Source organism: Auritidibacter sp. NML120636, from assembly GCF_003185945.1.
Taxonomy (GTDB): domain Bacteria; phylum Actinomycetota; class Actinomycetes; order Actinomycetales; family Micrococcaceae; genus Auritidibacter; species Auritidibacter ignavus.
This window is the reverse complement of the sequence record NZ_QHLO01000006.1, coordinates 57,672-115,342: the sequence shown is the minus strand read 5'-3', so window position 1 is coordinate 115,342 and position 57,671 is coordinate 57,672. Positions and strand designations below refer to the sequence as shown.

Here is a 57,671-nt window from a genome sequence, read left to right as displayed (position 1 = left end):
CCACGGGTTGCTCGGATGCCCCAGCGGGGCGGGACTGGTCTTGGCGCTCAGAACTCACCCCTCCATTCTGCCAGCAATGCGGACCGAGGGGTGGCTAGCTTACGACGCGGCGAGTGTGACCGACGGTGGCATCGAGGACGACGGACTACGATAGAAGAACATCTACACGAGCCATCATTCGGCTCACCGAACATGATCCACAGCTGGGAGCGCACTATGACGAGCGAAGACATTGGCACCACCGACCCGACACGCCCGGACCGAAACTTGGCAATGGAGCTGGTCCGGGTCACCGAGGCCGCCGCGATTGCTGCCAGTCATTGGGTGGGCTACGGAGATAAGAACCGTGCCGATGGCGCCGCGGTCGACGCGATGCGCGCCTTCATGGACACCGTGAACATGCGTGGCACCGTGGTGATCGGTGAAGGTGAGAAAGATGAAGCCCCGATGCTGTACAACGGCGAAGAGGTCGGCGACGGTTCTGGCGCTGAAGTTGACGTGGCGGTGGACCCCATCGACGGCACCCGGCTGACTGCGATGGGATACAACAACGCGTTGTCGGTGTTTGCCGTGGCAGAGCGGGGTACTATGTTTGACCCCTCGGCAGTGTTCTACATGGAAAAGATGATCGTCGGACCTGAGGCTGCTGAAATGGTGGACTTGCGTCTGCCGGTTAAACAGAACGTGCACCTGTTGTCCAAGGCCCTGGATAAGCCGGTCTCACAACTCAATATCTGCGTATTGGATCGTGGCCGTCACGAGGGTCTTGTGCGAGAAATTCGTGAAGCTGGTGCTCGCGTGAAGTTCATTATGGACGGCGACGTGGCCGGCGGTATCGCCGCGGCCCGGCATAACACCGACGTGGATATGATGCTCGGCATTGGTGGCACCCCGGAAGGCATCATCACTGCGTGCGCGGTGAAGGCCATTGGCGGAATGATTCAGGGCCGGCTAGCTCCCACCGATCAAGCCGAGCGCGAGAAAGCACGTGAATACGGCCATGACCTGGATCGGGTGCTGACCACCAATGATTTGGTGTCATCCGATAACTGCTATTTCGCGGCCACAGGCATCACCGATGGTGACCTGTTGCGTGGTGCTCGGTACTACCGGGACCGGGTTGAGACCCAGTCGATCATCATGCGCTCAACGTCCGGAACGGTGCGCATCGTTGAAGCAGAGCACCGGCTGGATAAGTGGAATAAGTGGGTGCCGGCGCCAGAGCGCTAAACGTGGGCGCTAACTCCGCGCGGTGGGCACGCCAGTGGCAAAGACCGTGGAGTTCACGGATTGGGCGACCATCGATACCGGGGCTCCGGCTGCGTGGGAAGCGCTGGCGTGCGGGAGCACGGCCGCCTGACCGGGGTTGAGCTCCAGCTGGCGGGTTCCACTGGAGAGCACCACTGACCCGGCGGTGCAGACCAGGATCACCGGCTGGGCGAGGTCCGGGACCGAGACAGTGGCCGGATCGAGAGTTAAACTGAGGTTCTCGGTCTCGAAATCAGCGCGAAGCACGCAGAATTCCTTGACCGGTGGGCACAGCGAGCTGAGCGTAATGCCTGTGGCGAGGTCGGTGTTGGCACGTTCATCACGGGGGTAGACCAGTGGTTCACCCACCGGCGCATAGTCGAGCATGGTATCGAGCTGGTCTCGGTCAATATGCTTGTTGGTCAGCCCACCACGCACGACGTTATTCGAGGCAGCCATGACTTCTAGCCCGAGTCCTTCCACATAGGCGTGGAGTTGCTGCGCGGCGAGGAAGATGGCCTGTCCCGGGGCCAGTTGTACTCGGTTCATCAGCAACGTGACCAACACGCCCGGGTCTCGGGGGAAGAAGTCCGCTACCAAGGCGGCGGTATCGAGGCTTTGGTCATCCCGACGAAGTTGTTCGGCGTGATGGATGACTTGGATCACTCGTTCGACCCACCCGGATTCGGGATCGACCCAGGGTCCGGAAGGGTCCAAGAGCAAGTGTAGGGCTTGCCGGATGTTGCCACCGCTAAGAAGCAAGGAAATCCGGGCCAGGGCTGCTGAGAGGTCGGTGGTGACCTGCTCGTGGTGTTCTGCTTCGGCCTCGGCCAGACGCTGGAAAGAATAGGAGGCCTGCACCGGATCCCGGAAACCACACAGGGCGACGAAATGTGTGAGTGCGATCAGCATTTCAGGTTTGTGCTGATCATCCTGGAAACACCGGCGCGGGTCGGATAGCGCGATACCGGCGGCGTTTTCTCGGGCGAAGCCCTCGCGAGCCTGCTGTTGGTTGGGGTGAGCCTGCAACGACAGGGGCTGGGCGGCTGCCAAGAGCTTTGTAAGAAAGCCAAGCTCTCCGATGATCTCGGTCAGCGGGACCGTGGGGTGTTCCTGACCTTGCGGGGCTGAGTCGAAAGGATTGAGATCGTGCTCGTCGATGTGCACAGCGGAGATCCCGGACGGGTGGGTGCCGAACCACATCTCAGCTTCGGGTCGCCCGGTGGGTTCGCGGGATTGCAGGTCCGCTAGCAAAGTGACTGAGCCCCAGTCGTAGTCTTTCAGAGTGCCCTGAAGCGCGAAGAACGCAGGGGCGGGCGAGGTCTGTGTGTGGGAAGTCATGAAATCACCGGTGTCCTAGTCCCCGGGGTGGCAGTACTGGTTGGTGGAGGAAGCTTCCTCCAGGATCGCGGTTTGTCCGGCATCATCGGCTTGCATCAGAAATTCTTCGGTGAGCGGTTCACCATTGGGTTGCTTGGGCGGTTCTGGCCAGTCCTCGGAGTCTTGCGAGGTGGCGCCACCACGTTCCCGCCCGGTGATCTCATCACCTTCAATATCGGTGGGAATGTGCACCGGGACAGGGGCCAGATGCGTTGCCAGGGGAGTGATATGGGTACCGGTCGCCGCGTTGAGCGGAGTGCCGTCCTCAGCCACAAGGGAACCTACCCGCTGATGAATCTGATCGAAATCAGGATAGGTGGAGAACTGGTTGCCTTGTTCGCCGAAGTCGGGCGCACCAATCGTGAGACGTTTCAAGGGTAGCTTCTGTGACTGGGCGCCGAGGTTCAAGAACGTACCCAGCTGTTGACCGGGCAGATCGGTTTCGACGATCTGTTCGCCGGCGCTCAGAATGTCTTGGAATTTCGTCAAGAGTGTTGGCAGATCAAATTGGGCGAGCATCGCCTGTTGGATACATTGCTGACGCCGGATTCGAGAATAGTCCGAAGAATATTTACGCGATCGTGTATAAGCCAGCGCGTCATCACCGGAGAACGTGTAGGTTCCCGGACCCCACCAGATATTGCCCCATTGTCCGGTATCCGGGCGGGTACCGCGGTGAATGACCCAGCCGCCGGAGGTCACCGTGACCCCGCCCATGGAATCAATGAGTTGGGCGAAACCGTCCATATCGAGCATGATGTAGCCCTGAACCTCCAGGTTGAGAATGCCGCTGGCCGCATCCTTCATCGCTTCAGCGCCTGGATCGTCAGCGTTGGGGTAGAGGTCGGCGTGATTGTTGGTCACATCGGTGTACAACGCGTTGATGATGCACTCATCGCCACAGTCGAATCCGTTGGGGTAGACGTCCCAGAGCGGAGAACCCTCCCGGAACTGCGCGTTCTGGAAGTTGCGCGGAATGGAGAACAAAATGATCTGACCGGTTTCGGCATTGATGGAGGCGACCGAAATGGAATCGGGCCGTAGACCGGCGCGCCCCTCACCGGCGTCTGCACCCATGACCAGAAAATTATAGCGCCCATCGACCGGGGCCAACGCCGGGCCGGAGGCGAAGATATTGCCGATGGTGGTTCGGGAAGAGTTCACGATCAACGCGGCAGCGAACATGGACCCTGAGGTCAGCAACATCGCCAGGGTGGTCACCACAGCCACGATGGGTTTCATTCCCGGCGCTAAGGCACGTAGGCCAATGATGGAAAAAGTTGAGATCCACAGCACGAGCCACACCAGACCTAAGAAGGTCAGCACGACCACCAAGAGCAGCTGAGCGGAGGGATAGCTGAGGATGTGAAGCAGGAAGCCTCGCGCAAACAGAGCTAAAAGCGCGGTGACCACAATTAACGCCCACACGGCAACAGTCACGCCCAATCCGAAGCGCCCCAATTTTCGACGCCCAGTAATCGACTGCGCGCCACCAGGGACAAAAATGGTCAGCGCGATCATGATGAAAGCGCGTTTGGTGCGTTGTTTCCAAGTTCCAGCAGAGACGTCAACGAGAGCATCGTCGCTGCGATAGCCCTCGAATTGGGCTTCGAAGCGCTCATAGCGTTCACGCCGGGCAGCAGCTGATTCCTTAGCAACTCCGCGTTGAGTAGCGGTAGGGCGGGGAGGGGGAGGCGTCATAGTACTACCGGAGTTTAGTCGTTGGTAACAGACCTACGGTGGTATGTGAGGTGGCGAGTTTAGGTCGTCGGGCGAGTTTAGGTCGTCGCTTGCCCAGCGTTACCAGGACGGTCAGCCAAAGTTGAGCGCAAACGCTGGCCTTTGGCATGAGCCGCATCGCGCAACTCGGCGGAGAAGGTGTGCAGCCGGTCACGCAGAGCTTGTGCTGTCTCGGCATCGTGGTGCGAAGCCCCCAGGATGCGGGCAGCCAGTAATCCGGCGTTGCGTGCTCCGTTGATCGAGACGGTGGCCACCGGAATCCCAGCGGGCATTTGCGCGATGGACAATAATGAGTCTAGCCCTTCTAGGGACTTGAGCTTCACCGGTACGCCAATAACGGGTAGCACCGTGGTCGAGGCCAACATTCCGGGCAGGTGCGCTGCTCCGCCGGCTCCGGCGATCAGCACTTCGAGCCCATTGGCTTCTGCCTGGGTGCCGTATGCGATCATTTCGTGTGGCATCCGGTGTGCGGAAACGACATCGGCCTGATAGCTGACCCCCAGTTCTTCGAGAACTTGGGCCGCCTCCTGCATGACCGGCCAATCTGAGTCCGAACCCATCACCAAGCCCACGCGAGGAGCCGTACCACCGTGTGGTTGCGGTGCTGTGGTTTGGGCGGTGCTGTGCTGTTCAGGATGGTCGGATGAAACCATGAGCCAGAATATCCTTATCTATCCGGAAGTTCGTCTGTTGCCGGCTCGGAGCCGTCGCGGATGATGGCCGCGGTGCGTTCGGCGATGCGACGGGCATCGTCTAAGGAACGCTGCGGGTTCGTCAGGACGTTGACATGGCCCACTTTACGCCCAGGACGTACCGATTTGCCGTAGGCATGGATCTTCGCCTGCGGATAGCGTGTCATCGCAGTATTGAAAGCACCGTAAAGGTCTTCGTTCGCCCCGCCTAGGTAGTTTTTCATCACCGTGAATTCAGCCACCGGCGTGGTTGACCCGAGAGGCAGATCCAGTATCGCGCGTAAGTGCTGTTCGAACTGGCTGGTTGTGGCTCCATCCATGGACCAGTGCCCGGAATTATGGGGCCGCATTGCCAACTCGTTAATCGAGAAACCCGACTCAGAATGGGGGTCCTCGAACATCTCCACAGCCAACATGCCGGTCACGCCCAGTTGCTCGGCAATAGTGACAGCCGCCTGCTGAGCTGCGCTAGCGATGGTCTGGTCAAGGTTCGGGGCCGGTGCGGTCACCAGATCACAGACCTCATTGGTCTGGATGGATTCCACCACCGGGTAGGGGGCGGTTTCTCCGCTGGGCCGACGCGCTACCTGAGCGGAGAGCTCCCGGGTAAATTCCACACAGTCTTCGACCAACAGTGCGTCGAAGGGCAGGTCAAACCAGTTAGCGCTTTCGTGAGCGTCCTCTGCACGGCGAATCAGACGCACACCTTTACCGTCGTAGCCACCGCGCGGGGTCTTTAATATCACCGGGTACCCAATGGACTGCGCTGCGGAAATCAGTTCCTCCACGTTGGATACGGCCCTGTATGCCGGTTGTGGCAGGCCTAAGGCCGTCATTTTCCGGCGCATAGCCAATTTGTCTTGGGCATAAAGCAATGCGTCAGGGCCGGGGTGAAGCGCGACACCCTCAGCCTGCAGGGTCCGGAGGTGCTCACTGGGGACATGCTCGTGGTCAAAGGTCAGCACATCCACAGATCCTGCGAAACGTCGCAACGTGTCCAGATCGTGATAATCACCCACGGTGGACCGACAAGCAGCTGTGGTGGCGCTGACGCCCTCAGCTTCAGCAAGAACGTGTAATTCGATTCCTAACTCAATGGCGGGTGGGGCCATCATACGGGCCAACTGTCCGCCGCCAACTACGCCAATCTTCGGAAAACTCACCCTCTTAGGGTACCCACTTCTGGTGCGGTAGCGTGAAATTCAGGAATTTGGCAGGTGAAGGTACTAGAGTATCGACGTTATTCAGCAGCCCACCTTGGCTTCACCTATCGACGCACTCAAACCAAGGAGAGACAAACACGATGTTGTCCAGCCTCTACCAGCGCATTCGAGGTCTGGTGGCCTTGCTGTGGCGCGAGGTTGCCAAATTCGGTGTGGTGGGTGGCATCGGATTCTTTATTGACACCGGTGTGTTTATCTGGCTGATATCAGGACCAATGGAGGGGTCCAACACCAAAGCCAAACTGGTGGCCACTGCGGTGGCCACCGTGTTCTCATGGGTTGCGAACCGCTACTGGACCTTCCGACACCGGCGACAGTCCAACGTGGCGCGTGAGCTGGTGCTCTTCCTGGTGATGAACGCTATCGGTGCGGGTATTCAAGGCGCGTGTGTGTTCATCGCCGACTACCTGTTGGGCGTCAACTCTGCCTTCGGGCTGGTCATCGCCGGTAACGTTATCGGGTTGTTCTTTGGCACCGTTTTCCGGTTCTTTGCCTACCGCTTCTGGGTGTTCAGCGAAACCGTCGAAGCCGACCCCGCCTTTTCCGATGACGAAGTCCTGATCGGCTCGCGCAGCGGAGACACCCCTGCAGACAACGCCAGCACCCCGCAGACGTCCTCGTCTGGTGGAGCCCGCGGGACTAACGGGACAAACGTTGCTCGGCCAGAATCTGATTAACGAGCCGCTGATCCTCAGGGGCTTGTAGCGAGCTGAGTCCGAGCAACACCACCACCCCGTGGTGACTCCATGCGTGCAGGATAGCTTCGACCAGCTGGCGTGAGCACCGTAGCCCGTCGGTGGCAATTAGCACCCCACCGGTGACTAACTCCACGCGGGAGCTCAAGCCGGCCTGGGACAACTCCCGCGAGAGAGCAACCGGATCCATGGGGGGTTGCCAGGCAGAAAGGATATTCTGGGGCGGATAAGTCGGCTGATCGGGCTGAGCGAGCACCTCTTGGTCAACCGAGATTAAGGACGGATCGTCGTCGGCGCTAGCACCTACCACAAAGATCTCAGCTGAGGTATCTAACCACCGCTGGGGGCGGTCTGTGATGACCAAATCTGGCTGGTCACCGGTCTCAGCAGACTCACCCAATACGCCATGGTCAATCGGAGCGGGATATGCCAATGTTACGTGGCGTTGATGGAACAGGGCCCCGAAGACTAAACACGTTGTGAGCCAATCAACCGGTAGGTCAATGACACACGTGTGATGCGGATCGTCGCATCCAGTAGCACTCAACAGGTTCGCGACTTTATGTACCCAGTTCATGGCCACCGTTCCTGAGAGTTCGGTGCGAACTGTCTTAGAATTAGCTGAGGAATCAGGGCCCGGATCAGGTGTCGCACTGGTCGCATAATCGACAATGACGGGGGTAGGTCTATGGGCCAATTCGGCGAAAAGATCGTCCTGGTCACCTAGCGGGTCTCCCGGTATAGAGCCGGACGAAAACAACGATGTTATCGATACCACGATCACTGCCCTTTCACGGCAAACACCTTGAGATTTGGTTTCTTCTCACGCCGGATCTGCAGTTAATTGTAACTTGACCTCAGGGAGTTACAACGGTGTAATTAGAGGAAATACGACGTAGAGAAAGTGGCCCTACCGGTCTGATCTACGGCTTGGCGCTTCCCGTGCTTCACATCGTTATGGTGGTCAGCTCTGCTGGACGAGCTGTGGTCCTGTTGTGGATAGGTTCCACCTTGCCAGAGCTGTCGGTGACCTCGGGTGAGCCACGCCGTGACCGACGGGTCGGTCATGATGAAAGGAACCTGAAGGTATGGACAACGCACAACGGCAGGAAGAATCCCGCCGCGGCGCACAGCATCGGGGGTCAGCCTCGCGTGCCGTGCCATCAGACTGGTTTCTCGACCCGGCCGATCCAGATGCGGCCGAAGCGATCGAGGCGAGCCTCGACGATCAGGCCACCGCTTTTTTGGCAGCCCACGAAGCTCTCGAGGATCTTGACGAGCAACAACAAGCCGACCTGGAGGCTGGCCAGTCTCATAATGTCACAGCTCTACACTCCGTTCCGACCGCCCCGCAGAAACAGGCGCCTTCCTCAGGGGTACAAAGCATCTGGCTGGGCTTGCCCGGCTTCGGTGACACTGCCGATGACGGCGAGCTGGCCTGGCAGGCCGATGCGCTATGTGCTCAAACAGACCCGGAAGCCTTCTTTCCCGAAAAAGGTGGGTCAACGCGCGATGCCAAACGCGTCTGCGCCCAATGCACGGTGCGCCAAGAATGCCTGGACTACGCCCTAGCTCACGATGAACGCTTTGGGATCTGGGGCGGAATGTCAGAACGCGAACGGCGCCGGTTGCGTAAGAAAATGTCCTCGTAGTTCCCATTATCGTGCCTACACCCCACGTCACCGCTGTCGTTTTAGCTCAAACCATCACCGGTGGTCTGCCCGAAACTGTCGCTTCCGTCCTGGGACAGCATCGGGTTCCCGACCAGCTGGTGGTGGTCACCTCGGCAACTGTCGACGCTGAGGAGCTCGACCGTGTCAATGTCTTATGTATTGATGCGGACATGGACTGGCACCATCTGATCCACCCCGACCCCTCGTCCACGTCGCTGGCGACGGCGTTGCGCAATCTCCCCAAGAACGGCCAGGTAGGAGAACCGGGCGAGCAACAGTCTGATTGGCTGTGGCTGATGACCAACTCGACCGTGGCTCAACCCAACGCGCTGCAAGCGGTGCTGAACGAAACGGAAGTCTCGCCTTCGGTGTATATTGCCGGGGCGAAACAGGTCGCCTTTGAGGACCCGCGCCAGCTTCACGACGTGGGCCTGACCGTCTCCACCCGGGGTGAGACCTACACGCTGGTGGAACCCGGTGAATTAGACCAGGGCCAGTATGACGACCGGTCTGATGTCTTTGCCGTCTCGGTGCCCGGCATGCTAGTTCGGGCAGATATCTGGAACAAACTCGACGGTTTTGACCGCCTCAGCCCCGCGTTGTCTCGCGGAGTAGATCTCTGCTGGCGGGCCCGGCTGGCTGGTGGTCGCGTCGTGGTGGTTCCCTCGGCGGTGATCGAGAACTTCGACGACGACCAGATTCTGCAACGAATTGAAGCGATCAACGAACGTCGCCAGCACCAGGCCGAGCAGGACCAGTCTGACCAAGGGCAATCCGAACAAGACCACGTCGAACAAGACCCCACCTCAACGTCAACGATGACCGTGCCGATGCCCGACAGCCCGGGGGTGGCCGAATACCAAGAGTCGGCAACCTGGTTGCGCATCAAACACTGCCCCGGTGCCACCCTGATTGTGCTGTGGCTGTGGGTGCTGATCTCTAGTTTCGGTATTTTGCTCGGCTCTCTGGTCGTGAAAGCGCCCGGCGTGGGCTTTGACCGTTTCCGCGGGATCTGGCGCGCCGGAAGTCACCCGATCCGGCTGGCTCGCTCCATCTCGCGGGCGGCCGAAACCCGCACAATGAGCCTCTCGGCCGTCGATGACCTCCGGGCAGATTCTGCCGAAATTCGCAACTTCCGCCGTTCGCTGCTCGCAGAAGACGAACCTGAGTTCACCATCGGTGACGGTACCGGCTCCACCAGCGCGCCAGCGCAAGACGAACCCACCGGCGGGCACGACGAATTCGTCGCACTGGCCACCCCCGAGCGCAACTGGGTCGGGCTCGGTGCGGTCGCTTTGCTTCTTGGTTTGGGTGCGCTCAGCCTGATCGGGTTGCGTGCCTTTTTTGGCACACCGGCCCTGAGCGGCGGGTCCTTAGTGCCGGTGACAGCCGGCATCACCGAGCTGATCGACACCGGTTTCGCCGCCTTCGCGCCCGTTGCCGCCGGTGCGTCCGGCTATACGGGTCCCTCCATCTGGATTCTGGTGTTGCTGGCCCTAACCGGCTCGGCCTCCATCGCCGTAACGGCCCTGATGATGTTAGCGATGCCACTGTCCGGTATCGCCGCTTGGGCCATGGCTGGGGCGATCACCCGACGCCGGGGCGCCCGCGTGGTGATCGGACTGTTTTGGGGGCTTGCACCCACTTTGTTGATCTCCCTCGGACAGGGCCGGTTCTTCGCTGTTGTGGCCCACCTGCTCTTGCCGTTGCTCGTGCTGGCCGTCATCCGCGCCACCGGTTCCGCCAGGCCCCGCCGGGCGCCGTCACTGATCGGAGCCTCCGCCAACCCCGATGTGAGGACCGTGACCTCTCGCCCCGGATTTGGCGGGGCATTATCCTGGACCGCATCCGGCTGGGTGGCGATCCTGATGGCGCTGATTACCGCCGCTGCACCGGTGTTGCTCCTACCCCTCGTGCTGATCGTGGTCCTGCTGGCATCCTTTGTGGGCACCCGTGGCAAAACGCTGTGGTGGACCCCGCTACTAAGCCTGTTACTGATGGTCCCGGTGCTCTTCACGCAGTGGAATAATCTGCGCGCGATCTTCGCCGATCCCGGTGTACCCCAGGGCTATCTGCCTGCCAACCTTCTGGAACAGCTCCTGGGTTTCCCCGAAGCCCTAGACCCCCACGGCGGAGTCGCCAGCCTGCCCTGGTTGAGTGACTGGTTACCGCAGATCCCGTGGGCCGGGGTTATCGTGGCGGTGATCAGCCTGCCGGTGCTACTCTTGGCGATCTGCGGTGCCTTCCACCGTGGTGTCAGCGGTGTTCATGCGCGCGTGGGATTGCTGATCGCTGCCGCTGGGTTGCTGACCGGTTGGTTGGCGACCACGGTTCCCGTCTCGGTGGATAGTGCGGGAACCCCGGTATTGATATACAGCGGCACCGCCGTCTCGTTGACCGGAGTCGGGCTTCTCATGGCCGCCTGTAGCGGACTCGAGGTCCTCATTCGGGCCTCGACCGCTCTTCACGTCATCGCGGTCAGCACCGGATTGGTGACCAGCCTGGTCGCGGCCATGGTGTGGTTGATCCCCTCGGTGGTTCCGCACGACATCTTAGACGATGCCCGCCAAGACGCCGCGACCACGGTCACTTTGGAAACCGCCAACCCCAACCCGAGCTTTGCCGACCTGACCGCCCAACGTCTGATCACCGGTTCCCCAGTGCGCACCCTTCCGGCTATCGCCGCCGATCAGGGCACCTCACCGGTCAACACCCGCACGCTGGTATTAGAACGCACCCATGACGGCATGAACGCCACCCTGGTCACCGGTGCCGGTGCTTCGCTACAGGACTACTACGGAACCTGGACCTCGCGGGCGCTGACCGGGCCCCTCTTCAATCCTGAAGTGGCCACTGCCGATGAGGCGGACGAAACCCTCCGCTCGGTGGCAGCGACTCTGACCGCTGAGTCTGGTGGGGACCCCCGCCAGCAACTAGAAGACCTCGGCGTTGGCTTCGTCGTGCTCCGCGACCCTGATGGGGGAGAGGCTTCCATCGCGTCCTCGGTCGACGCCATCACCGGGCTGGCCCCGGTCGGACTGACCTCAGAAGGATGGCTGTGGCGGGTGAACGCTCGCACCGATGACCAGCAAGACCAAGGTCTCGCCGTGCTGGCCACAGAGCACACCGGTCAGCACAGTAGCGGTGTGAATACCGCAGCGATGCGTATCACCCGCGAGGACGGACAACCGGTCTGGCTGGTGGGCTCCGATGGTCTGGATGGCCAGGCCCAGTTCCCCGAGGTCCTTCCCACCAACCTCACCGAGGACTCCGAGCAGCCGTTACGCTTGACCCTGGCCTACCGCGCCGATCCCGGATGGCACGCCGAGCTTGACGGCGAACCGCTCACTGCCGTTACCGGCGAGAATTCTGGTTGGCACCAGCAGTTTGAGCTACCGGACGACGTGGCCGGCAAACAGCTACGGGTCAGCTACGATCCGGGGCTGTTCACCTGGTACTGGCTGATTCCTGCCGTGGCGCTACTGGCCACGATACTGTTGGCCATCCCCTCGCCGGTCACTCGCCGTCGCCCCAGTGCCCCGTCCTCGCAGGCGGGTCCCGGTCAGACCAACGACCTCGGTCTGTCCGATTCTGAGGACCCCTCCCATGCAACTCCCGCCGATGCCGAGGCCGATGCCTTCGGGTTTGGCCCCTACACGCCTGATGACTCCTGTAGCGGAAGGCAATGATCCCCATGACCGACCACGAAACACCATCGTCCGATCACACCGACCGCACCGAGCCTGTCGAAAACGCTGAGCGCCTCCGCCGGGATCGCTCTCGAGCTAGGCGAGGTCGTCGTGCAGCCTCCGGGGAGAACCTTGTCGCTGAACAATACGCAGAGGCCCGCGGCGCTCGTCGTCGCGCGGTACGACGCGATCAGGCGCTGAAACGGTACCGTAAAGAGTCCGCCCGCGCGAAAACCGGTTCCTCAACCCGCCGGATGTGGATCAGCGCCCTAGCGGGTGTCGGTGCACTGGTCGTGGCGGGCGGGATCATCGGTGCCCACCAGGTGATCGATACCGCGCCGGTCTCGCTCGATACCTCGGCCCGTCCAGCCTCCATCCCCTCCGCACCGTCCCAGAGCGTCTGTGCCCCGGCCCCACGGCTACCCGCCGGGGCCGGAGAAGGCGAAGACGTGCAGTTCTCCCCGGTGTCTTCCGACGCAGCCACCTCCATCAATGTGGCCGCCCGATCGGATCTGGCCGGAACCATCCCCGGACTGACTTTGCGGGCTAGCACCGACAGCGGTGTACCCGAAGATGCTGATGCCCAGTCCGGCCAGGACGCCGAAGAGCTCTCGGCATCGCAACCCGAAGAAGTCCAACAGGGTGAACCCGCCAGTGCTGGAGCCGATGGAACCCCGGTGCGCCGGGCCCTGATTTCCCAGAATTCCGACGCGCTGGCAGACGAGGGCATCGCCGGGGTCATCGCCGCTGAACCCCTCGGCGGTTCCCCCGCCGTGGTGGCGGGCTCCTCGGAATTCACCGCCTCAGACGGCGACCTGCACGGCTTGAGTCTCTCCGGTTGTACCCCGGCTAGCCACCAGCAGTGGCTTACCGGCGCTGATACCACAATCGGAACCACCTCGGTGCTGTCCGTGACGAACCCCTCAGCCTCGGCTGCCGCCGTCGACATCTCGCTCTACGACACCGATGGTCCCGTAGCGGCCACGGGAGTCTCCGGAATTACCCTGGCACCGGACCAGACCCGTAGTTTCGTGCTGGGTGGCCTCGCTGCCGATGCCTCCGACCTGGCAGTGGGGATCTCCTCCACCGGCGGGGCGGTTTCCGCCTCGATCCAGCACCACCGCCTCGACGGGGTGGACCCGGTAGGAGTTGACACCATCCAAGCTGTGGACTCCCTGGAGAACCGAGTGGTGATCCCCGGGATTGTCGTGGATCCCGACAACGACACCGCCGGTGCCGACCCCAGCCTCAGTATTGCTTCTCCATTAGCGGACGCATCGGTCGAGGTCCAGATCGTCGACGAAGACGGTGTGGTCGCCGGCGCGGTTCCCGACACGGTCGACGTCGATACCGCAACGGTGTCCACCCTCGATTTGAGCGAACTAGATACCGGGACCTATTCGGTCTACCTGGTCTCCGATGCGCCTGTGGTCGCCGCCGGCACCGGGACCACGTCGGATACCGGACCCGACCACGAAGTGTCCTCGGTAGCCTCGGCCCCGGCTTTAGGCTTCGACCAGGTGGTACCCTTCGGATCAGCCGGTGACTCGCAGCTGGTTTTCACCGCCCCCGAAGACGCCGAAGTCACCGTCACACCGATCGATCGCGAGGGCGAGATCGGGGAAGACCAAACCGAAACTATAGCCGCCAACACTTCCGTACCGGTCAGCTTTGACGACGACGCCGCCGGTGTTGCGATTTCCACAGACTCCTCGGAAGTCTACGCTGCCGTGACCACAACGTCCTCGCAGGGAATTTCGGCCTATCCGGTGGTGGGGCCACAAGCAGCTCCGGCCGGTGCCCCGGTGCGAATCGGCTGGTAACAGGCCGGTGCTCATCCGCACTTCAAGGGATATCGACGGGCCACCGGGCGTTGGGCCGGGCGTGGTGTTGGTGAAATCCACCAGGTACCGCGAGTACAGTATGTGGAGTGGCAACCATACGACAGTGTTCGAAAACAGGGTGTAAATCTCCGGCAGCAGCGACGCTGACCTTCAACTACCGTGATTCCACGGTCGTGGTCGGTCCCATGTCGCAACGAGTCGAACCACATGCCCATGACCTGTGCGCTCGCCACGCTGTGGAAATGACCGCCCCGGTGGGATGGGAAATGATGCGGTTATTCCCCGATGAGAACGCGGTTCCCACCCCGGAACCGGTCGCCGATCCAGATGATTTGCTCGCGCTGGCCCATGCGGTGAGTCGGCCCTCCACCGACCCTGCCCAGACAGAATCCGAGCCACCCGAGGCCTCATCGACCACCGAGGAACTCGACAAAGACCCCGGTCGCACGGATCGTAGTGTTGAATCGGCACACACCGATACTGCCTCCGGTTTACGTCGCCCTGAAGCTATGGGGCCCGAGGGGCCGGCACGACCGTTACACGCCTCCGGTGGAGAAGCTCCCGGGCTACGGCTGGTCAAACAACCCCGCCCCCGGTATCGCGAAAGCTGAATCTGCCAGAACATTCTGGTCGTCATGTCGAAATTTACCGTCTGAGGCCCATCGTCGTCCTGTACCGGATACGCTGGGAGCTATGAGCATTAACCCTGCAGCAGATCCTGCCTTCTCTAATCCCACGACCGTTGCCAACGCGCCCTTTGATTTCGCGATTCGTGACATCAATCTCGCAGCAGCTGGCCGGCACCAAATCCGGCTGGCAGAACAAGAAATGCCGGGCTTGATGGCCCTGCGGGAAGAATACGGGGAATCCCAGCCACTAGCCGGGGCCCGTATTGCCGGGTCGATTCACATGACGGTCCAGACCGCCGTGCTCATCGAGACTTTGGTGGCCCTGGGGGCCGAGGTGCGTTGGGCCTCGTGCAATATTTTCTCCACCCAGGACGAAGCCGCAGCTGCCATTGTGGTCGGTGAGGGCACTCCCCAGGCCCCCGCCGGGGTGCCGGTATTTGCCTGGAAGAATGAGTCTTTGGCCGAATACTGGTGGGCAGCAGATCAAATCTTTGCCTGGCCTGAGGGGACCGAACCAAACATGATCCTCGACGATGGCGGAGACGCCACCATGCTGGTGCACAAAGGCGTGGAATGTGAAGCCGCAGGAGCAGTTCCGTCTCCCAGCGAAGAGGACTCGGAAGAATATGGTGAGGTGCTCAAGGTCCTGGCCGCCTCCCTGGAGGCCGACCCGCAACGTTTCACCCGTCTGTCGCGCGAACTACGCGGCGTGACCGAAGAGACCACCACCGGTGTACTGCGGTTGAACCAGTTGGCTGAATCCGGTGAGTTGTTATTCCCTGCTATGAACGTCAACGACTCGGTCACCAAGTCTAAGTTCGATAACAAGTACGGCATTCGCCACTCGTTACCCGACGGCATTAACCGTGGCACCGACGTGTTGCTGGGAGGCAAGACGGTCGTGGTGGCCGGGTATGGTGACGTGGGCAAGGGAGCAGCCGAGGCCCTCTCCGGTCAAGGCTCTCGAGTGATCGTCACCGAGATCGACCCGATTACCGCCCTGCAGGCGGCCATGGATGGCTACCAAGTGGCTCGGTTGGAAGACGTGGTCTCTACCGCCGATATCTTCATCACTGCTACCGGTGGCCGGGACATTATCATGGCCGAGCACATGCAACAAATGAAGGATAAAGCCATCGTCGGAAACGTCGGGCACTTCGATAATGAGATCGATATGGCCGGTCTGGCCCGGATTCCTGGAATTAAGAAGGTGGAAATCAAACCGCAGGTCCACGAATGGGTTTTCGAACCCGGTACTGAGAACGAGCACTCGGTGATTGTGCTTTCTGAGGGGCGACTGCTGAACCTGGGCAACGCCACCGGCCACCCTTCTTTCGTGATGTCAGCATCGTTCACAAACCAGGTGATGGCTCAGATCGAGCTCTTCCACTCTCAAGGTGGTACCGGTTCGATTACCGGCCAGACGTACCCGATCGGGGTCTACACGCTACCGCGCATTCTTGACGAAAAGGTCGCACGGTTGCACCTCGAGGCCCTTGGGACGCAACTGACCGAATTGACAAAGACACAGGCCGAGTACCTGGGCGTCGACGTCGCGGGGCCGTATAAGTCCGAGGACTACCGCTACTGACCCCTGTCGACGAGTAGCGACGGCCGGTACCGGAGCGGGTGTAGGTACTCTTTTTCCGGTGCTGGCCGTGGTCGCGCTTAGTGTTGGTTGAGCTCAGCTGAGAGCTGGCGCTGGGACTGCTGACGGCTGATCAATAGCTGATAGTCACGGTTGCGCCGTTCGGCCACCACCGCGTGGAGATACACCGTCGGCGGTGTTTGAGCAGGTGGCGCGGGGGAGACATAAGGATCCACTAGTTGAAGCAACCGTTGAGTATGCAGGTTCTGGGCCTGTGGGGTCATCCGCGAAAAGTTTCGCAAGTACTGGTTGATTTCTACCAGTAATTCATCGGGTATGCGTCCTACATCGGCGATCTGAGCCCATCGATGTAGTTCCGCTGGCACGGTCGGCAACGGCTCAGGTAGCCGCGGTTGCCGGTCGTGAATCACATAGGTTCCTGCCATCATGTCGCCGAGACGTTTTCCGCGATCATTGAGAATGGCACTAATTAGCGCCACAGAGCCCAAGGTCAGCAACAACTCGAAAAACCCGGTCAGCGCGCGGATGAGGCTGTGCCGAAAAACGACGGCTCCGCCGTCGTCACGGATTACTCGGGTGCCGAAAACCAATTTGCCCACCGATTTTCCGCCCGAGACCGTTTCCACCGTGAGGGGAATTAGCACGAACCAGAAGGCAACGGTCAGAAGGCTAACCATTCCCAACGCGGCCATATCTAACTGTTCGATGACGCTGGTCAAGACAACAAAAGTGGCCCACAGTCCGGCCACACTGAGCAAAATGTCGATGATTGTCGACATGCCACGCACGAAGACGGTAGCTGGGTTCAAGTGCAGAAGAACCGCCTGACCGGTCACGACCGAGGTGGAGTTGCTCACGGCACCAAACTTTCGACTCGCTGAAGTGATGGTACTTCTTCAGCATAGCGGGTAGCCTGGCTTCGTGGACTTAGAGGCATACACGGCAGTGAATCGCGGTGACTGGGAGCGGCTTCAGACCTTGTCGAGAACCCGCCGACTCACTGCGGCCGAAATCGATGAGCTGACCGAACTCTATGGGGTGGCATCCACTCACCTGTCGGTCATCCAAGCCCAAGACCCACATGGCCCCCAGGCTCGCGGACTCTCACTCATTGTCGCCGGCGCCCGACAACGGCTCAGCTCTACCCCGGGAGATTTTACCCGCGCGTTTACGGACTTTGTGATCTATCGGCTCCCGTATGCTTTCTACACGATTCGCTGGTTGACTCTTGTGCTCGGGGCGCTCTTTTGTGCGGTAGCCACCGCTTATGGGGCTTGGGTGTATCAACACCCCGAAGTCGCCAATGCTCTGATGTCCGAACAACAACAAGAAATCTACGTGGAACACGAGTTTGTGGGTTATTACTCGCAGAACCCTGCCGCTTCCTTCGCTGGACAAGTCTGGACCAATAACGCCTGGATCGCCGCCCAAGAGGTTGCCTTCGGGATTACCGGATTCTTCGTGCCTGTAGTGCTCTACCTTAACGCCGCGAATGTCGGGGTTGCTGGTGGCATCATGGCCCGCCACGGTGAAACCGACACCTTCTTCAATTACATTCTGCCCCACGGCTATATGGAACTTACCGCCATTTTTATTGCCGGCGCTGCCGGGCTGTACATCTTTTGGTCCTGGGTGGCGCCGGGCCGACACACCAGGTTGTTTTCCTTAGCCAGAGCGGGGCGAATGTTGATTACCGTGGCCATCGGTTTGGTGGTCGTGCTCTTTGTTTCTGGCTTGGTCGAAGGGTTCGTGACCCCCGCCGAGATACCCGACGTCTTGCGTCACGGTATTGGCCTGCTGGTTCTTGCCGCTTATTGGTGCTACACCTGGATTCTGGGAGCTCGGGCGGCACGGATGAACTTGGACGCCGACGTGGGGCAATACGATGGTGGAACCGTAGAACTAACCGCCTAAATTCGGACTTTCACGCTGGCTGGAGCTCTCTCAGCACACCATTTCCGCCACGTGTCGGTGTGGCCTAGAAATGACCGGGGTAGCGACGACTACTGTGGGGGACAACGAGTGCTACCCGTTGCTATTCACCCGCGCCGCGGAAAGAGGTTTCTTGTCGATGTCTGACAAAACATCACCCACCCCCGATGAGGCCCCAGAGTTTGAATCTGGCATTGACTACGCCCGTTTTCAGGAACCCGACGACGCTGAGAGCGCGGACGAGCAGAACACGACCGAGTCCTCTCCCACAGCATCGTCACCACAGTCCACCCGGGACACCTCGGAATCAACCCCGCTCTACAGCCAGCTCTCCGAACAGGACACGGTGAGTCATGACTCGGTGGATCAACCCACCCACCCAATCCAGACCCTCCAGCCTGACGCTGAGCCCTCATCCGCCCCCCGGGACTCTGATGACTCGTCTCGGACAACCCCTCCGGCGGACCCTCACGACTCCGGATCGGCCACGACCGCCGCCACCACTGCCATGCCGAACTTCCTCAAAGACCATGACGACAGGTCCTCGCTCGACCGTACTCAGGCTCTCGACGATGGAGTAAGCAACAGCACCACGATGGCCGAGTCTGAAACGGTGCACGAAACCCGGGCCAGCCGGCGACGGCCCAACGCGCAGGGTGAGCTACCTCAGCCCGAAGCTACGGGGGCTCCTGACGTTGCCGCCGTCGCTGGTGCTACCCCTGTTGCTGAACCAGCAACAGCAACCGGAACGCAGCACAACCTGCTGGCAGACCACGACGGTCTACCGGCAGACACCCGGGAAGATCGGGTAGCCGAACAACAACGCCTCCTCACAGACGCGCAGGCGCGTCTTGCTGCCCGCGCCCAAGCACTTGAAGGACCCAAGACTCTCTCCCGGATCCTGCAAACTGTGCTGGCAATCATTGCCCCCATTGCCTTCTTAACCGTGGTCATTCGCGCCGTGGCTTCACCCTTATTTCTCTGGATTGAATACCACCGACCCGGGTTCCCCGCCGATGACTTTGGCCTGACGACCACTGAACGGCTCGACTACGGTTCCTATGGGTTGGATTACCTGTTTAACCTCGCCTCACCCAACTACCTGGCGTCATTGACCTTCGCCGATGGGTCACCACTGTTCACCCAGGACGAGGTCTCTCACATGGCAGACGTCAAGTCGGTGATGCTAACCTCGATGCTGATCGGAGCCGTATTGGTCATCGCTTCGGCGATCATCATGGTGGTGCTCTCTCGGATCTCGAAAGGCGCCGTTCGCCGTTCACTGTTTGCGGCCAGCATCTGGCTGTTGCTCGTGATCGTGGTTCTAGGCGTGCTGGCCATCATCGCCTGGCAGGATTTCTTCGCCGGCTTCCACGCGCTGTTCTTCGCTGACGGAACGTGGACTTTCTACGCTTCCGATACCCTGATCCGGTTGTACCCCAATCAGTTCTGGATCGACGCCGGTCTCGCCGTCGGAGCGCTGACGGTGTTGACCGCGGTGATCACGCTGGTGGCAACCTGGCCGACGAAGCGCCGGAAAAAGCGCTCCGCCCAAACCCAGCTGATGATGCTGGCAGCCCGCCAGCAGTGGCCGACGACCGACGGGAAGGTCACCGAGGTCAGTTTGGAAGAAGGATCTCGCCCTGGGCGTTAAGTAGTACGCTATAAATTCCTGGCAGAGCCGGAGGAGTACAGGCTCTCGATCTGGTCCTGGAAGTCCTCAATGACCCGGTTGCGCTGGAGCTTAGCCGCTGGAGTGACATAGCCGGCTTCCTGGGTCAGCTCGGCGGAGATGATCTTAAACTTCCGGACCGACTCTGCCCGAGACACCGACTCGTTGGCCTGATCGATATACTGCTGGATCTCCTCGCGGACCTGCTCATCGGTGGCCGCCTCAGTCAAGCTGAGCGGATGCCGGTCGTGCTGTTCGCACCAGTGCTTTAGCGCATCGGTATCTAGTGCGATCAGCGCACCCACAAACGGACGGTTATTGCCCACCACAACAGCCTGGTCGACCAGCTCGCAGGTGCGGATGGCTTCTTCCAGGGGAGTAGGTGCGACGTTCTTTCCGCCTGCGGTCACGAGCAGTTCCTTCTTCCGGCCGGTGACATATAGGTAGCCCTGGTTATCCAGGCGACCAATATCACCGGTGTGGAACCAGCCGTGCTCATCGACGGCGGATTCGCCGGAAGCCTGTGCCCCGTAGTAGCCGGGAGTGACCGCAATACCGCGCAATAGAATCTCATCGTCGTCGGCCAGCTGGACTTCCATGCCGTGCATGGGTCGGCCCACGGAACCAATGCGGGTAACGCCGGGAACATTCACCGTCGCCGGGGCGGTGGACTCGGTCAGGCCATAGCCCTCTTTGACGTGAATTCCCATACCGGAAAAGAAGTGCGCCAGTTCGGGATGCAGCGGGCTGGCACCGGAGATCGCCACTCGGGCATTGCCACCCATCAGCGCTCGGATCTTGGAAAAGACGAGCTTGTCAAACACCTTGTGCTTGAGCTTCAATGCCATGGACGGACCGGAGCCTTCTCCGCGTTGTTGAGCGTCGCAGGCAGTAGAGTACTCAATAGCGACCTGGCGGGCAGCGCGGACGATCTTCTCCTGGCCCCCTTCTCGGGCCTTGTTGATGATGCCGGCCTCGACCTTCTCCAACATGCGCGGAACCAGCAACAACCAGGTTGGGCGGAAGGATCCGATATCCCGCAACAGGTAGCCCAGGTTGGGGGTATGGGCAATCTGAATCTTGCCCACCAAGAAACCAAACTGCACCGCACGTGCCAGAATGTGGGCCAACGGTAGGAACATCAGGGTCCGATTTTCCGGTGCGGCCAGGATCTCACTGGTGTACTCCAGCAGATTGGCTGCGCCCAAGGCAAGATTCCCGTGTGTGATGATGGTTCCCTTGGGGCGACCGGTGGTCCCGGACGTATAGACAATGGTAGCCGGGTCCGAGAGCGTAGCGGCGGAACGGGCCTGCTCGAGCTGCTCATCGGAGATGGTCTCGCCGTCGGTCGTCAGTGCATCGAAGAGGTCCTCGTCGAGAGCCAGCCGTTCGATGCGGGTGGATTCGGTGGCGGACTGGTTCAGCTCATCAACCGCTTTCTCAGCCGCCTGGGCCTGTAGTGTGCCCTGGTGCAAGATCACCGTGGTCCCGGAATCGGAGAGAATATGACTAATCTGGGCCGGGGAGGAGGTGTCATAGATTGGCACCGAGATTGCTCCGGCAAACCATAGGGCCTGGTCAATCACGGCCCACTGATAGGACGTCGGAGCTAACACAGCAACGAGGTCGCCGGGTTTGATGCCACGGGCAATGAGGCCTTTGGCGACCGCCCGGACGCGATCTAGAAATTCGCGATAGCTCACATCGATCCAGCCTCCGATGCCGTTGGAGAGCGCGTAGGCGGGAGCCTCGGGGCTGTGGTGGGCGGTTTTCAGTACCAAATCGGTGAGATTGGAGTCTTCGGGAAGGGAGACTTTCAACTGGGTGTTTACGTACCGCATGGGTTCCTTCTCTACTCTCGCTGAACGGTTAAGACGCATCGTTGATCAGCGGTTCTCACCGAATTAAATCCAGGACTGAATCCACATCCGCCACCGCCATTGATCATAGGGAATCTCTTCGGCGGTCCAGATCGGCATAAAGAACGCTGAGACCAGCATAATCACCAGAATATAACCTAGGACAATGACCAGATTTCGGGTTTTGGCTCGGGGATTGTGGCCGGTTTCCCACCGCAACAACCAGCCTAGGCAATAGACGATGGCCAGAATCAGGAAGGGCTCGTAAGCGATGGTGTAGAAGAAGAACATCGTCCGCTCCGGCCAGAGCACCCAGACCAGTTGTCCGGCCACATAGGCACCCAAGATGGCGCCGACGCGCCAGTCGCGCTTGGCAAACCACACCACCGTGAGGATAATAATGGCCACCGTGCCCGACCACCACAGGATGGGGTTGGCCAGATCCAGGATAGCTTCCGAACAGTGTGCTGCCCCGCAATCACCCGAACCGTCGTAGGTGGATTCGTAGTGGAAGGAGACCGGCCGGCCCATAAAGGGCCAGGTCCACGGCGACGAAGCGTAGTTGTGTCCCGAATCCAGACCGGTATGGAAATCGGTGGAGGCACGATGGTAGTGAAACCAAGAGCGCAACGTGTCAGGGATGAGCGATCCCAGCCACGATTCGGCAGGGTTGTCCTCGGCCCAGTGACGGTGATAGCCCCGGGAGGAGACAAACCAGCCGGTCCAGGTGGCCAGATAGGTCAGGAATCCAACTCCGACCACGCAGACGAATGCCCACAGACCATCGCGGAGAATTCCGCCCAGCGCCCAGCGCCTGATCCCGACCACGCGACGGGCGTTGAGGTCCCAGAACACCGTCATCAGCCCGAAGATTGCCACGAATGCTAGTCCGGAGAGCTTCACCGAACACCCGGCTGCCAACAAAATGCCGGCCACAATGCGCCACGGACGCCACCAGATCATCGGTCCGTAGCCCAGTACCTGGGACAGGGTTCCGCTGCGATAGGCGGAGCTGATTGTGTCGGCGAGTTGCCGTCGTCCATGATCACGGTCTAAGACCAGGGCGCCGAAACCAGCCAGGACGAAGAAGGACAAGAAGATATCCAGCAGACCGGTCCGGGACATGACCAGGTGGTGGCCGTCGACAGCCATCAATAATCCCGCGGTGGCGCCTAAAAAGGAAGAATGAAAGATTTTCCAGGCGATCAGTGACAAAATCAGCACCGACAAGGTTCCGACCATCGCGGAGGAAAAGCGCCAGCCGAACCCGTTATCGCTACCAAACAGCAGCATCCCCAGGCCGATCAGCCATTTGCCCAAGGGTGGGTGGACCACATAGGCGGGCTCATTGAGCGGTTCGGCCTCACCGGCGATAAAGGCGTCGTTGATGTCTTCTTCCCACTCCATCTCCACACCGAAGTGCAACAAGGAGTAGGCGTCTTTGACGTAGTAGGTTTCGTCAAAGATCAACTTGTGTGGGTGGTCGAGACGGTGGAATCGCAACAGCGCGGCCACGGCAGCGACCGCCAAAATCAGAATCCATTCCCACCGCTGGGTGGGCAGTTTCTCACCCAGTAATCGAGCACGAAGCACCGTGTCGGTATAGGCATGGTCGATAGAATCGAGCCAGGTGGGGCGAGCACCTTGCCTGGCTGTGGGAGCGGGAGTTTCTGTCGACGACACACAGAACATCGTACGTGAGAACACCCGGCGGTACGGCATTTGCGGGAGAAGTATTGAGAGGGGATCAATGAAGGGTGGCCCAGACACCGAAGCGAACGACTTGCACCAGGCGGGCGAGGGCCAGATTGTGTTGGTCGCGACGCCGATCGGAAACCTGCAGGACGCCACTGACCGGCTACGGACCGTGCTGGCTAGCGCCGAGATTATCGCCGCCGAAGACACCCGCACCACTCAACGGTTAGCTACTGCCCTGGGAGTGGAGATTCGTGGTCAACTCATCAGCCACCACGAACATAATGAACAACGGTCCACCCCGGAGCTACTGGAGAAAGTACGCCAAGGGGCCACGGTTGCGGTGGTGACCGATGCTGGCATGCCGGTGGTGTCAGACCCTGGTTTCCGTCTGGTGCAGGCGGCGGTACAAGACGGGTTGACCGTGACCTGCGCCCCGGGGGCTAGCGCGGTCACGACCGCGCTAGCAGTCTCGGGATTGCCGAGCGATCGGTTTAGCTTCGAAGGGTTTGTTCCGAAAAAACACGGCGAGAAAACCCGGTTCTTGACGGATCTTCAGGATCAACCGCGCACGCTGATTTTCTTTGAGTCCCCCCCCCACCGAGTGGTCGATACGCTACAGGTGATGACTGAGGTCTTTGGCGAAGATCAGATCGGGTGCGTGGCCCGGGAATTGACGAAACGGCACGAAGAAGTGGTGACCGCCTCCTTGCGTGAGTTATTGGGTTGGACACAGACGGCGACGCTTCGCGGAGAGTTTGTGCTCTTACTGGCTCCAGCTGACAACCGACGGGTCGAACTCGATGACGAACAACAGCTACGGCTCGTGGACGAATTGGTTGCTACCGGGATGCGCGCTAAAGACGCCACCAAACAGATCGCACACGGATACGGCGGTTCGGCCCGGACGCTGTACAACCTCTACCAACAACGTCGGTGATCTCCTGCGACCAGGGGTTAGCTCCGACAGATCAGCCCCGGACACTCAGTGACCTGCCGGCTGGTGACCGGTCTGGGGTGGACTGTGTCTTCCGGGGCTGTGACGAGGAATTCATCGTCGGTCGGGCAGGGCGCTAGGGGAGCAGGCCCCCCACACTGGCACGGAAGCCACCTGAACCAGCGGCACGCCGGGCCCGTGCAACGTCATAACCGGGACCGTAGGAGGTCAATGCCGGGCGCTGATCTGCCGGGGTACCTTTCAGGCGTTCTTCCACCAGGTCGACGAGGGCCGAGACGAATTCGGGGTGGGTGCCCGGAGTGGCGACGCGTTTGAAGATCAGTCCGCGCCCCTCGGCTTCCTCTTTCGCCTCGTTATCCAGGTCCCACCAGACTTCCATGTGATCAGACAAGAAGGTGACCGGAACGACGATGATGGCCTTCTTCGACTCGTCGAGTTCGCTAATGGCATCTCCAATGTCTGGTTCCAGCCACTTCTGCCAGGCCGGGCCCGACTCCGACTGCCACACCGACTGCCAGGAGATCTCGGGAACACCGAACTCCTTCAGGACAGCGTCAACGATGAGTTCAGCCACGGCCACGTGCTGTTGCTCGTAGGTACCGCGCACCTCGGGGTCGTGCTCATCGGACTCGTCTGAGACCTCATTGTGGGTCAGCGGAATCGAGTGGCCAGCGAACATGAAGTCCACATCGCGTTGCAGGTCCAAGTCCGGGGTCTCGGTCTGCAGCTCGCGCACCTTGGCGATGGTGTCTTCGATGAAGGGGGTGACGAAACCGGGGTGGTCGAAGAATGCCCGGATCTTATCGATCTGGACTTCATTCCACAGGCCTAGGTACTCCAGCGCGTCGGCGAAATCCTCGCGGTATTGGCGATTGGAGGAGTACGTCGAGTAGGCCGAGGTCACCAGGGCAAAGATCTTGGTCGGCTCTGGTTTCGCACCGTCTTCGGTGTGGTCGGTCTTGCGAGCCTGCGCGTCGGCGTGAGCCTGGTGGATGGCCTCGGTGAAGTAGGGCTCCCAGTTGCGGTTGCCGAAGTAGATCGGCAGGTCAATACCGCGGGCAACCAGTTCCTTCTCCAGGGCTTCTTTCAGCGCCAAGTTCTGTTCGTTGATCGGGCTGACACCACCGCGCTCGCGGTAGTGTACGGCGACTTCTTCTAAACGCTCGTCGGGGATGCCGCGACCGGCAGTCACATTGCGCAAGAACGGAATGACGTCGTCCTGGCCATTGGGCCCGCCGTAGGAAGCCAATAAGATCGCGTCAAACTCGGTGGGTTCTTCAACCCATTTCACACCTGACTGGGCGTGGGGTGTGGCTGCGGGAACGGCTGCACCGGCCTGAAGCACGACGCGGGAAGCCGGTTTGGGTTTGGACCATTCGGTCACGGTTCCTCCTGAGGATCGGGGCCACGTTAAATCACAGCCGTGACGCTCGGTCACGACCTGATCTGTAGGGTCACTTCTCAGTCTAGTTCTTCCTCAATACACCGCTGTCAATGCGACCCTGTGCCCCGTAGAACGGGAGTGGTCATGGGCGGAGAGTACACTACAGATCTGGTGCTTGCATAGCCGTCAAACCGTCAGGAACGGAGTCATGATCGGAGTGGGAGGTGACTCCGATCTACCGTTGTCCGTGCTCACGCGTGGTAAGGAAATGATGAGTTCGAAGAAGTCGAAAAAGTACGATCAGACCGGAGTGCCCGAGGCCTATCGGGTGCACTGGCCTGATCCTGCCCGTCCCGGAGTCATAGACACTGTGTCCGAAGGGGATGGCCCACGTCGTGACACCGTGGATGAATACACCGGAAAGCAGCGGGTGCTGGTCTACCCGAAAGCGCCGGAACCTTTGGTCTCGCCGATCATCGACAACCACGCTCACCTGGATTTTCGTGATGGACTCGTCGAGGTCTCCATTGCTGATGCACTCGATACTGCCGAGTCCGTTGGTGTAGCCGGGGTAATCCAAGTCGGCTGTGATCTGGACTCGGCGCGGTTCACTCTTGAGTCCATCGAGACTCACCAGCGCTTACTCGGGGCCGTGGCCCTGCACCCTAATGAAGCTGCCGAGATCTGGGATCAGCAAGGCCGGGCCGGGCTGGAGCGGGCCATTGAGGCTATTGCAGAGATGGCCCGGCATCCTCGCGTCAGGGCGGTGGGAGAGACCGGGCTCGATTATTACCGTACTGGTGCAAAAGGCCACGAAGCGCAACAATATTCCTTCCGAAAACACGTGGAGCTGGCAGTTCAGTTGGGTAAAGCAGTACAAATCCACGACCGCGAGGCGCATGAGGATGTTGTCGAGATTCTGCTGTCTATGCCGCAACGCCCCGAACACGTGGTTTTTCATGCGTTTTCAGCAGGGCCCGAGCTGGCCGACATTTGTAACGAACACGGTTGGTACATGTCTTTTTCAGGTCCGGTGACTTTTAACGCGAATGACCGCCTGCGAGAGGCTGCAGCCCTGGCACGGCCAGAGCTGATCCTGACCGAGACAGATTCTCCGTTCTTGACTCCTCATCCGCGTCGGGGACGGCCTAATGCTCCGTATATGACGCCACTGACGTTACGAAAAATCGCTGAGGTGCGTGGTACTGGTGAACAGCAGATGTGCGAACAGGTGATGGCCAATACTCGGCGTGTTTACGGGGATTTTTCCTAGATTTCGGTTCGGCAACGGTGACGCGAGGATACCGTCAGTCAACCCTCGGCAACGGTGTGTTGTTCACAAAAATCGTTATAGAGTTGAGACCTTCGTTATCTTTCCGTTATCGTATTGGAATGTCGACGAGGGACACCCCCTTTGTTGAGGGCTTCCCCAATTTTCAGATCTCTCGTTGGTCGCTAACCATCACCTACCCGAAGCATTGGAACACCTTTTCATGTCACGAGTATTTAGTAGTAGCGTGAGCAAGCTCGTCGCGCAGCTGGCAGCGCTTGCGCTGGTTCTGGGCGGGCTAGCAGCTTTCATCCTGACTCAGAACAACGGAAGCGCTCAGGCACAGGATCAGCAGAACTCTGGCCAAGGGGAAGCACTCGATATCGATCTGGCCTCCAGCGTTCAGCCACTAACCGACTTCATCCCGGCAGCACCCACTGTTGTGGAGGTGACCCGTGCCGGTGAAACCGAAAACTACGCGGTGTACGCCGATACTGTCGGGGAGGCTCTGAGCTTGTCCGGCATCGAGGTCGGCGAGAAGGACAAAGTGAGCCCTTCCACCGACACTAAGATCTCCACCGGTGACAAAATCACCGTGCAGGTTGTCACCACCGAAGAGGTTGTCGAAGAAGAAACGATTGAGTACGAAACCGTTCGTGAAAACGACGACAGCCTGGAAAAGGGAAAGACCAAGGTAGAGACCAAAGGTGAAAACGGCACCGCTGAAGTCACCTACACCGTCACCGTGATCGACGGCGAAGAATCGTCCCGCGAAGAGACCCACCGTCAAATCACCAAAGAACCGACCGACGAAGTCGTGAAGGTCGGCACCAAGGAGAAAGAGCAGCAGGCTAGCTCTTCATCGTCTACTTCCTCGTCTTCCTCATCATCGTCGTCCACCTCCTCCGATGATGACTCAGAGGATTCCTCCTCGGATGATTCTGAAGAGTCCTCCAGCTCCGGCGGTGCGGCTCCCAGCTCTGGTGTCTGGGCGAAACTGGCCCAGTGCGAGTCCGGTGGCAATTGGTCGACCAACAGTGGTAACGGCTACTACGGTGGCCTGCAGTTCTCCGGTCCCACCTGGAAAGCCATGGGTGGCACCAAGTACGCGCCGACTGCTGATAAAGCCACTCCGGCCCAGCAGATTGAAATTGCTAGCAAGTTGCAACGTCAGTCTGGCTGGGGCCAGTGGCCAGCTTGCTCGCGTTCCCTGGGGCTGCGCTAATAACACTCTGGGCTGACCGCAACGGTCAGGACCACGAAAGAGCTCGAGCATCTCTCAAGAGGTGCTCGAGCTCTTTCGTGTGGTCAAGTGAGGTGGTAAATACCACTAAAATGATGACTGTGACTGCTGAAGCCCAACGTCTGCTGTCGGCCGCAGATATTCGTCGTCTTGCCGAGCATTTGCAGCTGCGCCCGACGAAATCGTGGGGTCAGAACTACGTCATCGATCCGAACACCATTCGTCGAATTGTTGATCAGGCACAGCTTGACCCCACAGAGCACGTTTTAGAGATTGGTCCCGGGCTGGGCTCGTTGACTCTGGGCCTGCTTGACCAAGCCACCGCGGTGACCGCGGTCGAAATTGATCCGGTCCCCGCCGCAGCGTTGCTTGAGACCCTAGAACACTTCCGTCCTGGCGCGTCGCGTTGTGCCAGTGTGCTGCAAGCAAACGCTCTGCAGATTGATGCTGACCAGCTCCATGACGTACGCCCGACTGCGACCAACTCAGCACCGACCGCGCTCGTGGCAAACCTGCCGTATAACGTGGCGGTCCCTGTCCTCCTGCACATTCTGGCGTCAGTGCCCAGCATCCGACACGGGTTGGTGATGGTGCAACAAGAAGTCGCCGATCGGCTCTGTGCGGCACCGGGCACCAAGATTTATGGAGTTCCCTCTGCCAAACTGGCCTGGTACGCTACCGCACGCTCCGCTGGAACTGTGGGAACCCACGTTTTTTGGCCCGCACCGCGTATTAAATCCGGGCTTGTGCATTTTCACCAACGCGAACCAATCCAGACCACAGCATCTCGGAACGAGGTCTTCACCGTTATCGACGAGGCGTTCGCACAGCGACGCAAGACCCTGCGGGCAGCACTATCGAACTGGGCCGGCTCTGGTGCCTCAGCAGAACGGATTCTGCGGGCAGCAGGCCTCAACCCCCAGGCCCGTGGGGAAGTGCTCAGCATTGAAGATTTTGCCGCCATCGCTGAGCAGTCCAAGACCCTCGGAGTCGGCGGATGAGTCTACGTCCCGGAGAGTTCTACGGACACGTCACGGTTACCGCGCCGGGCAGGATTAACCTCACCACCGAGGTCGGGCAACAGCTCAGCCCGTTCTACCACCAGCTAGCCACCATCTCACTGGCGATCTCCCTCAGTGACGAGGTCGTCGCCGTCGCCCGTGACGACGAACATATCACCGTCTCCATCTCCGACTCCTCCCGCGGAATCCTCGATCCCGCTGATATCCCCGATGACCATTCCAATGTGGTTTTTCAAGCAGCTGACCTGTTGCGACGCCGGTTGCAGCTTAAGCCGGAAACTCACGGGGTTGACCTGTATTTGACCAAAGACTTGCCGTTGGCAGGCGGAGTGGGTGGTCGCGCGGCCGACGCTGCGGCGGCACTGATGGCCTGCGCTGCCCTGTGGGACCTGCACCTGTCACGGCGGGACCTGGCCCAGCTGGGAACCGAAATCTCTACCCAGGTCCCGTTTGCCATCCTGGGCGGTGCAGCGGTCGGGATGGAACGCGGTGATGTATTGTCGCCGATCCTGACCCGGGCAAGCCTCAACCTGGTGATCGTTCCAGCCTTTTCGGTCTACGCGCCGCGCGAGGTCTACGCCAACCTCGCCTCCCTCCGTGAGGAAGGTATCCAACCGCAACGGGAGTGCGCAGCAATTGATCCCGAACTACTGGACGCTCTGACTCGTGGGGACGTGGAAACGATCGCGTTGCTCATGCACAATGATCTGCAAGCCGCTGCCGTCTCACTGTTGCCGGAGCTCTCCGACGTGCTGGATATAGGCATGCAAGAAGGTGCTCTGGCTGCCATGATCTGTGGGGCCGGACCGACCGTGATGTTCTTGGCCCGTAACGCCGACGACGCAACGCAGTTGGCCTCACGGGTAGAAGAACGTTGCGGGATCGCCTCCATCCCGATTAGCGCACCGGGGTCGGGCGCTCGCATTCTGTAGAGTGTTTTACCGGTATTAACCTGACCGATTCGTCATGTTGACGTAGTTCAGGACAGAGGAGGGACGCTGTCGATGGCTCACTTGCTTGGTGCTGAAAATATCTCGATGACTTTTGGAACCCGTACCGTGTTGGACGGGGTGACGCTGGGTATCTCGGAAGGCCAACGAATCGGTATCGTGGGTCGAAACGGCGACGGTAAATCAACGTTATTGTCGATTCTTACCTCACAACAGAGTCCCGATACCGGCCGGGTCACCACCCGCAATGGGCTCCGAGTCGGTGTGCTGACCCAGTCCGATGAGTTGCGTGGCGCGGACACGGTGGGTTACAGCATTGTGGGAGGCCGGGCAGAGTACGAATGGGCCTCACGCCCACGCATCCGCTCGATCATTTCCGGGCTGGTGGCCGATCTGAACTGGAACGCCGCGATCTCAACGCTCTCGGGTGGACAACGCCGTCGCGTGGCTCTGGCCCAGTTGTTGGTCGAAGACTGGGACGTGATTGGCCTGGACGAGCCTACCAACCACCTGGACTTGGAAGGGATTCGGTGGTTGGCCGATCACCTCAATCAGCGTTGGACAGCTCATGAAGGCGGGCTGTTGGTCATCACCCACGACCGGTGGTTTCTGGATGCGGTGTGTACGGATACGTGGGAGGTTCATGACGGCATGGTGGAGCCTTTTGAAGGCGGCTACGCCGCCTACGTATTGCAGAAAGTCGAACGGCAACGCATTGCTGCCGCCGCCGAGGCGAAACGTCAGAATTTGATGCGCAAGGAGTTGGCTTGGCTGCGTCGAGGGGCACCGGCCCGGACCTCGAAACCCAAATTCCGGCTCGACGCTGCCGCTGAGCTGATTTCTCAAGAGCCCCCAGTTCGTGACTCGATTCAGCTTCAAGCGCTGGCCGTCTCCCGGTTGGGCAAAGATGTGGTGGATCTGGAGAATGTTTCGGTTGACTATGACGGGATCCACGTGCTGACCAATGTCACTTGGCGCATTGCACCGGGGGAGCGCACCGGAATTCTCGGCGCCAACGGCGCCGGCAAGTCCACGCTGCTGGGGCTGATCGCCGGAACCGTCGAACCGGACTCCGGACGTATTAAACGTGGGAAAACCGTGAAATTGGGAGTGCTCGACCAGAAGTTCTCGCAACTCGAAACGATTCGCAACGACCGGGTCCGAGACGTCCTGGCACGTACCAAAACCTCATTCACCATCGACGGAAAAGACTTCACCCCGGCCCAATTATTGGAACGGCTGGGGTTCAGTCGTGACCATCTGTCCACCCCGGTCAGAGACCTGTCCGGAGGACAGAAACGACGGTTGCAACTTTTGTTGGTGCTGTTATCGGAACCGAACGTGTTGATCCTGGATGAACCGAGCAACGACGTGGACCACGAAATGCTGACGGCTATGGAAGATGTGCTGGACTCCTGGCCTGGCACTTTGTTGGTCGTCTCCCACGACCGATACCTGCTTGAGCGCGTCACCGATCAGCAATATGCCATCATCAACGGGACCTTTCGGCATTTGCCCGGTGGCGTCGACCAGTATCTCCAGCTGGCCGAACAGGCTGAGAGTCAAGCCAAGACGACACCGTCGACGAACCAGAAACAGCAACAACACAATTCCTCCGGCGCTGACAACGTCGCCGGTGACGAACAGTCACGTGGCTTGTCTGGGGCTGAGAAACACGCTGCGCGGAAAGAAGCGTCCTCGATTGAGCGCAAACTGGAGAAACTCAACACCGAACTCACTGAGCTAGAAGAAAAAATGGCCACTCACGACCAGACAGATTTCGAAGGGCTTGCGGACCTGACAGCCCAAGCCTCCGAGCTCCGCAAAGAGATTGATACCAAGGAATCCCGTTGGCTGGAGTTGCTCGACGCGGTAGAAAGCTAACCAGCTTTTAAGTCCCGTCCGGCTGGGTTGGTGGGCTGGGAAAGATCCGTTGGGCCAAATCTACGACTGCATGCAGGGCGGGGTTGTTATCGTGACGTTGCCAGATCATTCGCACCTCCAGCGGAGGTTGGGAGATGTCCTGAATTCTGGCGAAGCTCACGTTTTCGTGGGGCACATTGGTAGCCACGGAATCCAGGGTGATACCACACCCCATCCCCACGGCCACGAGGACCACCAAGGTCCAGGAATCAGGCGCGGTCTGCGTGACGCGAGGAACGAATCCGGCGGTATTGGCCAGAGCATTGAAGCGGTTGGGTAGGGCGGCCCCAAACCCGGAGGGCAAAGAAATCCAATTCTCGTGAGCGAGTTCTCTGAGATTGACCGCGGGCCGACCAGCCAAGCGGTGGGACGCTGGTAAGGCCACAATGACTTCTTCAAGCCCCATCAGGTGAGAACTAATTTCTGCCGGGAGGAAATCCCATCGCCCGATGGCCAGATCGACGCTGTGGTCCATCACTGATTGCAACGCCTGGTGAGAGAACTGAGCTGAGTTGTACTCTAGGCGCAACCCAGCGCGTTCTGTTCGCAAGGCTTTGGCTAACCGTGCAACCTGGGTATTGACTGATGCGCCGGCAAATCCGATCCGCACGTACCCGGCCGCTCCACTTATGGTGTCCTTTACCGTTTGACGAGCTTGATTCGAGGCGGCAATGAGATGCTGAGCGGGCTGTAGTAAGGCTTCACCGGCTGGAGTCAGAGACACCGTCCGTGTGGTGCGCTCAAAAAGAGTTGCACCGAGTTCACGTTCTAGCTGCTGAATCGCCCGCGAGAGAGGCGGCTGGGCCATGCGGAGGGATTTCGCAGCACGACCAAAGTGCAGTTCCCGGGCGACCGCCAGGAATTCTTTGGCCTGCTGGACTTCCATCATGCTCCCCCGCGAGATATTAGTACGGTCTGCGTATCAATATTTCCTCACCTAATATACGGGGGGAACGAGCTACACAGCGGGAACGGTGTGCTCCGGACGAAGCCCACCGGAGAGTAAATCCATCGTCCAGGTAACATAGTGTGGTGCCTGGGCAGGCAGATGGTGTCCGGTTGGGGCAACGATGACTCGCACATTCGGCGGGAGCGATGCCTGTTGCAAATTGTTCAGGTACTCCGCACGGTCGGAAGCGCCGGTGATGACCGTGGTGGGGACGGTGATCTGTTCCAGGTGGTGAATCCCTTTGCCTCGAAAAATCACCCGCCGCAGTGCGCCTTCCCGCGCTCGAGTGCTGTGACGTCCCCAGACACGGAAACCCAGTAAATGAGCCGCGCCCCAGCCGACGGAGCGGAAGCGCGAGGTCATCAGGAATTTATACAGCTTGTTGGTCTGTTCGATGCTGGCCTTGGCCTCATGGGAGTCTCGGAAAAGTGGCGCATTGAACATGACGAGTTCGGAAACGAGGCTGGGGTACTTGCGAGCTAACTTGAGAGCAATCAGGCCACCAAGGGAGTGTCCCACCAGAACGACAGGCTGGCCACCACTGATCGACAGCAACGCATTTTTCACGTGCTCAACGTGCTCGTTGTAATCGTAGCTTGCAGCTGGAACACGAGCTGCGCGTCCAAAGCCCAACAGATCAACAGTCGCCACACGGTAGCCGGCAGCGGTTAGTCGTCTGCGCGCCGGATTCCAGTACTTCGCGGAGGTGAGTAAACCGTGCAAGAGCACCACGGGGTGAGACTCTCCGGGGTACTGATGAATGAACTCATCAACTGTGGCAGTCATGGCAACTCTTCTTCGTTCTCGAGGGTTGGGCTATGCAAGATCCTTACAAAATGGACAGTCGATTTTCGGACCGGTGTACATACTGTAACACCAAGGTTTGAAGAAATTTACCTCATGTTTGCTTTTGGGGTGGTGTTTTCAGGCACACTGAACGTATGGATGACAGCACCTCTCTAGGACAGGGCAGAGGCGTCATCGCCGATGCTCACGGCACCGCCCGAAGCCCGTGGGCGATGAGTAGTCAGCTGATGCAGGATTACTACGACACCGAATGGGGTGTCCCCATCACGGATGAAGCTGGGCTTTTTGAGCGGATCAGCTTAGAAGTCTTCCAAACCGGCCTATCTTGGCGCACCATTTTGACTAAACGCCCCGCCTTTCGCAAAGCCTTCTGCCAGTTCGACCCCGATGAGGTCGCGACCTTCGACGAGGATACGGTGGAGCGTTTGGTACGCCTTGATGGGATTATTCGACACCGGGGGAAAATTCGGGCAACCATTGCCAATGCTGTGGCGACGCGTGCGCTGCGCGATAAAGGCGGGCTGGTGCAGTTGGTGTGGTCGTTTCATCCAGAGACGACGCCCATGCCACGCACCAGCGATGAGGTGCCCACACAGTCAGCTGAATCGGTAGCGCTGGCTCGCGCGCTGAAGAAATCCGGTTTCCGGTTTGTGGGGCCCACCAATATGTTCGCGATGATGGAGGCTATTGGGATGGTCGATACCCATCTGCTGGGTTCGTTCCGGCGCGGGGTCTCCGGTCTTTTTGATTCCCAAGGGAACCGGATGAAAAGGCCATGGGACGAAACCGGGTGACCTGGGGCAGGGATAGTGCTAAGACTCTCGGGTGGCCTCAATCCAGCTGAGGTATTCCTCGGTGACATCGCCGGTGGTGTAGTGGCCCGTAAAGCACGACAGCTCCAAATTGGTGACGTGAGATCCAGTAGTGATGGCCTCCACCATGGCATCCACTTCTTGGTAGACCAGCCGGTCAGCCCCAATGACTTGGGCTACTTCGTCTTCGGTGCGGTTTGCCGCAACCAATTCGCCTCGGGTGGGCATATTGATACCGTACACGTTGGCGTAGCGGATCGCCGGCGCCGCCGACGCGAAGATCACTTTGCGTGCCCCGGCATCCCGGGCCATCTGGACAATCTGTTTGGAGGTGGTTCCGCGCACGATGGAGTCATCGACCAGCAGTACCGATTTGCCCTGAAATTCTTCGGGTAGCGCATTGAGTTTCTGACGCACTGACTTCTTTCGAACCTTCTGGCCAGGCATGATGAAGGTACGACCCACATAGCGGTTCTTATAGAAACCTTCGCGGTAAGGCAGGTTAAGGGAACGGGCCAGTTCCATGGCGGTGGGACGCCCGGAATCTGGGATAGGCATCACCACATCAATATCGCCCAGATCCAAAGTGGCGCGAACCTTGGCGGCTAGGGTCTCGCCCATGCGCAACCGTGCTTGATAGACCGAGATCCCGTCCAGGGTCGAGTCCGGACGTGCTAAGTACACGTACTCGAAGGCATCCGGAACCAGACGTGGGTTCTCTGCGCACTGCCGGGTGAAGAGCTTTCCACTATCGGAAATGAAAATGGCCTCACCTGGAGCGACGTCTCGGACCAACTCATATCCACCGGAGGCCAAAACCAGAGACTCGGAGGCCACCACCCATTCGGGGTCCCCGTTGTCATCAAACCGACGGCCCAAGACCAGTGGGCGAATGCCGAAGGGGTCACGGAATGCCAGCAAGCCATAACCGGCTATCAAGGCAATCGCTGCATAGGTGCCGTTGACACGCTGATGGACGGTGGAGACAGCTTGGAACAGGTCATCTTCAGTGGGCTCTTTACCAACCAGCGAGTTTTGCAGAGCGTTAGCCAGAACATTCAGCAAAATTTCGGTGTCCGAGGAGGAGTTCAGATGCCGGCGGTCAACGTGGAAGAGCTCTTTGGTTAGTTCGCGTGTGTTGGTGATATTACCGTTGTGCACCAGGGTAATGCCGTACGGGGCATTGACGTAAAAAGGTTGCACCTCATCTTCATTGCTGGCCGAACCACTGGTGGCGTAGCGGACATGCCCCAACCCCACATTGCCCAGCAAAGTACGCATATCCCGGGTCCGGAAGCATTCGCGCACATGCCCGCGGTGTTTGACGGTGTGGAAAGTGGAGTGTTCATCGTAGGTTGAGATACCGGTGGAGTCTTGACCGCGATGTTGCAACAGCAACAATGAGTCATAGATACTCTGGTTAACCGGGCTGGTCGAAACGAGACCGACAATTCCACACACGACGGTGAGCTCCCTCTACATGGGTATACGGCAGATGACCGAACCATTAAATCACTATTCGGTACCGACGGTGTACTTGAAGACAGCGGGACTACCAGCACCAGCCGATGCACAGACAGCACAGCAGACAGAACGTGTCGCCCCGATGATTCACAACCACCACAAGGACCACCCGGCAGACCTGGCGGTCCGAACTGCCCAGCACCCCGATGTTCTTCCGGCGTTGCGGATGCGGAACCTAGCCAATCGCAAGGTAAAGGTATATGCCGGGTTGGGCGACGAGCGGTTCTTCACCCGGCTGGAAGAACGACTAGACCAGGACGTGGCCTGGTCTCAGCGTGGCTTGGCTGCCGAGGCCGATCTGGTCATTGCAGAGACCGGGCCCAAAGATTTTTCCGAGACCTCTGGGATTATAGCAGTGGCGGGAGCTACTCCGGTGTTACCTGAGGATGCCGAGACCGGGGTGGGGATTCAGATGGGTATGCTTTAGGTTCACCCCGTCTGGGAACAGCGTGAACGGCCGGACCAAGACACCGACAGCCCCGGTTCAGGGTGCGATCCACCTTATGAGAAACGGTCTTAGCCGGACGTCCAGCGTTGGTGTGGGTCCTCGCTGAAGATCAGGACACCCGAGATGTCTATGCCCGCCACGGCTTTGTAGCAGATGGACAAAGCGAAAAGCTCACCGGCGACTGGGAAGGGCTGACCGAGATACGGATGGTCCGGAGCCAGTCGGTGACCGGGGGAGCTTTGATAACCTAAAGGTTATGTCGGTCACCGATCTTACGGCCTCTACACAGAACTACCTCAAAGCCATTTGGACGTTGCAGGAATACTCTGAAGATCCCGTGACGGCCAAAGTTCTCGCCGAAAAAATCGGGGTGCGGTTATCCTCCGCATCGGATGCGGTCCGGAAATTGGCTGACCAACAACTCGTGATCCACCAGCCCTATGGTTCAGTGGAACTCACAGCCGAAGGAACGGGCTATGCCATCGACATGGTGCGTCGCCACCGGCTGATCGAGGCCTTTCTGGTCGAAACACTGGGATACCGATGGGATGAGGTTCACGAAGAAGCCGACGCGCTCGAGCACGCGGTCTCGGACATGATGATCGATCGCATTGACCAACACCTCGGATTCCCGACCCGTGATCCGCACGGTGATCCCATCCCGCGCAGGGATGGCAGTATTGACGCCCCCGAGCTCGACTGCTTGTCCGTGTTACACGTAGGAGACCGGGCCCGTATTGAGCGCATCTCAGATGCGGATCCGGCGATGCTACAGTTTTTCGACCGCCAGGGACTACACCCCGGAGTGGAATTCACGATCGTGCCGTCGGCGCCTTATTCGGGCTCGATGGCCGTCTCAGTCGGCGAGGCATCTACCGAGCCGGTCTGGCTGGGAGTTGACGCCACGAATAGCATTTGGGTGTACCGTTTGTCCTCGCCTGAAACGTCCTGATTCCGACTCACGGCCGGAAGTATGGCACAATGTTTGGGGTGTTCGTGATCCGCCATGGTGTAACGGCAGCACGCCAGCCTTTGAAGCTGCGCGGTCTAGGTTCGAATCCTAGTGGCGGAACTGGAGAGCGATTTTAGCCTTCATCTCACTCTGTGCCGATGACCAAAGGAAGTGACCAGGTGACTCAGCCTCCCGCTCCAGTAGCCGTGATCGTTCTGGCGGCCGGCCAGGGCACTCGGATGAAATCTTCTACTCCGAAAATCCTGCATCAAATCGGCGGGCGCTCACTCGTTGGCCATGCGCTTCACGCAGCTCAGAGCCTCAACCCTGAACATCTCGTGGCGGTAGTGCGTCACGAACGCGATCGTGTGGTGGCACACCTGCAAGAACTCGTGCCCGAGGTTGTTATCGCCGACCAGGACGAGATTCCGGGCACCGGTCGGGCCGTGGAACAAGGGCTCCAGGCGCTGCCGGCCGACACGACCGGAACCGTGGTAGTCACCTACGGTGACGTCCCGTTGCTGACCCCGCAAACCCTGAGCACGCTGGTGGCCTGTCACCATGACCAGGGTAACGCCGTGACCGTGCTGACCGCAGAGGTCTCCGACCCCACCGGATACGGTCGTATCGTCCGCGATGACCAGGGCCTTGTGGAGCGCATCGTCGAGCACAAGGACGCGCTACGTCATGCCGAGGAAACCGGCGATGACTCGCTGGTGAACATCCACGAGATCAACTCTGGGATCTATGCTTTCGACGCTCAAGTGCTGGCTCGTACGCTGGCCGAGGTCTCCACCGATAACGCTCAGGGTGAGAAGTACTTGACGGATGTGCTTAGCCTGGCCCGCGCCGAGGGCGGCCGGGTCGCCAGTTGGGTCACCACCGATGTGTGGGAGGTTGAAGGCGCGAACGACCGTCGTCAGCTGGCAGCCTTGGGCGCCGAACTGAATCGTCGGATCACTGATTTTTGGATGCGTCAGGGCGTGACCATCGTTGACCCGGCCACCACCTGGATTGACATCGAGGTTGAGCTGGCCGCCGACGTCACCATTAAGCCGGGAACCCAGCTCCACGGCTCTACTCGGATTGCTCCCGGCGCCACCATTGGCCCAGACACCACGCTGACCGATGTCCATGTCGGTCAGCACGCGACCGTCAAGCGTACCGATGGGACCGAGGCAATGATTGCTGCGGGAGCTAAAGTGGGACCATTCACCTATCTGCGCCCCGGTACCGTCCTGGGAGAAAACGGCAAAATCGGTGCCTTTTATGAAACCAAGAATGTCACCGTAGGCGCTGGGTCTAAACTCTCCCACCTGGGGTATGCCGGCGACGCCGAGATTGGAGAGAACACCAATATTGGATGTGGCAATATCACCGCAAACTATGACGGGGTCAATAAGCATCGCACCGTGATCGGTTCCGAGGTGCGCACTGGATCTAATACCGTCTTTACTGCTCCGGTAGAAATCGGCGATGGCGCCTACACGGGTGCGGGCGCTGTGGTACGAGACAATGTGCCCGCTGGGGCCCTGGCCATCAACCAGGTTTCTCAGCGCACCATTGAGAATTGGACCATCACCAAGCGTCCCGGTACGGCTGCCGCTCGAGCCGCAGAAGCCGCTGGAGAAGCATCTGAACACACCGATGGCGACCGGTCCGCGAACTAGTCACTAGCATCTCGCTGTGATGACGAGCCACAACACAACTTCCACAACGGCGACGGGAAGACAAGAACCTCTCAGGCCTGCCGTTGAGGACAAAAACTACATAGTGTAGTTTGCAAGAACTATCGCACGCACATTTCTGTCGAGGGAGTCGATCGTTGAGCGAGATTAGTCATCACGAAAATAAGAAGCTGGTCCTGGCTTCGGGCCGGGCGCATCCCCAGTTGGCCGATGAAATTGCCGAGGCCTTGGGTACTGAGCTTCTCTCGCTGTCAGCCTACGACTTTGCCAACGGGGAGATTTACGTTCGCCCCGGCGAATCGGTGCGTGGTAAAGACTGTTTCGTCATCCAGGCGCACCCAGCACCGTTAAACAACTGGCTGATGGAGCAGCTCTTGCTCGTCGATGCGATGAAGCGTGCCTCAGCACGACGGATCACCGTGGTCTCGCCCTTCTACCCGTACGCGCGTCAGGACAAAAAGGGGCGTGGACGCGAACCTATTTCCGGACGCCTGGTCGCTGATCTCTATAAGGCCGCTGGTGCCGACCGCATTATGTCGGTGGACTTGCACACCGCTCAAATTCAGGGGTTCTTCGATGGACCGGTGGATCACCTGTTCGCAGTGCCCATCCTGGCCGATTACATTCGTGGCAAGGTTGGCGACTCCGAGGTTACGGTGGTCTCTCCGGATACGGGACGCGTGCGGGTGGCCGAGCAGTGGGCCGATCGGCTGGGCGGTGTCCCGCTGGCTTTCGTACACAAGACCCGTGACCTGACCACTCCGAACAAAGCTGAGTCGAAAACCGTGGTCGGGAAGATCGAGGGTCGCACCTGTGTGCTGATCGACGACATGATCGATACCGGTGGCACCATCGCCGGTGCGGTGCGAGTGCTGAAAGAAGCCGGGGCGAAAGATGTCATTATTGCCGCTACTCACCCGGTCTTCTCCGATCCTGCCGCCCAGCGGTTAGCCGAGTGCGGGGCCCGTGAAGTGGTGGTTACCAATACCTTACCGATTCCGGCGGCCAAAAAGTTCGAGAACCTCACCGTGCTTTCCATCGCTCCACTGATAGCCCGGGCCATCAAGGAAGTCTTCGAAGACGGTTCTGTCACCAGCCTGTTCGACGGCAACGCCTAAGAACTGGCGATCGGCCGATCACTAGCCGGCCCTCGTTACTTTGTCGAGTCCATGATGGTCCCACACTCGCCTGCGCAGACACCCAGATCGCTGATAGAGCGTCTGAAAACTGACGCGACCTATCTGGGCCCGGCGGAACGTAAAGTCATCGTGGCAGTCATCGAGGCATTCGAACAGATACCTGATCTATCTGCCACCGATCTGGCTGCTCGCGCTCAAACATCGGCGGCTACCGTCGTGCGAGCCGCACAGAATTTGGGCTATTCAGGCTTTCAGAGGCTGAAGGATGAGATCTCTCGGTCTCTTCTCGCCCAAGCTGACCAGTCGCAGGTGGCCACTGCCCAGGGGCAGGTCAGCGGTGCCGTGCAGCTGTCCGCGTTGCAGTTGTTGAGTCGAGATGTTTTTGCTGCTGCCCGGAGCGAAATCGCCCTGACTGAGCGAATGCTTGCCAGCGAGGTCATGGAGCAGGCGGTCACTGCGGTGGCGTCGGCGAAGACCATTCTGTTAGTCGGCACCGGAGGTTCAGCAATTCCGGCCCAAGAGGCCGCGCTACGCTACACCATGTCAGGCTTAACCGCCGTGGCCCCCGTCGATGTCCTGGGGCAACAATTTACTGCTCGGATGCTCTCTGAGCGGGATGTCTGTATTGCGGTGAGCTACTCGGGAGCCAATAAACACACTCTCGACTCCGTGCGAGCCGCCCAAACTGCGGGGGCACTCATTATCGCTATTACGAGCTCTGGGATTTCTCCTCTGGCTCAACAAGCAGACCTGACGTTGACTGCTGGAAGCCGAAACGACGACCAGGAAGTGCTGGTGTCCAGAATTTCCCACACCTTGGTGCTCAACATCTTAGGTCTCGCCGCTCAGCGTCTCGTGTTTCACGATGCCGAACCTCACATGGGACCTTCAGAAAAACTGGGTCCGCTACTGTCCGACGCGCTCGAACCTGACATCTCTGAGGTCGAGGATTAATCGAAAAAATCTCACGTGGTAACAATCGTCACATCGGTTAGCTGAGATTGTTAAACCGTTGTCGCGACCCGTTCACGGTGTATTTATCTTCGCTCGTTCTACTGGGGTGTAACACCGTTTCATCGATAAAGTAACGATGAAATGTGTGGGCCTCGTTGAGAAATATACCGTGAGGAGGGCGAGATGGCACCGTGGGGCGATCCCAACAGTATTCATAACCTGCGCCCTCTTCCCGGAGTGACCAGCACAGCCAAGGGCCCCGCTAAGATTTACCGCTCGTCGGTTCCGGGGAAACTTCAACTCTCCGCTCCCGAATTGTGCGCCGTCGATGGGATTGGGACCGTGATCGACCTGCGTGAGCCAGAAGAGATCCTTCAGCGCCCGGACACACTGCCAGAGCACGTTGGCTATATCAATATTCCGCTCTATCGGGGACCAGTTCCCAGAGACGAGCCCATTTTGCAGGTCTATTCCAGACTCATCACCCAACGCGGTGCTCAACTCGTCTGCGTGTTAAAAGCTGTCACAATGGCGCTCGATGATGGCGTACTCATTCACTGCACTGCCGGAAAGGACCGCACGGGACTTGTGGCAGCGCTGGTTCTTTCGGTGGCAGGAATACACCGGGACATCATTGTTGCCGATTATGCCCGCAGTGCTGACGAGCTACCGGACAGTTACCACGCACAAGTCGCTACCGAGATGTCGAGTCAATGGGATACCTCGTCTGAAGAATTCTCTCAGGCCCTCAGATTGCATACCCTCAGCCCCGCCTCAGCGATGAGGCACTTACTGGAACACCTAGACCATCGTTACGGTTCAGTCGCGCGTTTTCTTGACTGCGTTGGTTTCAGCCTTCCTGAGCAACGCGTACTGGCTGAGCATCTGCATGCGAGGCGAGAGCCGAAGGGGGCCTGAGATGGCAGACTCATGGCACATAGCTCACTTAACCGACCCGCACCTGACCGAAAACCAGCAGACCCTGTATGGTGGCTCAATCGACCCCTGGGGGCAACTGCGTCAAACATTCGAGGCCCTCTCGCCCGCGGTGACGCTGGTTTACCGGATGCCGTGGTAATCAGTGGCGACCTATGCCAGCGTGGCCATGATGCCTACGCTGAAGTCGCTGGTTTTCTTACCGAGCAACGAAGGCGCTTGGGCTGTCCGATCCTTGTCGTTCCAGGTAACCACGATGAACCGGGGGCGATCGATGCTCGTTTTCACGATCCTGACACCAGCCATACTGATCCCCACGATGCAAGCAATAGCATCATCGCGGTACCCGGTCTGCGACTCATCGGGCTCAATACCCATGGTTATGGCCACCCACACGGTTGGCTTGAGACCACCTCATTGGATTGGCTAGAACACCACATCCGCCAAGACGGCACCGAGGACATTGTTTTAGTTCTGCACCATCCGCCGGTACCGGGGATGATCGCCGGCCTGCGTCACCGCGGTCTCCTGGATTCTGACTCTCGCCGGCGGCTCGCAGAGATTATGACCGGTTCGCGGGTTTGTCTGATCCTGAGCGGACATTACCACCTGAATCAATACGGCAGCTTTGCCGGAATCCCGGTCAGCGTTGCTCCCGGAATCTCCTATAGCAACGACCCCCTAGCCCCCGGAGAAACAATCCTGGCGCGGGCGGTCTTTGGATTCGTTCGCGTTGAACGAGAACCCCCAGGGCCCCCGGATATCGTGAGCAGCCTTCTTCCCTGTTCAGAACCATCCAGAGTGGTTTTCACTCTGGAGGCTTCTCCCTCGTCCCCCTAAACCCTGACCAACCCGAAACCACTGTTCACCGACAAACGTTGAGGAGGAAACCATGAAAAAAACCACCAAACTGCTCGCTCCGCTTGTTCTCATTCCTGCTCTTGCCTTGAGCTCCTGCGCTGATGAAGCGCAGGAACAGATGAACGAGTCTGACTCTGGGGATAACACCCTGACCGTTTACACCTCAGAACCGCAAGAGAAAATCGACGAGATCATTGATGCCTTTGCGGAGGTTAATCCCGACGCAGAAATTGACGTGTTCCGTGCTGGCACGGGTGAGCTGAAGACTCGTGTGGCCAGCGAAAAAGAAACCGGCGAGATTCAAGCCGATGTCATTTTGGCAGCGGATGTGCCCACTTTCGAAGATTACGCCGCAGAAGGTGATCTTGCCGAGCTGAATTTGGAGAACACCGATTCGCTTGATGACTCCTACGTCGATGAAGACAACTACTGGGTCGGGACCCGACTCATTCCGACGATTATTGCTGTCAATACAGACGTTATTTCCGAAGAGGATGAACCGAGCTTATGGCAGGACCTCACCAATTCGGACTATGAAGGTCAAATAGCGATGCCCAACCCGGACGTATCTGGTGCCGCCGCATTCAACACGGCGGTTTGGCGTTCGAGTGATGAGCTAGGAGATCAATGGCTCGAGGACTTGGTCGCCAATGATCCCACCATCTTGGAATCCAATGGTCCCGTAGGACAGGCCGTGGGTGAAGGGACCACCGGCCTTGGCATCGTGGTGGATTACGTCATTCGCGACCTGGCTGATCAAGGTTCGCCGGTAAAAGTCGTATACCCGGAAGATGGCGCACCTTATGTGTCACAGCCGGCGGGTGTGTTTGCTGATAGTGACAACCAGGAACTGGCTAATCAGTTCGTGGATTTCTTGATTTCCGAAGACGGACAGCAGATGGCTGCTGAACAGTCCTACCTTCCGGTTCGTGATGACGTGGGGGTTCCTGAGGGGGCTCCGGAGCTGGCAGATCTTAATCTGATGGATCCTGATTTGGAAGAAATTGCGGCTGAACAGGATGAAGCCGTGTCCTATTTCAATGGATTGCTGAAGTAAGGTGAGTCAGCTGGCTAGCACCGCGGGTAACGTGGCTCCGAGAACTCGCACAGGACGTGCCGATGGCTTGTTCATCATGCGATGGGCAGTTGTTCTGGCCCTGGTACTCATTGTTGTTGTTCCGCTGGTTGCGCTGATCAAGGTGGGAATTGATCCCACAGCTTTGACGGTTTTTTCCGACCCCGCGGTGCTAGAAGCGCTCACGAATTCGGTGGTCTCAGCTACCATCTCCGCGATGATCGCGACCACGCTGGGGGTGATCTTCGCCATAGTCTTAGACCGGTTGATCATCCCCGGCGCCCAACTCATTCGTTGGTTGTTGCTTATTCCCTTTTTGATTCCGCCCTTCATCGGCGCGATGGCATGGATGGCGCTCTTAGGGGTCAACGGTCCTGTCAACCGGATCTTGGAACAGATGGGTCTCGAGGCGAATCTCAGCATCTTCGGTGGATCCGGCGTGATCCTCCTACTCACCATTCACTCCTATCCCACGGCTTTTCTCGTGGTCTCGACGGCGTTGCGTCGGGTCCCCGGCAACCTTGAGGAAGCCGCAAGAATCTCAGGTGCCTCGACGTTCAAGGTCATGACCACCGTGACTCTGCCACTGATGCGACCTGGGATCGTTGCCGCCTTGATCCTCACCTTGGTGGCGAATCTTTCCGACTTTGGTATCCCCGCTTTGATTGGTCTGCCGGAGGGTTATACCACGCTCACCACGCTGGTATACCGCTACCTCGCCTCGGCAACCATTTCGAATCCTCTTCCAGCAGCCTCGGCGATCGGAATGGTGCTTCTGGTCGTCGCGCTCGTAACCATCCTCGCGCAACGTCGCATGCCGACAGCCTCACAGCTATCCGATACAGCCGTAGCGCAGAAAGCCCATCCAGGCCGGGGCATGCAATACCTGCTCAGCGCGACACTGTGGGCATGGATCGTGCTTATCTGTATCGTCCCTATGGTTGCGCTGAGCGTGCAAGCTCTACTGCCGGCCCCGGGAGTCCCCTTGATCTGGGAGAACCTGACGTTTGACAATTTTGGTTCCGCTCTCACCTCCCGCGGGGCCGTTCAGGGCCTCCAGAATTCGCTGATGTTGGCCGGTTCCGCGGCCGTGATTTGTGGGGTGCTGGGGTTGTTGGTTGGGATCGTGCTGACCAGATCTCGATCCCGACTCAACCCTGCGATCGACGTGCTCGCAACGTTGCCTCAGGCCTTGCCCGGACTGGTGATCGCGGTGGGATGGTTGCTCATTGCCCCGATGTTCAAGATCTTCAATACCCCGTGGGTGATTCTCGGCGCGTATGTCATGGCTTTCATAGCCCTCGTTGTCCAGCAGGTCCGCGCACCGTTGGCCACCATTTCGTCCTCTTTGGAAGAATCAGCTCAGATTTCGGGAGCTACTCATGCCCGAGCGGTGCTGGACATCACTGCCAGAATGGTGACTCCCGCGGTGATCACCGGCATCATCGTTGTATTCTTCACTGCAGTCCGAGAACTCACCATTTCCATTCTGCTGGTCGCACCGGGATCGCAAACGCTGGGTGTCACCATATTCAACCTGCAACAAGCCGGTAACTACAACGCGGCCTCTGCGCTGGCGGTGGTGGTTGCTCTGGTCGGCATGATCGGGCTGTCCTTTGCCGGGTGGTTGGGCTCCCGCCGTGCCAGCTGATGTCTGTCGTTCTTTGTTCTTGCTGGTCTTGCTTCGCCTCTACGTTCGAAAGATGATTGCTTCTTATGTCTGATATCAGCATTTCGCAACTCAACCACAGCTATAACAGTGCCACCCCGGAATCACAGCTAGCTCTTCAAGATATTTCGCTTAACATCGCCGATGGAGAATTTATCGCCCTGGTCGGGCCCTCCGGATCCGGTAAAACCACCTTGTTGCGCACACTGGCAGGGTTCATCCGACCGCTGAGTGGACGGATAACGTTGGGTGGACGGACCCTATTTGCTTCCGATATCTGGGTACCACCACATCGACGTCAACTGGGTATGGTATTCCAAGACCACGCGGTATGGCCTCATATGAGCGTCAGCGAGAATGTGGCGTATCCTCTCAAACGTGCCGGACTGCGCTCGGCAGAAATTTCGGCGCGGGTCGAGAAGATACTCGAGGACGTGGGACTGGTGGAGTTCGCTCAGCGCAAGCCCACACAGTTGTCCGGAGGACAGCGACAACGAGTTGCATTGGCCCGCGCAATCGTCGCAGAGCCGTCAGCACTTTTGCTTGACGAAGCGTTGTCGGCCTTAGACGAGCCGCTTCGCGCTCGGCTTCGCCTGGAACTTCGCAGGCTCACCACCGAGCAAGGTCTCACCGCGGTGCACGTGACCCACGACCGCTCTGAAGCACTAGCGATTGCCGACCGTGTGGTGGTGATGGATCAGGGCCGAATTGTCCAAGTTGGTACCGCAAGCCAGATGACGGCCAGTCCCGCGTCAAGTTTTGTGGCTGGCTTTCTTAATGATGCGACGCTGTTTCCAGGAAGTATCTCATCGGGTCGGTTCTATCCGGACCACCCGGGGGTGAACCTGTACACTGCTGGCACGGATCATGCTCCCGCGAAGGTCAGTTTCGTTGATGACGTGCAGGCTGGTGCCGGCAGGCAACGAGCTATCGCTAGCGTCGACCCCTACCATATTCGCCTGGAGTCGGTGTCTCAGCCCGACGGAGACGATGTGCAGGTGGCGCGAGTCACCTCGATCTTGCAAGGTCGCGATCGGACCGAAACCGCGCTCGAATGGGGAGACACGGAGGTGCGTGTTTTTGGCGATCCGGATCAACCGGTTCGGCAACCGGGCGAGCTGGTCCAGCCCGTGATTCAATCCGCACACGTATACTTGAACTAAATCAATCCAGCGAACAGGATCTCTTGCGTGCACGACCAAGACCGCCCTCAGCCAGGTGCTACCTGGTATCTCGTCCGCCACGGTCAAACTGATTGGAATAAGGCCGGCCGGATGCAGGGACGCACCGACATTCCGCTCAATGACACCGGTCGCGCCCAAGCGGTTTTGGCAGCTGAGGAACTGGCAAATCTGCGTCCCACGGCGGTGATTAGCTCGCCACTGTCTCGGGCACAAGAAACCGCACAGATTATCGCCACCCGGATCGGGGGAGTCGAGGTCCACATCGAACCTGGGCTGATTGAACGATCCTACGGCAGTGCGGAAGGCCGGGATGTACGGGGATTGTCCGATGAGCAACGTCAGGCTCTGATGGACGGTGGTGAACCACGTGCGGAGGCGGGGCGACGTGGGGTGCGGGCACTGCGAGAGCTTAAAACCCGCTACGGTGATGCCCCGGTGGTCATTATTAGTCACGGGGCACTGATTCGAGTCATGCTCGAGCAACTCACTGGAGAGCCACACCCCCGGATCGCTAACGCCGAAATTAGGGCGATTGACTCTCGACTGGTGTGATCACCACCGCAGCATTGTGGCCACCAAAACCGAAGCTGGGAGCCAACACCGCCGAGGGTTGCCAATGTTGTGTGGATGTCACCACCTGAATCTGATCAGAAAAATCTGGGTGCTGAAGATTCCGGGTGCCCGGAATGAGCCCGGCACAAATAGACTCAACCGCCATGGCCACCTGCAAAGCACCGGATCCGCCCATCAAGTGACCGGTCACCGACTTGAGTGCGGTGACCGGCACACCGGGAAGGCACGCGCCAAAAATTCGTGATAAAGCAGCTACTTCGGCAGCATCCCCACGGGGAGTGGAGGTAGCGTGAGCGCTGATCTGTCCGATCTGGTACGGTTCGAGACCGGCATCCGCTAGAGCATCAGCGATCGTCTGTCCGGCCCAGCGACCGGTGGGGTCTGCCGCGGTGGGATGAAAACTATCCTGGCCCATCCCGCCTCCGGCCAACAGCGCCAGGGGACGGGCCGGGTCGGCTTCCAGGAGTAATGCCACCGCGCCGGAAGCCATCACGAACCCATCGCGTGCGGCATCGAAAGGTCGGCAGATCTGATCCGGATTTGCATTCTTGCTCAGCGCCCCAACCAATGCATTACCGGTCAGATTCACCGGATTCACCGCGTCTTCATAGCCGATTACCAGCACGCGGCGGGCATAACCGTGGCGTATCCGGCGCAAAGCGGTCACGAGCGCGATCGTGGAGGACGCGCACGTGGCACTCACCGCTTCGGTCCCGCCATGACTGCCATAGCGTTGGGCGGCCAGTGTGGCCACCGTATCGGGGGAGGCCGTTAGGACCGCTGGGATCGCGGGCGCTCGCGAGACGCCGGAGGTGATGGCTTCGACCGCGCGGTGAATTGTTGTCACCGGTCCGTTGGCGCTGGCGGCAATAATGTCCCCGCCAAAAAAAGGTTCATCGGATGTGGGGGTGCCGGAATACCCCAGGGCCTGATCGGCTGCACAGATTGCCATCACCACAGCCTGATCCACCCGGTTCGATAACGGTGGGTCAAAGATGTCGGTGGCATCGATCGGCTCAGCTGTGGCAGCTACGCGGACACCGGTTTGCTGTACGAGAGACTCCGGCAGGGGGCTGAACAGATGGTGCCCGTCAGTTACAGAATGCCAGAGCCTAGCGGTCCCGTGCCCAGCTGCGCTCACCGCGCCCATCCCGGTGATGCCAACCTGGTGGATACTCATAACCGGTGGGCCTTTCCCTCATCAATGAGTTGGGTGAGGCGTCGGCGTTGAATTTTCTCTGAGCTGGTCCGTGGGAAACGGGCGATGGAGTACCAGCGCCGTGGTCGGAAGGGCTCCGGGATGTTGTCGCGGGCGAGGGCCACCAATTCGGATTTTGTGGGCGCCTGTGGAGTTTCGATCACCCCGGCGATGATCACGCCCAGACGTGGATCGGGCAAACCGACGGTGGCTGTTGCCCCCGTGACCAGGGGGCCAAGAGCTTGAGCCAGCCTGTCATCGGCCTCGACGAGGCTGATGGTGTTGGCCCCGGTGGTGACGATCTCGTCGCCACGGCCAGCTAACTGAATCCACCGATCCTGCACCATCCCCCAGTCACCCACGGTGCGCCAACCGAATTCGTCGCTGAGTTGGGCAGGGGAATTGAGATACCGTGCTGACGCCGACGGGGCGCGAAACCACAGCTGCCCCAGACAGTTCTCGGCCAAGACCCGGTTGGTGGTGTCTCGGACCTGGGCAGTGACGTGGTCATAGAGGCGTAACCGGTTGGAATAGCTGATCCCGCAGGGATCCGGTGTGGAATCGGCAATGAATCCGATTTCTCCGGTGCCAAAGTAGTTGATCAGTTTTGCGCGCGGCACTTTCTCCGCGACCCGGTCGCGTAATGCTTGAGGGACTGCCGAACCTCCGGTGACCAGTACCTGAAGATTCCCTAGCCGTTCGGTCTGATTCCCGGCGGCCTCCAGAATGCCCAGCAAGACGGCCGGTGCCGCCACGACGCGGGTGATTGGCCAGTGGGTGAAGGCTGCGGTCATGTGCCGAAAATGCGCCCGGCCGGTCACCACGCAGGTTTCACCAGCGCCCAGTGCCTCGACCACCGCGTAGAGGATGAGGCTATACGACAACGTTCCGGGGGCCAGTGTTGTGTGACCTGCTACCTGGAGTCGTTGGTGCGAGGCCCGGTAATTGGCCCGGTACTCGCCCCGGGTTTTGATAAATGCTTTGGGTTGTCCCGTCGTCCCCGAGGAAAACAACACGAGATAGGGATCTGCATCCTGCAGAACCGTGGTGTCTTTGGGATCCACGTCTGGTGCCAGCAACAGTTGCGGGCCGAGCACCGTTCCAGGAAAGCCGTGGGTACGAAGATACTGGGAGAAAGTCTGGTCATCGGTGACTACCACAGTGATACCGGCAGAGGAGATATTGCCCCACAGCTGGTCGTGCCAGTCCCTTGGATTCAGCACGCTGAGCACCACCGGGCCCATACTGAGCTCGGCAAAGAGACGTACGGTGGTCAACGCATCGTGCAGACACAACGCCACGACCGGGTAACCGGCAAGATCCTGGTGAGGGCTGTCCGGGGTTTCCCGCGCCACCTGCTGGAGTCGTGACGCTGTGGTGCGGGATGAGCTCAGCAGCTCACCATAGGTAATGTATTGACCCTGGTCATCGGCGAGGGCGATGCGCTCGGGGGTCTCGATTGCGCGGGTCAGAACTGATTGTACAAAGGGCATAAGTCGACACCCCCTTACCACTTCACCACGGATTGGACAGGCCGTGCCGGAGACTGTCCCGGCGTTCCTTGCTATCTAAACACATCGCTCAGGCGAGGTTGAAGTGGTCGAAGCCAGTGCGCTCATGCTAGAATGCAACAGTTGCCCAGGCGAGGGAGCAGACTTGCTCCGTTATCGACGAGGCTGATGAGATCACCGTTGCCAGCTGTCTTCATGCTCGGCGTATCACAGATTCTCTTTGTTCCTGCCTGGTCGTGATGAGCACTAGCTCGTGAGTATTAACAGGAGGACTCATTATGGCGATTGATACCGTCAACATCAATGTCGAATTTCGCACCGATACTGGCAAGGGTGCATCCCGCCAGGCGCGCCGCGAAGGCAAAATCCCGGCCGTCATTTACGGTCACGGTTCAGAGCCGCGCCACATTCTGATGCCTGAGTACGACACCTTCATGGCTTTGCGGACCCCCAACCAATTGCTGAAACTCACCGCTGACGGTGAAGAGATCATGGCACTGGCCAAAGATATTCAGCGCAACCCGCTGAAAGAAAAGATCGAGCACGTTGACCTGCTGATCGTGCGTCGCGGTGAAAAGGTGGTTGTTGACGTGCCCGTTGAGGTCGAAGGCGAAGTGGCACCTGGCTTCACCTACTTCTTGGAAGAAGCCTCCCTGCCGATCGAAGCCGACGCGCTGGACCTGCCGGATTCTGTGACCGTCTCGGTAGAAGGACGCGAAGGCGGCAACCACGTGCTGGCTTCCGACGTGCAGCTGCCGGCTGGCACTTCGCTGCAACTGGAAGATGACGCTGTAATCGCTACCGTCGACGAGATCGTCGAGCAGGACCTGGGTGAAGAGCCCGAAGCAGGTACTGAGGGCGACGAGGCCGCTTCTGGCGACGAGGCCAACAGCCAGGGCTCTGAAAACAGCGACGACTAAGTGTCTCGTCACGGAGATATATGGTGCCGATGCGTTTAGGCAGAAGCTCAGCGTCCACCACCAGCCCCTGGCTGGTGGTGGGACTGGGCAACCCCGGTGACAAATACCACAGCACTCGGCACAATATTGGTCACATGGTGGCCGATGAGCTCGTCGAGCGCTATGGCGGAAGCTTCCGGGCTCATAAAACACAGAACGCGTTGGCCACCCTGCGGCTGGGAGAAACTCGAGAGAAAGTCCTGGTGGCCAAACCAGCTACCTACATGAATCTCTCTGGTGGTCCCGTCAAAGCGTTGACCACTTTCTTTAAAGTGCCACTGGACCAGCTCATTGTGGTCCACGACGAGCTCGATATCGATTTCGATCGCCTGCGCATCAAACGCGGTGGGGGAGATGGCGGTCATAACGGACTGAAATCCATCACGCAGTGTATAGGCGATAAAAACTATTACCGCGTTCGGGCCGGAATCGGACGGCCCCCCGGAGCCATGGACGTATCCAGCTACGTGCTCAAGCCTTTCAATTCCACTCAACGCCAGGTGCTACCGTTGCATGTATCCACAGCAGCTGATGCTGTCGAAAGTCTCATTACTGACGGCTTGACTCCCACACAAAACCGTTTCCACTAGCCTTGGGCCCACCTGTCTGCTAGGACCGAGAACTGTTTGATATCTCACCATCTGTGACGGATCTCTGAGATAGTAACTGTACCGAACGGTTGGTATAGTTTTGGGGGTGATGACTCGTCTTCAAGCTGAAACCTCAACGCCCGGTCAGCGTTGGGCCTTTTTGGCCATCATCTCCGCCGCACTATTTTTGGTGGGTGCTGATAACTCAATCCTCTATACCGCATTACCGGTACTGCGCGATGAGCTCGGCACCAGTGAACTGCAAGGTCTCTGGATCATCAATGCCTACCCCCTGGTACTATCAGGGCTGTTACTGGGCACCGGCACACTCGGAGATAAAATCGGTCATCGGCTCATGTTCTTACTGGGCGTCAGTATCTTCGGTGCCGGTTCCTTGCTGGCGGCCTTCTCGCCCAACGCCTGGACGCTAATTGTCGCCCGGGCAACCCTCGGCGTGGGAGCTGCCACCATGATGCCAGCGAGTCTCGCACTCGTGCGACTAACATTCCGTGACGTTAAAGAACGCAACGTCGCAGTGGCCATCTGGGGGTCGGTGGCGGTCGTGGGCGCCGCATCCGGTCCGGTGCTGGGTGGTTTACTCCTGGAGTTCTTCTGGTGGGGCTCGGTGTTTTTGCTCAACGTCCCCATCGTCATCATCACGGTGATTGCCACCATCGCGGTTGCCCCACCGAACGTGGCACACCCAGAACGGCATTGGGATCTGGTGTCATCGCTGTTGATGATGTTTGCTATGGCGGGGTTCGTGATGAGCATTAAAGAACTAGCCAATCCTCAGCGGAATGCCTGGGTGCTATCGGTCGCTCTTGTCATTGCCGTGATTGGTTTTGTGTTGTTTTGGTTTCGCCAGCGCTTGCTCACCCACCCGCTGTTAGAATTGTCGATTTTCCGTGACCCAGTCTTCACCGGCGGCACGCTGACCGCGGTGTTGATCATGGTGGCGCTTTCCGGCGTGGAACTTATGACCACCCAGCGGTTCCAGACCGCTGGCGGTCTCACCCCCTTGCAAGCCGGCGCAATGGTGGCTGCCGTGGCTCTGCCGGCGATTCCTACCGCGTTATTAGGTGGCTCGGTACTCCACAGGGTCGGTTTCCGTCCGCTGATTACCGGCGGGTTCCTGCTTATCGTGGTGGGACTGGGAGTGAGTATGTGGACGTTCACCCTCGATGTGGTGCCCTTGTTCCTGGGCAGTATGATCCTGGTGGGTCTAGGTGGTGGCCTGGCAACCTCGGTCTCGTCGACTGCCATCCTAGGATCGGCACCCCCGTCCAAGGCGGGGATGGCCTCCTCTGTGGAAGCGGTTTCCTACGAGTTCGGCACCTTGGTTGCGGTGGCCGTTTTTGGCTCGGTGATGCCCCTGCTCTACAGCATGAACGCCCCAGCACCGGTAGCCGCAGACGCGGACCACGGGGTCGATCACCCAATGTATGGCGAGCAAGCCGTTGCCGCCTACGATCAGGCCTATCTCAGCATTTTGGGCATAGTAGCGACCGTGGGCCTCATCGGTGCCCTGGTGACCGCCTGGTGTTTCCGAGGCAACCCGAAGGAAGCTGATGCGACCGAGTAAGAAAACCAAAATCATCCGCACCGCTATTGACCTCATTGAGGCCGGAAGCCTGGATTCGGTGTCTTATGATGCGTTGGCCCAATCCTCCGGGCTGTCGAAATCCGGGATCATCTACCATTTTCCCTCCCGCGAGGAAATGATGCGCGCGGTGCATCAGTATATGGCGGATCAGTGGGAAGCCGAACTCGAAGCAGCCGGGGGTGGCCCCGCCGAGCAACTCACGGGGTCCCAGCGCCTGCGCGCGCCGTCGTGGTGTCCCTGCGACGCAGTGCCACCAAAACCGAACTCCTGTTGGAAATTGATGCCCGGTCGAACCCGGAACTGGCCGCTATCTGGCAAGCGGTGGATCAACGTTGGGTCCCCTCCCCGGCGGAGATCGACAGCGCCGGGACTTTGGGGCTCGAGCGTTTCCTCGTGTTGTTAATGGCCGACGGGCTGTGGCTCCACGACTACGTCCACGGGGATCGGCTCAGCGAATCCCAGCGGGAAGCGTTGGTGGACCACGTCCTGGCCAAGATCGATCAAACCGCCACGGACGAACGACCAGACCGCTGAGCTAGTGCTCGGCCAGCCACGCATCGATGGCGCGTGCTTGTGTGGCGATAACCTTTGACACCTGGGGCTCGAGCGTGGAAACCAGTGCGGACCCGATGAACGGGATATGGCACTGTAGATTTCCTTCAACCGCATAATCCGTGTCGCTGGTACTGGTTGCTGACAGGGTCTGGGTGACGGTGCTTTCAGCACGGGCGATGGGGATGAGAATCCTCAGCAATGCTGTCCGCGAGTCGTTTTCAGCTGGTCTAGACCAGACCACTTCCTGCCGAATTTCCACACCGTCTGTGACCAAGCTTCGCAGCGCATGGGGAACCTTATGCTGGATGGCCTCGCCGGAGAGATGAGGAATTATCGTCACCTTCACCCGCCCGTCATCGCCGTCAGCCACCTGAAACTCGGTGAGGGTTGCCCCGACCTGCTCGGTGGCGTGTCGATGAAAATCGTGTGAGGTCAGCGCCTGAAAGACGTGTGCTACGGGGTGATGCACGGTGATGTTTTCCGCAAAAGCCATGATCGGTGCTGGTCCTCTCCGCAGGAGACTTTTGGTTCACTCACGGCGTGAGGAAAGGTGAACCGGGTAGTCTAAATCTGGGCGCCACAATGATGGCGCTGAACCCATTTAACCACGCTGAAGGAAGACCATCCCGTGTCCGAGCATTCATCCTTAGCACCGCTGTTGCCCGCGCTGTCTGAAGATCGCGGATTAGCCACAGCGTTATCGAGCTTGGCCGCCCACGACGAGCCCACCCCAGACCTGGGACTCCACCTGCCTGACGGGGCCCGAGCGGCGGCCACCGCGTTGATTTCAGGCGCCGTGAGTGACCTGGCGACTCAACGCAACGGCGACACCCCAGTGCACCCGGTGGTGCTGGTGATGACCGCTACCCACCGTGAAGCCGAGGAGCTGCGCTCAGCCGTGACCTCGTGGATAGATGCTGACACTGTCGGGCTGTTTCCCTCCTGGGAAACCTTGCCTCATGAGCGACTCTCGCCACGTTCGGATACGGTCGGTGAACGGCTGGCGATCTTGCGCCGCCTGGCTCACCCACAGGATGCCGGGCAGGCCCCGCTGAAAGTGCTCTTCGCCCCGATCCGTTCGATCCTGCAACCGGTGGTCAAAGGACTCGGCGACTTAACGCCGGTGGTGATCAACACCGGTGAATTCTACGAGTTTGAGTCCGTGGTCGCTGCGTTGGCTCATGCCGCCTACTCTCGGGTGGATATGGTTACCAAGCGCGGTGAATTTGCGGTACGTGGTGGGATCATTGACGTCTTCCCGCCCACCGAAGACCACCCACAACGCATCGAGTTCTTCGGTGATGAAGTCGAGGAAATCCGCTGGTTCTCGGTGGCAGACCAGCGCTCCTTGGAAGACACCAGTAATGACGGCTCGGCCACCCCCACCAGTGTGTATGCGCCACCGTGCCGAGAACTGTTGCTCACCGACGCCGTGCGCGAAAAAGCCCGTGCGCTACAAGCCTCCATGCCGCAAGCCGTCGATATGCTGGAACGCATCTCGCAAGGCCAGGCCACCGAGGGCATGGAATCGCTGGCGCCGTTGGTGACCGAAATGGTTGACTTCCTAGACCTGTTGCCGGCTGGATCGTTGAGCCTGCTGATTGAACCGGAGAAAATTCGAGCCCGAGCCGAGGACCTGTTGGCCACCAACGAAGAATTCCTGCAGGCGGCCTGGGCGGCTGCTGCCGACGGGGTGGCAGCACCGCTGGATACCTCTCAAACCGAACAGTCTCAGTTTGGGGGATTCGCCACGCTAGCTGAGACCCGGACCAAGGCGCTGGAGAATCATCAGGGCTGGTGGCAATTCTCTGTGTTGGGTGCTGACCCCGATTTAATCGCTGATGAGCAGAGCTACCGGACCGGATTCCAGCCCTCTGCAGAATTCTCCGGAGACGTGGATGCCATGCTAGAGCATATGCGCACCCGGATTTCTCAGGACTTCACTGTCGCGGTGGCCACCGACAGCTCCGGTTCGGCTCGGCGCGTGGCCGAGTTGCTTGTTCAAGCCGGTATGAGCGCCTCGGTGGTCGAGGAAGTGGCCGCAGAATTGCCCGGCCAAGTTCAGATCACGCCAGCAGCTATTAACGCCGGTTTCGTGGCGGAAGCAGAAAAAATCGCGGTGGTATCTGAACGTGACTTATTTGGACGTCGTGCGATTGCCGGATCCGAACGCGGCAAACGTCGTTCCCTCGCCCGGAAAAAGCGCAACGCGGTCGATCCTCTCGAACTGCGCGAAGGCGACTACGTTGTTCACGCTCAGCACGGCATTGCCAAATTCATTGAACTACAACGTCGCAAAGTCTCCACGGCACCATCTGGAGTTGCCGCCCAAGATGGTTATCGGGAATACCTGGTGTTGGAATACGCTCCCTCCAAACGCGGTGCTCCCGGAGATCGGCTGTTTGTGCCCACCGACCAGCTGGACCAAGTCTCGCAGTACGTGGGAGGAGAGACTCCCAGCTTGTCGAAAATGGGCGGCTCTGACTGGGCTCAGACGAAGTCCAAAGCCCGGCGGGCGACCCGCGAAATCGCCAATGAGCTGATCCGGCTCTACTCGGCACGCATGGCCTCTCGAGGGTACTCGTTCTCGGCCGATACGCCGTGGCAGAGAGAACTCGAAGAATCCTTCCCCTTCATCGAAACGCCCGACCAGCTGACTGCCATCGACGAAGTCAAGCACGATATGCAGTCGCAGGTTCCGATGGACCGGCTGATTTCCGGGGATGTAGGCTTCGGCAAAACCGAGGTCGCCGTTCGCGCAGCGTTCAAGGCGGTTCAAGACGGCAAACAGGTGGCGGTGCTGGTGCCCACCACGCTGTTGGCTCGCCAACACCATGAAACCTTTACCGAGCGTTTCGCCGGCTTTCCCATCACCGTCCGGCCTCTTTCGCGTTTTCAAACCGGCAAACAGGCTAGAGACACCATCAACGGTGTCGCCGACGGGAGCGTCGATGTGGTGATCGGTACTCACCGGCTGTTGGCCGACCAGGTGCAGTTCAAAGATCTCGGCCTGGTGATTGTCGATGAGGAACAGCGCTTCGGCGTGGAACACAAGGAACAGCTGAAGAAACTTCGCACCAATGTCGATGTGTTGGCCATGTCGGCGACCCCGATCCCGCGCACCCTGGAGATGTCGATGACCGGGATTCGGGAAACTTCGACGCTGGCCACCGCCCCGGAGGAACGCCACCCGGTGCTGACCACGGTCGGTCCCTATACCGACCAACAGGTGATTGCCGCGATACGGCGGGAGATGATGCGCGAAGGGCAGGTTTTCTATGTCCACAACCGGGTCACCTCGATCAATAAGGTAGCCGCCCACATTCAGCAGCTGGTGCCCGAAGCGCGCGT

50 protein-coding genes, 1 tRNA gene and 1 pseudogene (2 of these 52 cut by a window edge) are annotated in these 57,671 nt (G+C 59.3%); 36 read left to right on the top strand and 16 right to left on the bottom strand.

Annotation, left to right across the window (positions count from 1 at the left end):
• A protein-coding gene (locus DCC25_RS07005) for a DUF4245 domain-containing protein (protein ID WP_110099618.1) crosses the window boundary here: on the bottom strand, positions 1-58 show its start. 641 nt of this gene lie to the left of the window's left edge; only the first 58 of its 699 coding nucleotides appear in the window; it begins with the start codon at positions 56-58; its stop codon lies beyond the left edge, outside the window.
• 158 nt (positions 59-216) lie between these two features.
• On the opposite strand from DCC25_RS07005, the gene glpX reads away from it, so the two are divergent.
• Positions 217-1,230, top strand: coding sequence for a class II fructose-bisphosphatase (gene glpX / locus DCC25_RS07000; protein WP_110099617.1), 1,014 nt, complete (start codon positions 217-219; stop codon positions 1,228-1,230).
• Between the two features lie 9 nt (positions 1,231-1,239).
• Here the strand turns inward: glpX and manA are convergent, their stop codons facing one another.
• The 4 genes from manA to DCC25_RS06980 form a co-directional block, all read right to left on the bottom strand.
• Positions 1,240-2,589: a mannose-6-phosphate isomerase, class I gene (gene manA, locus DCC25_RS06995; protein ID WP_110099616.1), complete on the bottom strand. Its 1,350-nt coding sequence runs from the start codon at positions 2,587-2,589 to the stop codon at positions 1,240-1,242.
• A 15-nt stretch (positions 2,590-2,604) separates the two neighbouring features.
• On the bottom strand, positions 2,605-4,329 hold the full coding sequence (locus tag DCC25_RS06990; RefSeq protein WP_110101145.1) for an LCP family protein: 1,725 nt from the start codon (positions 4,327-4,329) through the stop codon (positions 2,605-2,607).
• 77 nt (positions 4,330-4,406) lie between these two features.
• Entirely contained in the window at positions 4,407-4,928 is a 522-nt protein-coding gene (gene purE / locus DCC25_RS06985; protein WP_166769906.1) for a 5-(carboxyamino)imidazole ribonucleotide mutase, read from the bottom strand.
• Positions 4,929-5,035: 107 nt separating this feature from the next.
• Positions 5,036-6,175: a 5-(carboxyamino)imidazole ribonucleotide synthase gene (locus DCC25_RS06980; protein ID WP_110101177.1), complete on the bottom strand. Its 1,140-nt coding sequence runs from the start codon at positions 6,173-6,175 to the stop codon at positions 5,036-5,038.
• A 188-nt stretch (positions 6,176-6,363) separates the two neighbouring features.
• On the opposite strand from DCC25_RS06980, the gene DCC25_RS06975 reads away from it, so the two are divergent.
• The gene (locus DCC25_RS06975; RefSeq protein WP_110099612.1) at positions 6,364-6,960 is read left to right on the top strand and encodes a GtrA family protein; all 597 of its coding nucleotides are present in this window, start codon (positions 6,364-6,366) and stop codon (positions 6,958-6,960) included.
• Here the strand turns inward: DCC25_RS06975 and DCC25_RS06970 are convergent.
• Positions 6,923-7,555: a hypothetical protein gene (locus tag DCC25_RS06970; protein ID WP_110101144.1), complete on the bottom strand. Its 633-nt coding sequence runs from the start codon at positions 7,553-7,555 to the stop codon at positions 6,923-6,925. The genes DCC25_RS06975 and DCC25_RS06970 overlap by 38 nt on opposite strands.
• Before the next feature lie 511 nt (positions 7,556-8,066).
• On the opposite strand from DCC25_RS06970, the gene DCC25_RS11595 reads away from it, so the two are divergent.
• From DCC25_RS11595 to ahcY, 5 genes are all read left to right on the top strand, one after another.
• Complete coding sequence (locus tag DCC25_RS11595; RefSeq protein WP_110101143.1) at positions 8,067-8,630, top strand: WhiB family transcriptional regulator; 564 nt, start codon at positions 8,067-8,069, stop codon at positions 8,628-8,630.
• A gap of 11 nt (positions 8,631-8,641) precedes the next feature.
• Positions 8,642-12,340 (top strand): glycosyltransferase, encoded by a 3,699-nt coding sequence (locus DCC25_RS06960; RefSeq protein WP_158524754.1) that lies wholly within the window; start codon positions 8,642-8,644, stop codon positions 12,338-12,340.
• Between the two features lie 5 nt (positions 12,341-12,345).
• Positions 12,346-14,163, top strand: coding sequence for a DUF5719 family protein (locus tag DCC25_RS06955; RefSeq protein ID WP_146206432.1), 1,818 nt, complete (start codon positions 12,346-12,348; stop codon positions 14,161-14,163).
• 107 nt (positions 14,164-14,270) lie between these two features.
• On the top strand, positions 14,271-14,795 hold the full coding sequence (locus DCC25_RS06950; protein ID WP_233487946.1) for a DUF3499 domain-containing protein: 525 nt from the start codon (positions 14,271-14,273) through the stop codon (positions 14,793-14,795).
• Positions 14,796-14,877: 82 nt separating this feature from the next.
• Positions 14,878-16,404 carry an adenosylhomocysteinase gene (gene ahcY / locus DCC25_RS06945; RefSeq protein ID WP_110101140.1) on the top strand — a complete coding sequence of 509 codons (1,527 nt, stop codon included), beginning with the start codon at positions 14,878-14,880 and terminating at the stop codon, positions 16,402-16,404.
• A gap of 77 nt (positions 16,405-16,481) precedes the next feature.
• Here the strand turns inward: ahcY and DCC25_RS06940 are convergent, their stop codons facing one another.
• Complete coding sequence (locus DCC25_RS06940; protein WP_110101139.1) at positions 16,482-17,279, bottom strand: RDD family protein; 798 nt, start codon at positions 17,277-17,279, stop codon at positions 16,482-16,484.
• A gap of 64 nt (positions 17,280-17,343) precedes the next feature.
• Between DCC25_RS06940 and DCC25_RS06935 the strand changes: the two genes are divergently transcribed.
• Positions 17,344-18,336, top strand: coding sequence for a stage II sporulation protein M (locus DCC25_RS06935; protein ID WP_110101138.1), 993 nt, complete (start codon positions 17,344-17,346; stop codon positions 18,334-18,336).
• A 157-nt stretch (positions 18,337-18,493) separates the two neighbouring features.
• Positions 18,494-20,008, top strand: coding sequence for a TIGR01906 family membrane protein (locus tag DCC25_RS06930; protein ID WP_158524644.1), 1,515 nt, complete (start codon positions 18,494-18,496; stop codon positions 20,006-20,008).
• Between the two features lie 8 nt (positions 20,009-20,016).
• Here the strand turns inward: DCC25_RS06930 and DCC25_RS06925 are convergent, their stop codons facing one another.
• Both DCC25_RS06925 and DCC25_RS06920 read right to left on the bottom strand, forming a co-directional pair.
• Positions 20,017-21,867, bottom strand: coding sequence for a long-chain fatty acid--CoA ligase (locus DCC25_RS06925; protein ID WP_110101137.1), 1,851 nt, complete (start codon positions 21,865-21,867; stop codon positions 20,017-20,019).
• A gap of 63 nt (positions 21,868-21,930) precedes the next feature.
• Positions 21,931-23,568, bottom strand: a complete 1,638-nt coding sequence (locus tag DCC25_RS06920; RefSeq protein WP_233487944.1) for a dolichyl-phosphate-mannose--protein mannosyltransferase — start codon at positions 23,566-23,568, stop codon at positions 21,931-21,933.
• A 67-nt stretch (positions 23,569-23,635) separates the two neighbouring features.
• Between DCC25_RS06920 and rsmI the strand changes: the two genes are divergently transcribed.
• On the top strand, positions 23,636-24,520 hold the full coding sequence (gene rsmI / locus DCC25_RS06915; RefSeq protein ID WP_110101136.1) for a 16S rRNA (cytidine(1402)-2'-O)-methyltransferase: 885 nt from the start codon (positions 23,636-23,638) through the stop codon (positions 24,518-24,520).
• A 133-nt stretch (positions 24,521-24,653) separates the two neighbouring features.
• Here rsmI and DCC25_RS06910 read toward each other — a convergent pair whose 3' ends face one another.
• Positions 24,654-25,922, bottom strand: coding sequence for a ferrochelatase (locus DCC25_RS06910; RefSeq protein ID WP_110101135.1), 1,269 nt, complete (start codon positions 25,920-25,922; stop codon positions 24,654-24,656).
• A 208-nt stretch (positions 25,923-26,130) separates the two neighbouring features.
• Here DCC25_RS06910 and DCC25_RS06905 point away from each other — a divergent pair, with 208 nt between their 5' ends.
• From DCC25_RS06905 to DCC25_RS06885, 5 genes are all read left to right on the top strand, one after another.
• A complete protein-coding gene (locus DCC25_RS06905) occupies positions 26,131-27,195 on the top strand; it encodes a TatD family hydrolase (protein WP_233487942.1) in 1,065 nt (354 codons plus the stop codon).
• Between the two features lie 244 nt (positions 27,196-27,439).
• Entirely contained in the window at positions 27,440-28,417 is a 978-nt protein-coding gene (locus DCC25_RS11825; protein WP_158524643.1) for a resuscitation-promoting factor, read from the top strand.
• Positions 28,418-28,527: 110 nt separating this feature from the next.
• Positions 28,528-29,436, top strand: a complete 909-nt coding sequence (gene rsmA, locus DCC25_RS06895; RefSeq protein ID WP_369860167.1) for a 16S rRNA (adenine(1518)-N(6)/adenine(1519)-N(6))-dimethyltransferase RsmA — start codon at positions 28,528-28,530, stop codon at positions 29,434-29,436.
• On the top strand, positions 29,433-30,389 hold the full coding sequence (locus DCC25_RS06890; protein WP_110099599.1) for a 4-(cytidine 5'-diphospho)-2-C-methyl-D-erythritol kinase: 957 nt from the start codon (positions 29,433-29,435) through the stop codon (positions 30,387-30,389). Before rsmA ends, DCC25_RS06890 begins: the two co-directional genes overlap by 4 nt.
• A gap of 72 nt (positions 30,390-30,461) precedes the next feature.
• The gene (locus DCC25_RS06885; RefSeq protein ID WP_110101134.1) at positions 30,462-32,291 is read left to right on the top strand and encodes an ABC-F family ATP-binding cassette domain-containing protein; all 1,830 of its coding nucleotides are present in this window, start codon (positions 30,462-30,464) and stop codon (positions 32,289-32,291) included.
• A 7-nt stretch (positions 32,292-32,298) separates the two neighbouring features.
• Here DCC25_RS06885 and DCC25_RS06880 read toward each other — a convergent pair whose 3' ends face one another.
• On the bottom strand, positions 32,299-33,219 hold the full coding sequence (locus tag DCC25_RS06880; RefSeq protein WP_233487941.1) for a LysR family transcriptional regulator: 921 nt from the start codon (positions 33,217-33,219) through the stop codon (positions 32,299-32,301).
• A gap of 69 nt (positions 33,220-33,288) precedes the next feature.
• The gene (locus DCC25_RS06875; RefSeq protein WP_110098815.1) at positions 33,289-34,065 is read right to left on the bottom strand and encodes an alpha/beta fold hydrolase; all 777 of its coding nucleotides are present in this window, start codon (positions 34,063-34,065) and stop codon (positions 33,289-33,291) included.
• 155 nt (positions 34,066-34,220) lie between these two features.
• On the opposite strand from DCC25_RS06875, the gene DCC25_RS06870 reads away from it, so the two are divergent.
• Entirely contained in the window at positions 34,221-34,880 is a 660-nt protein-coding gene (locus DCC25_RS06870; protein WP_110098814.1) for a DNA-3-methyladenine glycosylase I, read from the top strand.
• 18 nt (positions 34,881-34,898) lie between these two features.
• On the opposite strand, the gene purF is transcribed toward DCC25_RS06870, so the two are convergent.
• Complete coding sequence (gene purF, locus DCC25_RS06865) at positions 34,899-36,359, bottom strand: amidophosphoribosyltransferase (protein ID WP_110101132.1); 1,461 nt, start codon at positions 36,357-36,359, stop codon at positions 34,899-34,901.
• Positions 36,360-36,393: 34 nt separating this feature from the next.
• Between purF and DCC25_RS06860 the strand changes: the two genes are divergently transcribed.
• The 14 genes from DCC25_RS06860 to DCC25_RS06805 all read left to right on the top strand — a co-directional run bounded on the left by DCC25_RS06860 (position 36,394) and on the right by DCC25_RS06805 (position 47,880).
• Positions 36,394-36,849 carry a hypothetical protein gene (locus DCC25_RS06860; RefSeq protein WP_110101131.1) on the top strand — a complete coding sequence of 152 codons (456 nt, stop codon included), beginning with the start codon at positions 36,394-36,396 and terminating at the stop codon, positions 36,847-36,849.
• A gap of 110 nt (positions 36,850-36,959) precedes the next feature.
• Positions 36,960-37,121 (top strand): hypothetical protein, encoded by a 162-nt coding sequence (locus DCC25_RS11325; RefSeq protein ID WP_158524753.1) that lies wholly within the window; start codon positions 36,960-36,962, stop codon positions 37,119-37,121.
• Positions 37,122-37,126: 5 nt separating this feature from the next.
• Complete coding sequence (locus DCC25_RS06855) at positions 37,127-37,822, top strand: metal-dependent transcriptional regulator (protein WP_110101130.1); 696 nt, start codon at positions 37,127-37,129, stop codon at positions 37,820-37,822.
• Positions 37,823-37,870: 48 nt separating this feature from the next.
• Positions 37,871-37,942: transfer RNA gene (locus DCC25_RS06850), tRNA-Gln, on the top strand.
• Positions 37,943-38,001: 59 nt separating this feature from the next.
• Positions 38,002-39,492, top strand: a complete 1,491-nt coding sequence (gene glmU / locus DCC25_RS06845) for a bifunctional UDP-N-acetylglucosamine diphosphorylase/glucosamine-1-phosphate N-acetyltransferase GlmU (RefSeq protein WP_199445894.1) — start codon at positions 38,002-38,004, stop codon at positions 39,490-39,492.
• A 155-nt stretch (positions 39,493-39,647) separates the two neighbouring features.
• Positions 39,648-40,628: a ribose-phosphate diphosphokinase gene (locus DCC25_RS06840; RefSeq protein ID WP_110098809.1), complete on the top strand. Its 981-nt coding sequence runs from the start codon at positions 39,648-39,650 to the stop codon at positions 40,626-40,628.
• A 51-nt stretch (positions 40,629-40,679) separates the two neighbouring features.
• Positions 40,680-41,603, top strand: coding sequence for a MurR/RpiR family transcriptional regulator (locus tag DCC25_RS06835; protein ID WP_110101128.1), 924 nt, complete (start codon positions 40,680-40,682; stop codon positions 41,601-41,603).
• A 183-nt stretch (positions 41,604-41,786) separates the two neighbouring features.
• Complete coding sequence (locus DCC25_RS06830) at positions 41,787-42,521, top strand: tyrosine-protein phosphatase (protein WP_110098807.1); 735 nt, start codon at positions 41,787-41,789, stop codon at positions 42,519-42,521.
• 1 nt (position 42,522) lies between these two features.
• Entirely contained in the window at positions 42,523-42,681 is a 159-nt protein-coding gene (locus tag DCC25_RS11320) for a hypothetical protein (RefSeq protein WP_158524752.1), read from the top strand.
• Entirely contained in the window at positions 42,675-43,379 is a 705-nt protein-coding gene (locus tag DCC25_RS11915; RefSeq protein WP_158524751.1) for a metallophosphoesterase, read from the top strand. Before DCC25_RS11320 ends, DCC25_RS11915 begins: the two co-directional genes overlap by 7 nt.
• Before the next feature lie 52 nt (positions 43,380-43,431).
• Positions 43,432-44,457, top strand: a complete 1,026-nt coding sequence (locus DCC25_RS06820) for an ABC transporter substrate-binding protein (protein ID WP_110101126.1) — start codon at positions 43,432-43,434, stop codon at positions 44,455-44,457.
• Positions 44,458-44,533: 76 nt separating this feature from the next.
• Positions 44,534-46,126: an iron ABC transporter permease gene (locus DCC25_RS06815; RefSeq protein WP_110101174.1), complete on the top strand. Its 1,593-nt coding sequence runs from the start codon at positions 44,534-44,536 to the stop codon at positions 46,124-46,126.
• Between the two features lie 65 nt (positions 46,127-46,191).
• Positions 46,192-47,307: an ABC transporter ATP-binding protein gene (locus DCC25_RS06810; RefSeq protein ID WP_110101125.1), complete on the top strand. Its 1,116-nt coding sequence runs from the start codon at positions 46,192-46,194 to the stop codon at positions 47,305-47,307.
• A gap of 27 nt (positions 47,308-47,334) precedes the next feature.
• On the top strand, positions 47,335-47,880 hold the full coding sequence (locus DCC25_RS06805; RefSeq protein WP_110098803.1) for a histidine phosphatase family protein: 546 nt from the start codon (positions 47,335-47,337) through the stop codon (positions 47,878-47,880).
• Here the strand turns inward: DCC25_RS06805 and DCC25_RS06800 are convergent.
• Both DCC25_RS06800 and DCC25_RS06795 read right to left on the bottom strand, forming a co-directional pair.
• The gene (locus DCC25_RS06800; protein ID WP_110101124.1) at positions 47,852-49,081 is read right to left on the bottom strand and encodes a beta-ketoacyl synthase; all 1,230 of its coding nucleotides are present in this window, start codon (positions 49,079-49,081) and stop codon (positions 47,852-47,854) included. The genes DCC25_RS06805 and DCC25_RS06800 overlap by 29 nt on opposite strands.
• Positions 49,078-50,592: a class I adenylate-forming enzyme family protein gene (locus DCC25_RS06795; protein ID WP_110101123.1), complete on the bottom strand. Its 1,515-nt coding sequence runs from the start codon at positions 50,590-50,592 to the stop codon at positions 49,078-49,080. Before DCC25_RS06795 ends, DCC25_RS06800 begins: the two co-directional genes overlap by 4 nt.
• Before the next feature lie 296 nt (positions 50,593-50,888).
• Here DCC25_RS06795 and DCC25_RS06790 point away from each other — a divergent pair, with 296 nt between their 5' ends.
• The 5 genes and pseudogenes from DCC25_RS06790 (at position 50,889) to DCC25_RS11575 (ending at position 54,299) form a co-directional block, all read left to right on the top strand.
• The gene (locus tag DCC25_RS06790; protein ID WP_110101122.1) at positions 50,889-51,530 is read left to right on the top strand and encodes a 50S ribosomal protein L25/general stress protein Ctc; all 642 of its coding nucleotides are present in this window, start codon (positions 50,889-50,891) and stop codon (positions 51,528-51,530) included.
• Positions 51,531-51,559: 29 nt separating this feature from the next.
• Positions 51,560-52,159, top strand: a complete 600-nt coding sequence (gene pth, locus DCC25_RS06785; protein ID WP_110101173.1) for an aminoacyl-tRNA hydrolase — start codon at positions 51,560-51,562, stop codon at positions 52,157-52,159.
• Positions 52,160-52,268: 109 nt separating this feature from the next.
• Positions 52,269-53,744: an MFS transporter gene (locus DCC25_RS06780; RefSeq protein ID WP_110101121.1), complete on the top strand. Its 1,476-nt coding sequence runs from the start codon at positions 52,269-52,271 to the stop codon at positions 53,742-53,744.
• Positions 53,731-53,883: pseudogene (locus tag DCC25_RS11910) on the top strand (TetR/AcrR family transcriptional regulator); the annotation flags it as partial. The gene DCC25_RS06780 and the pseudogene DCC25_RS11910, both read left to right, overlap by 14 nt.
• Before the next feature lie 113 nt (positions 53,884-53,996).
• Positions 53,997-54,299: a hypothetical protein gene (locus DCC25_RS11575; RefSeq protein WP_158524750.1), complete on the top strand. Its 303-nt coding sequence runs from the start codon at positions 53,997-53,999 to the stop codon at positions 54,297-54,299.
• A 1-nt stretch (position 54,300) separates the two neighbouring features.
• Here DCC25_RS11575 and DCC25_RS06770 read toward each other — a convergent pair whose 3' ends face one another.
• The gene (locus DCC25_RS06770) at positions 54,301-54,813 is read right to left on the bottom strand and encodes a DUF2505 domain-containing protein (protein ID WP_110101119.1); all 513 of its coding nucleotides are present in this window, start codon (positions 54,811-54,813) and stop codon (positions 54,301-54,303) included.
• A gap of 135 nt (positions 54,814-54,948) precedes the next feature.
• On the opposite strand from DCC25_RS06770, the gene mfd reads away from it, so the two are divergent.
• Positions 54,949-57,671 carry the 5' portion of a transcription-repair coupling factor gene (mfd, locus tag DCC25_RS06765; protein WP_233487939.1) on the top strand. The gene runs 994 nt beyond the window's last position, so 2,723 of the gene's 3,717 nt are visible here — the first part of the coding sequence; its start codon is at positions 54,949-54,951; the stop codon falls past the right edge of the window.

Bases quoted from the DNA above. Each gene is read 5' to 3' on its own strand.
- glpX (WP_110099617.1), top strand. From the start codon at position 217: ATGACGAGCGAAGACATTGGCACCACCGACCCGACACGCCCGGACCGA.
- DCC25_RS06990 (WP_110101145.1), bottom strand. From the start codon at position 4,329: ATGACGCCTCCCCCTCCCCGCCCTACCGCTACTCAACGCGGAGTTGCT.
- DCC25_RS11595 (WP_110101143.1), top strand. From the start codon at position 8,067: ATGGACAACGCACAACGGCAGGAAGAATCCCGCCGCGGCGCACAGCAT.
- rsmI (WP_110101136.1), top strand. From the start codon at position 23,636: ATGAAGGGTGGCCCAGACACCGAAGCGAACGACTTGCACCAGGCGGGC.
- DCC25_RS06970 (WP_110101144.1), bottom strand. From the start codon at position 7,555: ATGAACTGGGTACATAAAGTCGCGAACCTGTTGAGTGCTACTGGATGC.
- DCC25_RS06855 (WP_110101130.1), top strand. From the start codon at position 37,127: ATGTCGGTCACCGATCTTACGGCCTCTACACAGAACTACCTCAAAGCC.
- DCC25_RS06870 (WP_110098814.1), top strand. From the start codon at position 34,221: ATGGATGACAGCACCTCTCTAGGACAGGGCAGAGGCGTCATCGCCGAT.
- manA (WP_110099616.1), bottom strand. From the start codon at position 2,589: ATGACTTCCCACACACAGACCTCGCCCGCCCCTGCGTTCTTCGCGCTT.
- DCC25_RS06800 (WP_110101124.1), bottom strand. From the start codon at position 49,081: ATGAGTATCCACCAGGTTGGCATCACCGGGATGGGCGCGGTGAGCGCA.
- DCC25_RS06780 (WP_110101121.1), top strand. From the start codon at position 52,269: ATGACTCGTCTTCAAGCTGAAACCTCAACGCCCGGTCAGCGTTGGGCC.
- DCC25_RS06980 (WP_110101177.1), bottom strand. From the start codon at position 6,175: ATGATGGCCCCACCCGCCATTGAGTTAGGAATCGAATTACACGTTCTT.
- DCC25_RS06975 (WP_110099612.1), top strand. From the start codon at position 6,364: ATGTTGTCCAGCCTCTACCAGCGCATTCGAGGTCTGGTGGCCTTGCTG.
- DCC25_RS06810 (WP_110101125.1), top strand. From the start codon at position 46,192: ATGTCTGATATCAGCATTTCGCAACTCAACCACAGCTATAACAGTGCC.
- DCC25_RS06835 (WP_110101128.1), top strand. From the start codon at position 40,680: ATGATGGTCCCACACTCGCCTGCGCAGACACCCAGATCGCTGATAGAG.
- DCC25_RS06795 (WP_110101123.1), bottom strand. From the start codon at position 50,592: ATGCCCTTTGTACAATCAGTTCTGACCCGCGCAATCGAGACCCCCGAG.
- DCC25_RS06890 (WP_110099599.1), top strand. From the start codon at position 29,433: ATGAGTCTACGTCCCGGAGAGTTCTACGGACACGTCACGGTTACCGCG.
- DCC25_RS06820 (WP_110101126.1), top strand. From the start codon at position 43,432: ATGAAAAAAACCACCAAACTGCTCGCTCCGCTTGTTCTCATTCCTGCT.
- DCC25_RS06925 (WP_110101137.1), bottom strand. From the start codon at position 21,867: ATGCGGTACGTAAACACCCAGTTGAAAGTCTCCCTTCCCGAAGACTCC.
- rsmA (WP_369860167.1), top strand. From the start codon at position 28,528: ATGATGACTGTGACTGCTGAAGCCCAACGTCTGCTGTCGGCCGCAGAT.
- DCC25_RS06790 (WP_110101122.1), top strand. From the start codon at position 50,889: ATGGCGATTGATACCGTCAACATCAATGTCGAATTTCGCACCGATACT.
- purE (WP_166769906.1), bottom strand. From the start codon at position 4,928: ATGGGTTCGGACTCAGATTGGCCGGTCATGCAGGAGGCGGCCCAAGTT.
- pth (WP_110101173.1), top strand. From the start codon at position 51,560: ATGCGTTTAGGCAGAAGCTCAGCGTCCACCACCAGCCCCTGGCTGGTG.
- DCC25_RS06860 (WP_110101131.1), top strand. From the start codon at position 36,394: ATGACCGAACCATTAAATCACTATTCGGTACCGACGGTGTACTTGAAG.
- DCC25_RS06815 (WP_110101174.1), top strand. From the start codon at position 44,534: ATGCGATGGGCAGTTGTTCTGGCCCTGGTACTCATTGTTGTTGTTCCG.
- DCC25_RS06885 (WP_110101134.1), top strand. From the start codon at position 30,462: ATGGCTCACTTGCTTGGTGCTGAAAATATCTCGATGACTTTTGGAACC.
- DCC25_RS06880 (WP_233487941.1), bottom strand. From the start codon at position 33,219: ATGATGGAAGTCCAGCAGGCCAAAGAATTCCTGGCGGTCGCCCGGGAA.
- DCC25_RS06905 (WP_233487942.1), top strand. From the start codon at position 26,131: ATGATCGGAGTGGGAGGTGACTCCGATCTACCGTTGTCCGTGCTCACG.
- DCC25_RS06930 (WP_158524644.1), top strand. From the start codon at position 18,494: ATGTCTGACAAAACATCACCCACCCCCGATGAGGCCCCAGAGTTTGAA.
- DCC25_RS06770 (WP_110101119.1), bottom strand. From the start codon at position 54,813: ATGGCTTTTGCGGAAAACATCACCGTGCATCACCCCGTAGCACACGTC.
- DCC25_RS06875 (WP_110098815.1), bottom strand. From the start codon at position 34,065: ATGACTGCCACAGTTGATGAGTTCATTCATCAGTACCCCGGAGAGTCT.
- DCC25_RS11320 (WP_158524752.1), top strand. From the start codon at position 42,523: ATGGCAGACTCATGGCACATAGCTCACTTAACCGACCCGCACCTGACC.
- DCC25_RS06830 (WP_110098807.1), top strand. From the start codon at position 41,787: ATGGCACCGTGGGGCGATCCCAACAGTATTCATAACCTGCGCCCTCTT.
- ahcY (WP_110101140.1), top strand. From the start codon at position 14,878: ATGAGCATTAACCCTGCAGCAGATCCTGCCTTCTCTAATCCCACGACC.
- DCC25_RS06955 (WP_146206432.1), top strand. From the start codon at position 12,346: ATGACCGACCACGAAACACCATCGTCCGATCACACCGACCGCACCGAG.